Source organism: Deinococcus sp. LM3 (assembly GCF_002017875.1).
In the GTDB taxonomy this organism is placed as follows: domain Bacteria; phylum Deinococcota; class Deinococci; order Deinococcales; family Deinococcaceae; genus Deinococcus.
This window is the reverse complement of the sequence record NZ_MUFV01000001.1, coordinates 1,282,501-1,337,010: the sequence shown is the minus strand read 5'-3', so window position 1 is coordinate 1,337,010 and position 54,510 is coordinate 1,282,501. Positions and strand designations below refer to the sequence as shown.

Here is a 54,510-nt window from a genome sequence, read left to right as displayed (position 1 = left end):
GGACTGGACAGCGCGGCGCGCAGCGTGACGCTCAGGTCGCCGGTCACGGCCCGCGTGACGCTGCGCTGGTCCGGGTAGCACAGGCGCGGCTCGCCGGGCCGGTTGGCCCGCTGGAATTCCAGGGACGCCGCGCCGGGATTCAGGCCCAGGTTGAACGCCGCCGCGCTCAGGTCCGGGCGGGCCGAGAGGGCGGCGCGGTACAGGTCGCGGGCCTGCGGTTCGTCGCCGCGTGCCTGCGCGATCACACCCAGGTTGTTGCGGGCGCAGGCGTCCGGCAGCGCGCGGGTGTACAGCTCACGGGCGACGCCGTTCTCGCCGTCGAGCTGCGCGGCCAGTCCGGTCAGCAGCGCCGAGTCCGGCCCCGGCCGCAGGGTCAGGTCGGCCAGCTGCGCGTTGCCCCACCCACCCCCGTACGTGCCGCTGCTCAGGGCCGGGGACTGCTGGGCCGCGCCGGCGTGCGCCGCCCAGTGCAGGCCGCCCAGCGCGCCCAGCAGCGCCGCGCCCAGCAGCGTCAGCATCAGGCGTTCGCTGGGCGAGGTGTACCCCACGAACACCCGCCGGGCGCGGGACAGCGGGTGGCGCAGCCACGAGCGGTACCGGCCGCCCAGCGCGCGGGTGTCCTCCCACTGGGCCGGCCAGGCACGCGCCGCCAGGGTCAGCAGCGCGGCCGCCAGGGTCAGCAGCAGCGCCAGCGCCGCCAGTCGCGCCGCGCCGCGCACGCGGTCCAGGCCCTCGGGGCCCAGGTTGTACAGCGTGCCGCTGCTCAGGGACCGCGTGAACTGCCGCCACTCCTCGGCCTCACCCTCGCGGCCCTGTTCGTCCAGGATGCGGGCGTAGCGGGTGTACAGCGCCGCGCCGCCCTGAAAGCGGGGGTGCAGGTCCCGCAGGTACGTCATCCAGGTGGCGGCCCGCGCCAGGCGGTTCTGTTCGAGCAGCGTGCCCACGTACCCGCTGGGGTTCCCGTACGCGCCCAGCGCCCCGCGCGAGATCGGCACGTCCGGGTCCAGGCCGCGCGCGGCGGCGTCCCGGCGGGCCCGGTCGAGCGCCAGGTCCGCCGCCGACGGGAAGCCCGCGCCGTCCAGCCGGGCGGCCAGCTGCACCCACGCCGGGAACGGCATGGTGACGTTCAGGGCGCGGCGCACGGCGCTCAGGGCGGCGTAGTCGTCGCCGCGCGCCGCCTGCGCCTGCCGCAGCGCCAGGAAGGGATTGAGGGGGTCCTGCGCGGCCGCGCGTTCCAGGTCGGCGGGCGGCACGCTGTCGGCGGCGCGGGCCAGCCAGCCGGTCACTTCCGGGTCGGGGGGGAAGGTCACGCGTTCCTGCACGGTCAGCAGGCCGCCGGCGCTGTCCAGCGTGAAGCGTTCGTTCACGCTGCCGAGCTGCGTGGTCACGCGCACCACGCCCCCGGAGGCGTCCAGGGACGTGACGGTGCCCGGCAGGTCCGCGCGGTCCTGCATCACGCCGCCCGGCCCGAAGGCGTACACGACCGGCCCGACGCCCAGGTACACGGTCGCGCCGACCTCCAGCGGGTCGGTCAGGCTGCCCAGGCTGGCCGGGAAGGTGCGCGACCACAGCAGGCGGGGGCCGTCCTCGGCGCGCAGGGTGCGGTCCTCGATCACCGCGCCCGCCTGGGCGTTCAGGCCCAGCGTCAGCAGGGCCAGGGTCAGCAGCGCCGCGCCGCGCGCCAGGAACTGCCCAGCGGGCCGCCGGACAGCCGGCCGGGAGCGGTTCATGCCGGGCCTCCCTGGCGCAGCAGGTGCAGGCTGCGCGCCGCCATGACCGCCCCGCCGGCCAGCAGTTCCGGCAGGCCCCCGTAGCGCGCCGCGAACAGCAGGCCCAGCGGCACGGCCACCGCCGCCGCGAACGGCACGGCGTTCAGACCCACCCGCCGCTGCCCCCAGGCGCGGTACGCGGGAATCACCAGCGCCGCCACGCCCAGCGTCAGCAGCAGCGTCAGCGGGGCCGTGACCAGCAGCACGCCGATCAGCGGCACGATGCCCGCCCCACCCCGGAACCGGAAGAACACCGGGTAGCAGTGGCCCAGCACCACGCCCAGCGCCGCCAGCCAGCCCAGTTCCGGCGCGGCCCACTGCGCGGTCAGGGCGGCCAGCGCGCCGCGCAGCAGGTCCCCGGCCGTCACCAGGACGGCGGCGGCCGCGCCGTACTGCCGGTACGTGCCGCTCGCGCCGGGCAGGTCGCGCCCCCGGATGTCCGCGCCCCGCGCGCGCGAGTACAGCACGCCCGACACCAGTGAACCCAGCAGGTAGGAGGTCAGCAGGATCAGGGCGGGCATACGCGCGGCATTGTACGGCGAAGGCCGGGCACGGCGCGCTGCGCGGCGCGGCGGCACTACACTCCGGGGCATGACCGACCGACCGATTCCGGGGCCGCCTCAGCTGATCGGGCGCAGCGAACTGCGCCGGTACTCCCGGCAACTGCTGGTGCCCGAGTGGCTGGAGGCCGGCGCGCAGGAGCGCCTGCGGGCCGCGTCGGTGCTGATCGTCGGGGCGGGCGGGCTGGGCGGGCCGGTGGCGCTGGCGCTGGCCGGGGCGGGCGTGGGGCGGCTGGTGATCGCGGACAGCGACACGGTGGACCTGAGCAACCTGCATCGGCAGACGCAGTTCACGCAGGGCGACGTGGGGCGGCCCAAGGCCGCCGTGACGGCCGCGCGCGCACAGGCCATCAATCCCTTCGTGGTGGTGGCGACCGCCCCGCGTCTGCACGCCGGGAACGCCCGCGACCTGCTGGGCGGCGCAGACCTGACGGTGGACGCCACCGACAACTTCGAGACGCGGTACCTGATCGCCGATACCTGCGCGGCGCTGGGCCGCGAGTGGGTGTGGGGCGCGGCCAGCGGCACGAGCGGCATGGTCAGCGTGTTCGGCCCTGGCCTGGGCCTGCGGGACGTGTTCCCCGATCCGGGCGACGACCTGTCCTGCGACGAGGCGGGTGTGATCGGGCCGGTTCCGGCGGTGGTGGGGAACATGATGGCGCTGGAGGCCCTGAAGGTGCTGGGCGGCGTGGGCGAGCCGCTGCGCGGGCGGCTGTGGACCCTGGACGCCCTGACCGGCCGCACCCGCACGCTGGCCCTGCGCGCGCCCTGAGCACTCCGGGTGGAACGGCGTCCTCGCCACCCGGCCGCGCCGGGGGAATCCGGGGGGGGTGCCGCCGCCGGGCCACGGAGGCAGACTGTGGGGTTTTTCTCATCCAGTCGCGGTTTCCGGACCCTGGCGGCCGGGGCGGGGTGGGCTGCGCTCCGACTGGGTCGCCGTTCTTCGCTTGACGGACGGCAATGGTGTGTTAGTGTGCATTTGAGCCAAAAATTCACCGCTCAATTCAGTTCCCGGAGGTTCCCGCATGGCCAAGAGCAGCAAGCCCGCCGCGAAGAAACCCGCCACCCGTCCCGCCGCCAAGGCCTCCAAGGCGCCGGTCGAGGCTGCCCCTGCCGACGCCGGGAAGATCGCCAAGACGCAGATCATCGACATGGTCGCCGACCGCACCACCCTGAACAAGAAACAGGCGGGCGAGGCGGTCAGCACCCTGGTCGACTGCGTGATCGACGCGCTGCGCAGCGGCCACAGCGTCGGCCTGCCGGGCCTGGGAACGCTGAGCATCGCCCAGACCGCCGCCCGGACCGGCGTGAAACCCGGCACCAGCGAACGCATCACCATTCCCGCCGGGAAGAAGGTGCGCTTCAAGGTCGCCACCACCCTCAAGGGTACTCTGTAAGCAGGTCGTCACCGCTCAGAGCGGCCGGCGGGGGAGACGGGGCGAAGGCCCTGCTTCCCTCCCGGCCGCTCCGCTGCCGCCCGCTCAGAGTGGTCGGTATCACCGGCGCGGCGGCGCGGCCAGCCACTGTTCCAGCTGCCCGCCGGGCCGCAGGCGGTGCGCGTGCAGGCGCGTGGCCGGGCCGGGCGACCCGTGCAGGGCGCCGTGCAGTGTCAGGCGGTCGAGTTCGTCGGCGAGGTTCAGCTGCTCGGTCACCTGCCCGCCCTGCACGAGCAGCAGCGTGCCGTGCGTCCAGCGGTCTGTCAGGGCGCGCAGGTCGGCGGGGGCCAGCGGGCGGGGCGGGCCGGGCAGCATCAGGCGGTGCCGGGCGGCGGCCAGCGTCTCGCCGCGCAGGGTGCCGCCGTCGCTCCAGGGATCGGCGTGCAGGTCCAGCGCCGCGCCGTGCAGGGTCAGGTGCGCGCCCAGCAGGCGGGCGCTGTCGTGCAGCACGGCGCGCAGTGTCGGCAGCGGGGTGCGGGCGTGCAGGTGCAGCAGCCGGGCGTCCAGGCGGGCCAGTGGCGCGCCGCGCACTTCGGCGGCGTACTGCGGCGGGTAGAAGGCGACGGTCAGCTGAAGACTGGGAGTGCCGGGCGGTCCCGGCGCGTCCGGGTCCGGTGGGAACTGGTTCATGACGGGCCTCCGTCGCCCGGAGCCGCGGGTGGCCCGGAGCGGGGAAAAGACACTGCAGGTGGATGCCGCTCATCCTGACACGCCACGCGCCCCGCGTGGGGACGGGACGGGCGCGGCGGAAGCAGGCGCGGCGCAAGCCAAGGGGCGCGGCGGAATGGGAGACGGTCCTCAGCCTGACCGGGCGGGCCTTGCTACGCTGGGGGCATGACTGACGCTGCTGTTCGCGCGAAACTTACTGCCCTGGTCCCGGCGCTGCGGCATTTTCACTCCGCGCTGCTGGACTTCGCCAAGAGTGACTACGAGTTCCTGAACGGCCCGGTCGGGGGGCCGTTCGAGCTGTACTCGCTGGTCATGAACCACCCGCAGTTCCAGTGGCTGCGGCCGCTGTCGGGCCTGATGGCCACGCTGGACGAGGTGCTGGACGCCAAGGACACCACCCTGACCGAACGGAACGTGACCGACATCCGTCAGGCGCTGGGCCTGCTGTTCGCCGAGACCGACACGCGCTTCGCGGAGTTCCGGGGCGGGTACAACCGCGCCCGCACGGACCTGCGCGTCCGCGAGACCGAGGCGAAGTGGCGCGAGATCCTGCACAGCCTGGAAGCCTGAGCCGCCTGTGAAACTGGTGGTGGGCCTGGGCAATCCGGGCAGTGGGTACGCGCAGACGCGGCATAACGTGGGCTGGCTGGTCGTCGACGAGGTCGCCCGCCGCGCCGGGGCGACGTGGCGAAAGGAAGGCAAGGACACCGAGGTGGCCGAGGTGCGCCTGGGGCCGGGGGCGGGCGAGAAGGTGCTGCTGGTCAAACCGCTGACGTTCATGAACGCGTCGGGCCGGGCGGTCGCGCCGCTGATGTCGTTCTACAAACTGGAGGGCACGGACCTGCTGGTCGCGCAGGACGACCTGGACAGCCCCTTCGGGTTGCTGAAAGTGCGGATGGGTGGGCGGCACGGCGGGCAGAACGGCGTGCGCGACATCATCCGGCTGCTGGGGCACGAGGCGTTCGCGCGCCTGAAGATCGGCATCTCGCGCCCCCCGGCGGGCTGGGCGGTGCCGGACTGGGTGCTGAGCCGCTGGCGCGACGAGGAGAAGAACGACCTGAGCGAACTGGTGCGGCTGGGCGCGAACGCCGTGGAGGTCTGGGCGGCGTCCGGGCTGGCCGAGGCGCAGGGGCAGTTCAACGGCACGGACCTGCGCCCGCCGCCACCTCCGAAACTGGCACCCCCGAAAGCAGCGTCTGCGTCCGTCCCGTCAGCGGGGACCGCGCCGGTCAGCGCGCCGGGCGGGGCGGGGCATACTGGCGGGCATGTCGAAAACCCGGAAGAAGGATAGGAAGGCCCCCTCCGTCCCCGAACTGCGCCTGGACGTGCTGATGCACCTGTCGGACCTGCCCGGCGTGCCCGGACAGGAGGACGCCGTGCGCGACTTCGTGCTGGCCGAACTGGAAGGACTGGCCGACGAGGTCCGCGTGGACGCCATGGGCAACGTGATCGCCCGCCGCGCCGCCCGCCCCCCGAAAAAGGGCGAGGTGGCCGAGCGCGTGATGATCAGCGCGCACATGGACGAGATCGGCTTCCTGGTGCGCTTCATCGACGACCGGGGCTTCCTGCGGGTGCAGGCGCTGGGCGGTTTCGACACCCGCAACCTGTTCGCGCGGAACGTGACCGTGCACGCGCGCGGCGGGGCGCTGCCCGGCATCCTGACGCCCGGCGGCAAGCCCGTGCACATTGCCAGCGCCGAGGAACGCAAGAAGATCCCGGAGGTCCGGGAGTTCTTCATCGACCTGGGCCTGAGTGCCGACGAGGTCCGAGCGCAGGTGCGTGTCGGGGACATGGTCACGCTGGACCAGTCGGCCCGCCGGGTCGGGCGGCTGGTGTGCGGCAAGGCCATGGACGACCGCGCCAGCGTGTTCCTGCTGCTCGAAACGCTGCGCGCCCTGCGCGGCCAGGACCTGCGACACGAGCTGATCGCGGTGTTCAGCACCCAGGAGGAGGTCGGCCTGCGCGGCGCGATCACTGCCGCGTACGGCGCGCAGCCCACGGTCGGCATCGGTCTGGACGTGACGCTGGCTGTGGACACGCCCGGCGTGGCCCCGGATGAGGCCGTGACCCGCCTCGGGGACGGCATCGGCATCAAGGTCTTCGATTCGAGCATGATCTCGCACCGCGCGCTCGTCGATGCGTTCTGGGATCTGGCGCAGGACCGGGGCATTCCCGCGCAGCTGGAGGTCCTGGCCCTGGGCGGCACGGACGGCGCGGCCATCCAGCGCAGCCGGGGCGGCGTGCCCACCCTGACCCTCAGCCTCCCCACCCGCTATGTCCACACTGTCGTGGAGGCCGTGCACGAGGCCGACCTGCGCGCCGGGGTGGACCTGCTGGTCGCCTACCTGCGCTGAGCCTACGCCCCGTCACGTGTTCCCGGCTGCTGTTCCCCGGTCCTCCTCGGGATCTGTCGTAAAGGTCCGGGGCACGTCAGGGAGCAGCGCGGTCAGCGGCGTCATTCCATACGTCCGGCACAGGGCTTCCTCGTGCCGGGTGTGCTGGGCGGTCAGTGGAGCGTCGCCCTGCGCATGATGCAGGAGTGCCCGGGCGCGGTGGTAGGCTGCGCGGGCCAGGGGAGGCGTATCCGCCTGGAGCGCGCAGCCGTCCAGCAGCGCCCGCGCCTGGGCCGTGTCGCCGTGCGCGGCCAGCAGGCCCGCATGGGTCGCCATGATGTACACCTCCCGGTACGGGTCGCTGACCTCGCGCACGCAGCGCGCCGCCTTATCGGCCTGGTCCAGAGCGCCCTGCCGGTCACCGGCCTGCTCGCGCAGCAGGCTCAGGCGGTGCAGGATGTCTGCCCGGTAGGTCAGGGATCCTAGGTCGTCCGCCAGGGTCAGCGCGTGTTTCAGGTGCATGTCGGCCTCGGCCAGCTGACCGGCTGCGAGCGCCGCGTGTCCCAGGTGCGTGAGCATCAGCGCGTGCATGTGCGGCCCCAGGTCCGTGCGGGCCAGCCCACGCCGTAGGACCTCGCGCGCCCGGTCAGGCTGCCCGCTCAGCAGGAGGCAAAGGCCTATGTCGGCCTCCATGGCGTTCTGGTGCGCTAGGACTGGGTACGTGTCCAGCAGCCCGGTCATGCGTTGCGCGCACGCCTGGAAGTGCCCGGCGAAGAAGTCCCCCAGCGCGTCCAGGGTCATCAGGAGCGGCCAGGGGTGCGGCTCGGCGCGGATCAGGGCGCGCGCCGCGTCGTACTGTCCGCGCCGGAAGCCCACCTCGACCCGCAGTTCGGTCAGGGTGCGGTGCAGCGCAGGGGGCAGTGGGCCGGTTGCCAGGGTCAGAGCGCGGTTCAGGAACTCCTCGGCCTCCTGCCCGCGCCCCTCGTACACAGTCAGTTCCGCCAGGGCCAGCAGCGCCTCCAGTTTCAGCAGGTCGTCCGGGCCGTGCTGCCCCCACTCGATCAGGTCCAGCGCGGCCCGTAGGTGCGCCTCGCTGACGTGCAGGTCCTGCCAGAAAAGCGCCCGGCCCAGCTGTAGGTGCGCCGGGGCTTCCAGCGGGTGCCCGGCGGGCAGTTCACCCAGCAGCGCGCGCCACTCGTGCGCGGCGGCCTCCACCCGGCCGCCGCCCAGCAGGTTCGCGGCGTGCGCGGCCCGCGCGGGCCAGGCGCGCTGGGGCAGCCCCGCCTGCGTCCAGTGGCGTATCAGCGCCGGATCGTGCGGATCTCGGCGGCTGAGATGCTCGGCCAGTTGCCGGTGCAGCAGCTGCCGCCGGGCCACCGGCAGCGCAGCACTCACGGCGCGGCGCAGCAGGTCATGCAGGCGCCCCTCCTGCAGGAACGCGGCGGCGGCGGCGGCGTCCAGCGCGTCCAGCACTGCACCCAGCGGCTGCCCCAGCACCTCGGCCAGGGTGTCCTCAGTGGCGTCCGGTGCTAGGCTCAGCGCGGCCAGCACCTGCTGCGCCGGGCGGCTCAGGCGAGCCAGTCGCCGCTGCACCAGTGCCTGCAGCTGCGGCGCAGGAGGCCAGCTGCCCGCGTCCGGCAGCGGGCCCCTGAGCTGCCAGCCGCCGGGCGCGGCGCGCAGCACGCCCGCCTCGAACAGGGCGCGCAGGTGCTCCAAGGCGTACAGGGGTGTGCCGCCACTGTGCTCGGCCAGCCAGTCACACAACCCACCCAGGTACGGCGTGCCTTCCCCGCCCAGTGCCCCCAGCCACGCCCCCAGCGCCGCTGGGTCCAGCGGTTCCAGGTGCAGGTAGGTGGTGGCCTGCCGCTCCAGGTGCGTCAGGGCGCGGCGTAGCGCGTCGCTCGGCTCGTCACTGCGGAACGCGACCACCAGGCCATCCCCGGGACGATCCGCGGCGTAGGCCAGCCAGTCCAGCGTGGCGTCGTCCGCCCACTGCGCGTCGTCCAGGATCAGGGGCGGGCCGCCGTCCAGCAGCGCTCGCGACAGCGCTTCCAACAGCCGCACCTGTCCCACGCCCGGATCGAACGGTGCGGGCACAACGTCCGGGTACAGGTCCGGCAGCAGCCGCGCCAGATCCTCGCGGTAGGGACCAAGGCTGGGAGGCTCGCGGCGCAGCTGTGGGAGCAGCGGATGGTACGGTACGTGCTGCAGGCCCTCCTGCGCCGACAGGTAGCGTGCGCCGGGCAGGACGTGACGCAGCAGCGTCGTCTTGCCCATCCCGGCCGGACCACTCATCAGGGCCACGCCGGGCAGCGCGGCCGCCAGCTGCGCCGCCTCACAGTCCCGGCCAGCCAGCAAGTCTGCCCGGCGCAGTGTGCCGGGCAGCGCCCGCACCGGTTGCCGGCCCAGCGCGGCCGCCAGGTCCTGCGTGGCAGGCAGTGGTTCAGCCCCGGCGTCGTGCAGGGCGCGGCGCAGCGCGGCGTACAGCTTCAGACCCCGCTCGCGCTCGTGCAGGTCGTGGCACAGTTCTAGGGCGCGCCGCGTGGTGTCCTCGGCCAGGGGGTCCAGGGACAGGACGCGTTCGAGCAGGCGAAGCGCCCCGCGGGTGTCCCCAGATGCGCGGTGCCGCGCAGCGGCGCGGGTCAGGGCGTCCACGCATTCGGCGTGCAGGGCGCGGCCCTCGGCCTCGAAATGCTCGGCCAGTCCGGGCAGCTGGGCCAGGGACAGGCCCTGCAGCAGCGGCGCGTACAGCTGCGCCACCCGCTCGCAGTCCCCGGCCTGCAGCGCGCGGCGCAGTTCTGCGACGTCCGTGTCGACCTGCAGCCGCAGGCGGTGCTTCTGGACTTCCAGCCCGGCGGCCCAGGGCAGCGCGGTGGCGCGCGATAGGCACACGCGCAGGTTGGTGCGCGCCTGCGACTGCGGCAGGCCGGGGAACAGCATCTCGGCCAGCTGGTCGCGGGTGATCCACTCGCTGCGCAGCAGCAGGACGGTCAGCAGCAGCGCAGGCTTGCTGCCGGGCAGGTCCGTCCAAGTATCCCCCACACGGACGTGCGGGTGCCCCAGCAGGCGCGCGAGCATACCTCAGTTGTAACACCTGACCTGCCCCGGTGCTGCTCCACGGGCCCGGCGGATCTATACGGGGCAGCGTCACACCCGGCGATCGGGCCGGGTGTGGTGGGTTGACGCGCGGTGGGGGAGGCCCGCGCATCAGTTTCAGGCGGACGCGGATCAGTTCACGCGGATGGTCCCAACGGGCATGAGATCGAGTACCTTCGGCACCACTGTCACGAACAGTTCGGATCCGGCGGGCATCAGGAGGGGGGCCGGCAGGGTGACGGTGGTTGCGCCGCTGGTCGGGGTTACGCTGTCCAGCACGGTCACGCTACCGGTTGCGGAGCGGCGCAGCAGCTGCACCGCTTTGACGTTGTACCCCAGCGAGAATGGCGAGGTGACGCTGAAGAAGTTCACGCGCGCCGGGTCCAGCTGCACGGTCACGGTGGTGCCCGCGCGGGTGGCGGAACTGATCACGGGGGAACGCACGCCTGGCCCCTCAATGTGAATTTCCGGCAGGCCGCTCACGTTCACGCCGATCAATGTGTTCACGATGTCCCGCACGGCGGCGAAGGCGTCCACGTCGTTGAACGTCCCGATCCGGTAACCGGCGCCATTCCCGGAGTTCACCTGCGTGTCCAGCGACGCGAGGTCCAGCGCCGCGCGGTAGCCGGAGCGGAAGCGCAGTACGTCCAGTTCCGTCACGACCAGCCCGACCGCCAGCGTGGTGTCGAGGAACACCCCGGCTTCCAGGTTGTGGGCTGCGCGGAGCAGGTCGCCACTGCCTCCCAGGGTCACGGTGCCCTGCACAGTTCCGAGGTCCGCGCGTGAGAGGTTGTTGCACCCGCTGTCGGAGTTGCAGTCGAAGCCCATGTGGACGGTGGCGCGCGCCGATCCCACTGCCGAGAGGGTGCGGCGGCCCGAGCCGTAACTGCCGCCCAGGTGCAGGCCGGGCCGCATCTTAGCGACCAGGCCCAGCCCGAAGGTCTCGAAGTGGGCTTCTACAGCCTCACGCATGGTGCAGGTCAGGCTCTTGTCGTTGAAGTTGGCATTCAGGGTGTGCGTGCCGCTCGTGACGCGCAGGCTGGGGTTGGCGGAGTACAGCACGCGCAGGCGTTTGGTGCCCAGCAGCGGCAGATCCAGCCGCAGTGAGAAGGTGGGGTTCCCGGCGTTCAGCGTGAAGGTGGGGCGGCCCAGGGTCACGCTGGCTTCCGGCAGGCTGCCGCTGCAGCGGAAGGGTCCGGCGTTGAAGGCCAGCGCCTGCAGTCCGCTGGGCGCGACGCCCTGCGCGCGGGGGCGGAATTCGAACTGGCCGTCCCCGAGGGGGCGGATGTCGAACGCCGCGCGGGTCTGCGCGGTGAACTCGATGTCCTGCGAGGGCACACGGACCGTTTCATCCACCTGCAACTGCTGGAACAGGGTGGGCAGCGGCACGATCTCCAGCGTGACCTCGGTGCCTTCGGGGACGGCGCGGCTGGACAGCACGCGGCCCTGCACGGGTGAACCGTCGGGCGCGCGGCTGAACCACAGCTTCCCGGCGGTGGGGGCGACGTCTTTCAGAACCACCGTGTAGGTGCTGCCCACACTGAACGGCGTGACGCCCTCCGCGAAGGTCGGGGCTCGCAGCACCTTGCTGGCGGGGATGCTGACCACGCCGCTCTGCAGCACTCCACTGGCGGCGATACCGGGCGCTGAGTGGACCCCTTGCACGCTGGCTGTAACCTGGGCGCTGCCGACCGTGCGGGCGGTGGCCGCGCCACTGGCAGTGACTTCGATCACGGCTGGGTTGCTGGACTCGAATGTAATGGGCACGTTCAGAACCCGGCCCTGGTCATCGTACGCGGTGGCCTGGATCATTTGCCCTTCACGGCCCTGTTCGAGCAGCAGTGAGGCGCTGTTCAGTTCCACCCGCGCGACCTTCGGGGTCGGGGTCGGCGTCGGGTCCGGAGTTGGGCTGGGCGTGGTGGGCCCGGCGCAACCGGTCAGCAGTGCAGCCGTGAGGAGCGTCAGGGTCAGGGGCCGGGTCAGCAGTGCTTTCATGGTGATCTCCCCCAGAGACCGCGCGGCTGGGGTCTGCCCTGTGTGGGGCAGGGCGCGGCTCATCGGTAGGGGCAGTGTGATCTGAGGGGGTATCCGCAGCGTTTCAGTCGGGCCGGAAGGATTGATACGGTCGCCGGAGTGAACTGGCGACCCACTGGTCATGAACACTTCCGAAAGTATTAGCGCGGCAACTGGGGGCGGCGCGTACTGTGGGGCGTATGGAACTGCTCTCCGGTCTGCTGTCCTCGCTGGGCCTGTCGGGCGCGGCGGGCCTGAACGCCTTCGTGCCGCTGCTGCTGGTGGGGGTGCTGTCCCGCTTCGGGGTGCTGGGCCTGAACGAACCTTTCGATCTGCTGGGCAACACCTGGGTGCTGGTGGGCATCGGCGTGCTGGGCCTGCTGGATTTCGTGGGCGACAAGATTCCGGGTGTGGATCACGCGCTGCACCTGCTGGGCGGCGTGGTGAACACGGCAGCGGGCGCGGTGCTGTTCGCGGCGCAGACCGGCGTGGCCGACGTGCCCCCGGTCCTGAGCATGGCGCTGGGCGTGATCGTGGCGGGCGGCGTGCACGCCACGCGCGCGGCGGTCCGGCCGGTGGCGACCGCCACGACCGGCGGGCTGGGCAACCCGGTCGTCAGCGGGGTCGAGGACGGCACGAGCGTGCTGCTCAGCGTGCTGGCGGTGTTCGCGCCGGTCGTGGGTGCCGTGGTGCTGGCCGTGGTGGCGGTGCTGGGCGTGCGGTTCTGGCTGCGGCTGCGGCCCCGCCGACTGGTGTAGCGCCAGATAGAAGGGGAAGGGGTCAGTCGGAATCCGACGTGACTCCTGGCGCGGCAGTCCTTTCCGGGGCTGCCGCGCCGTTGTTTCATGCGAACTCTGGCTGAATGGTGGGCAAAAGCCGGTCCGATCGGACGCGACCCGTAGAGCTGTCCCGCAGGGTGGGAATAGGGCGGGTTCCGGGTTGTCAACGAAACAGACGGAGTCCGTATCAGGTGTGGTCGCCCGTTCTGCTCTGGTGTTCTCTCCGGAGCGGGGGAGGGGAGAGGCGGTGGGGCGTCGGCTCCGGTCGCGGCCTGTTCCGGCGGGCGTGCTGCCTGCGGTCGTTCCGGCCCTGCCACTGGGCACGCATCTGTGCTTTCTGTGCGGCTTGTGATGAATAATCTAGCCAAATAGCAAAGATTTCTTTGACATTCTGCACGGTTTTCCCTAAGCTCGGACCATGCAGGGATGCGACCACTGCAAATTGAGGCGAAAAAAGGAGACGCCATGAAGCTAGTCACGGCTGTCATCAGGCCCGAACGGGTCCAGCAGGTCAAGGAAGCGCTGTTTCAGGCGGGCATCAGCGGCATCACCCTCTCGCGCGTCAGCGGGCACGGCGGCGAGCAGGAAATCGTCGAGCACTACCGCGGCACGCGGGTCATGGTGGAATTCCGGGACAAGGTCGAGGTCCGCATGGCCGTCAGCGAACCCTTCGTGCAGGCCGCCATCGACGCGGTGTGCCGGGGCGCCCGGACCGGCGAGGTCGGCGACGGCAAGATCTTCGTGCAGCCGCTCGAACGTGTGGTGCGCATCCGCACCGGCGAGCAGGACGCCGCCGCGCTGACCCCCGTCACCGAAACCCGCCTCACGCCCGCCTGAGCGGCCCCGATCAAGGAGCGACCATGACCCACCCCACCCCCCTGAAGGCGGCCCTGCCGCTCGCACTGATGCTGGGCGGCGCGGCCCTCGCGCAGGACGCCAAACCCGAACTGAACACCGGCGACACCGCCTGGATGCTCGTGTCCGCCGCGCTGGTCCTGCTGATGACGCCGGGCCTCGCGTTCTTCTACGGCGGCCTGACCCGCAGCCAGAGCGTCCTGAACACCATGATGATGAGCGTCGTGTCCATCGGACTGGTCGGCGTGCTCTGGATGCTAGCCGGCTACACCCTGGCCTTCGGCGCCGGCGGCAACGCCCTGATCGGCGGCCTGGGCAACCTGGGCCTCGAAGGCCTGAGCGGCACCCTGACCGGCACCATCCCCACCTACGTGTTCGCGGCGTTCCAGGCGATGTTCGCCATCATCGCGCTGGCCCTGATCAGCGGCGCGGTCGTGGAACGCATGCGCTTCGGGGCCTTCGTGCTGTTCGGGAGCCTGTGGACCCTGCTGATCTACTCCCCGCTGGCCCACTGGGTCTGGAGCAGCGACGGCTGGCTGTTCAAGGACGGCGCGCTGGACTTCGCGGGCGGCACCGTCATTCACATCAGCGCCGGTATCAGCGCCCTGGTCGCGGCGTTCGTGGTCGGGCCCCGCATCGGGCACCCCCGCGTGGCGCACGTGCCGCACAACGTGCCGCTGGTCCTGCTGGGCGCCGGCCTGCTGTGGTTCGGCTGGATGGGCTTCAACGCCGGCAGCGCCCTGAGCGCCGGTCAGACCGCCGCGCTGGCCTTCATCACCACCCTGATCGCCCCGGCCGCCGCGATGCTGACCTGGCTGGTGTGGGAAAGCGTCCGCAACGGTAAACCCACCGCCGTGGGCGCCGCGACCGGCGTGGTCGTGGGTCTGGTCGCCATCACCCCCGCCTGCGCCTTCGTGAGCCCCTGGGCGGCGCTGCTGATCGGCGTGCTGGGCGCCACCGCCAGCTACTGGGCCGTGCAGCTCAAGCACCGCCTGCGCGCCGACGATTCCCTCGACGTGTTCGCCTGCCACGGCGTGGCCGGCATCGTGGGCGCCCTGCTGACCGGCGCGCTCGCCTGGACGACCGGCGCCGGCAAGCCCCTGGGCGAGCAGATGATCGTGCAGATCGTGAGCGTCGTGGCGAGCCTCGCCTTCGCCGGGGTGGGCAGCTTCGTCCTGCTGAAACTGGTGTCGCTGGTCACGCCGCTGCGCGTCCCGGCCAACCAGGAAGTCACGGGGATGGACATCGCCGCGCACAGCGAGCAGGGCTACAGCGAGAACGAGACTGGCCTGGGCGCTCCGGTGTTCGTCGGCGGCGACTGATACGGACTCCGATTGAATGGGCTGCAAAGCCCGTTCAATCCGAGCGAAGCGAGTGGGAGCAAAACGGGTTCCGGACGTGGAGCTGGCAATCCGGTGAAGTCCCGGATTGTCGGCGAAACAAACGGAATCCGTATGAGTCACGGGTGCATCTGTCCCAGTCGCACCTGTCCCGGTCGCACCTGATTCGCCCCGCTGCACCCTCCCCGCACGGCTCCACGCGCCCCACCTGACGACCCTCTGTCCCTCCACGCGGCCCTGAGCGGCCTGACTGACAATCCGCGACCCTCCACGTCTGCCTGCCTCCGACCGCATCCCCGGAAGGCAGGCCTCTGTCTGGCCTTCCGGCGGGGGGGCGTCACCCGGCCGGGGACGGCGTGCTGACCGGCTGTCCGCAGGGGCGACAGGGACGCTTGCCCTCCCGGACACCCGAAGAGGCTGTGTTAGGATTGATTACGAGTCTGACGCAACTATCACAAAGGGTCGGGCCACCGCAAAACTCACCGCACCCCCGCCACACCTCATGACGTTCATGGGGCGTCTTGACCGGGGTGCTTGAGTCACGAAGGGAAAGGAGGAGTGAGTTTTGGACGTCTCAAGTCGAGTCTTAAGTGAACTGGCCAGCCGTGAAGCGGCGCTGGACGCGCAGATCGAGGCTGCCCGCGCACAGGCGCAGGCGACCGTGGAAGCAGCCGAGGCGGAAGCTGCCGGCATCCTCCGCGAAGCTGAAGCCCGCGCGAAAGCCCTGCAGACCGAGCACGAGCAGACGCTCGCCGCCGAGGTGCAGCAGATTCGCGCGCAGGCCAGCGCCAGCGCCCAGCAGCAGGCACAGGCCACCCGCGCCCGCGCCGAAGCCAAACTGGGCCAGGCCGTGGACACCATCATGAGGGCGGTGCTTCCGTGATCAACCCCATGCAGCAGGTCGTGATCGCCACGCGCAAACGCGACAGCGACGCCGTCATTGCGGCCCTGCAGAACGCCGGGGTGCTGCACCTCAAGCCCATCACGGGCGGTCCACTGAACACCGGGACCCTGGCCGGACCAGACGCCCAGAGCCGCCGCGAGGACGAGCGCCTGCTCGCCCGCGTGGAAAGCACACTCGCGGAACTGGGCAGCTACCGCCCGGCCCCCGCCCCGCTGCCCGCCGAGACCACCTGGGCCGACACCATCGAGCAGGCCGCGCTTCCCGTGGCCACGCTCGCCCGTCAGCGTCAGGAACTCCAGGCTGATCTGGACGCCGAAGCCACCTACGGTGACGCCGTGCGCGCCCTGTCGCGACTGGCCGGCGGTTTGGACCGCAGCCGCCGCGTGGCGACCGTGCCCTTCCTGCTTCAGCCGACCGACAACGTCGCCGAACTGGAAGCCGCGCTGAACGAGACGCTGCGTGACCGCCACGCCCTGGCGACCGAAACGGTCGGGCAGAACCGCGTGGGCCTGATCGCCACCCTGACCGGTGACCGTGACGCCGCGCGCGCCGCCCTGGGCCGCGTCCGCCTCGGCGAACTGCGTCTCCCTGGCCGCTTCGACAGCCTCAGCCTCAGCGAATCGGCCGCGCAGATGGAACAGATCGCCCGCAGCGGGGAAACCCGCCAGCGCGAACTGAACGCTGAACGTGACCGCCTCGCGCAGGCACACGCTCCTGTCCTGTACGCCATCCGCGACGCCCTCAAGGACCGCGTGGCCGTGCATGACGTCCGCGCCGTGGCCGCACGCGGCAAGTACAGCCTCGCGCTGCAGGGCTACGTCCCCGAAGACCGCGCCGCCGCCCTCAACGCGGCCCTCGCGCCTTTCGGTGACGCGGTCAGCTACGAACTGCACCCGGCCGACGACCACCACGACAGCCTCGTGCCGGTCGAACTGAAGAACAACGGCTACGTGCGCCCCTTCCAGGTCGTCATGGGGCTGATGACGCCGCCCAAGTACGGCACCTTCGACCCCACCTGGGTCGTGGCGCTGTTCTTCCCGCTGTTCTTCGGGATCATCATGGCCGACATCGGCTACGGTCTCATGTTCCTGGCGTTCGGCATGTGGCTGCTCGGCAAGGCCCGGCGTAACGAGGGCTGGAACCTCAGCTTCTTCGGTGCGTTCGTGCCGCCCGCCACCCTCAAGGACCTGGGCTTCGTGACAAACGTCATGGCCGCCTGGACCATCGTCTGGGGCTTCCTGACCGGCGAGTTCTTCGGCACCCTGCTCGAGCACATGCACTTCTTCTACATCAATCCGGAGCTGCTCAACAGCCTTTGGAGCTGGACCGGCGTGACCTACCCCATCGAGGAAGGCGTCAAGCACTACGGCGTGATCCCGATCGTGTTCCCCCGCCTGGAAACCGGCTACTTCAGCAACGTCGCGCTGGTGTTCGCGCTGTGCTTCGGCATCCTGCAGGTCCTGTGGGCCTGGGCGATCCGCATCCAGCAGGGCATCAAGCACAAGGACAGCACGCACACCTGGGAAGGCATCGCGCTGTTCGGCGGCGTGCTGGCCCTGATCATGCTGGCCTTCGCCACCAAGGCCGGGAAGGACTTCAGCGCCTTCACCGACTTCAGCGATCCGCGCATCCTGATCATGTACGCCGGTTTCGTCGCGTTCATCGTCGGCTGGCTGCGCGTCATCAAGCACTACCCGCTGCTGCCGGTCGAACTGCTCTCGCAGGGCGGCGCGGTCGTCAGTTACGCCCGTATCTTCGCGGTCGGTCTGGTGTCCGCCATCCTGGCGAAACTCTGCACCGACCTCGGCTGGAGCCTCGGTGAGACCCTGGGCTTCATCGGTGTCCTGATCGGCATCGTTCTGGGCCTGGTCCTGCACTTCTTCGTGCTGGCCCTGACCCTGATCGGGCACATCCTGCAACCCCTGCGTCTTCACATGGTCGAGTTCCTCAACCCGACCGGCTTCAACGCCGATTCCAGCCCCCGTTACAACCCCCTTCGTCGCCTCAGCCCCACCCAGGGGCAGGTTAAATAACCTTCAGGAGTGTTCACCATGACCAAGTACAACAAGATCGTCGTCGCTTCCCTCGTCCTCGCCCTCGCCACCAGCGGTCTCGCCCAGGAAGGCGCTGAAGCCGCCGGCAGCAACGCCGACAACATGTACCAGGGCCTGCGCGCCATCGGCGCCGGCCTGGCCCTCGGCCTCGGCGCCATCGGCACCGGCATCGCCCAGGCCCGCATCGGCTCCAGCCTCGTCGGCGCCGTCGCCGAGGACCCCAGCAAGGCCGGCAGCCTGCTGCTGTACTTCCTGCTGCCCGAAACCCTGGTCATCTTCGGCTTCCTTGCGCTGTTCATCCTGAACTGATATGGCGCTCGACAAGCTCCTCGAAAACGAAGCCCAGGCCGAAATCGAGCGCATCCGCGCCGACGCGCAGGCCCGCGCCGAGCAGATCGTCGCCGGCGCCCGCGAGCGCGCCCGGACGCTCGTCGAGAGCCGCACCCGCCAGCTGGACAACCAGCGGCAGGCGGAACTCGTCCGCGCCCGCAGCGCCGCCGACCTGGACAGCAACGCCCAGCGCCTGACCTCCTCGGACACCCTGCAGACCCAGGCCTTCAAGGTCTCCGAGCAGTACCTGCACGCCAGCGTCACCTCGCCCGAATACCCCGTGATCCTGGCGAAGCTGATCAGCGAGGGCCTGCAGGTCCTGCCGAACGCCGAGGCGGTCGAGGCTGCCCTGAGCGAACACGACGCCGTCCGTCAGGCGCTGGCCCAGCTGGGCCGCACCCTGGACGTCCGCGTGAACGAACAGGTCAAGACTGGCGTCCGCCTGGTCGGGCCTGGCGGGAAGTCCAGCATCCAGAACACCCTCACCGGCCGACTGGACCGCGTGCGCGGTGAACTCGCGCCGCAGATCAGCCGACTGCTGGCCGAGTAAGGACCGACATGCCCGACGACTACGCTTACATCAACACGCGCGTCCGCATCATGCGGACCAAACTGCTCGACGGACGCTCGCTTGACTCGGCGCTCGCGGCGGGCAGCTACCAGGAGTTCCTGCGGGTCCTGAGCGAAACCGACCTCGCCGCGAACCTGCGCGACACCACCAACGAGACCGCCGGTCTGCCCGAACTGGACCGCGCGCTCAGCCGTAACCTGTTCGACACGACCCAGAAGGTTCTGGGCTTCGCGGACGGCGACGCCAAACGCGAAATTCAGGCCCTGCTGATGAAGTGGGACCTCGTGAACCTCAAGACCGTGGCGCGCGGCGTGGCCGGCGGCCGGGGCGCAGACGCCATCCTGGCGAGCCTGATCCCCGGCGGCACCATCAAGGCCAGTGCGCTGCAGACCGCCGCCCAGAGCAGCGACCTGCCCAGCGCCGCCGCCGCCATCGCTGTCAGTGGGCATCCGCTGTCCGCTGCCATGCGCGCCGGTGCGCAGGCCTACGCCAGTAGCAACCGCCTGCTGGACCTCGAAGTGGCGCTGGACCAGGGGTACTACCGTCACGCCCTGAGCGTGGCGCGCAACACCAGCCTGCGCCGCTACCTGAGCCGCGAGATCGACGTCACCAACGCCCTGATCGCCCGCGCCGGCGCCGGACAACCCCTCGACCCGAACCTGTTCGTGGCCGGCGGGAAACTCGACGCCGCCGGGTACGCCCGCCTCGCCGGTGGGGACGCGGGCGGCCTGAACGACGTCTCGGCCATCTTGGAGGCAGCCAGCCTCGAGGACGCCGAGGTCGCCGCCCGCACCGCCCTGGACACTGCCGCGCGCAACGTCGCCGCCGGTGACCCCGAAGGCGTGGGCATCATCCTCGACTTCCTGCGCCGCAAGGAAATCGAGATCGCCAAACTGCGCCTGATCGGCCGTGGCAAGTTCTACGACCTCCCCACCGACCAGATCCGCCGCGAGGTCCAGGCATGACCAAAGGCAGCTCCACCCAGCGCGTCGCCGTTCTCAGTGACGCCGAGACCGCCACCGGCTACCGCCTCGCGGGCGCCGAAGTGATCGAGGCGACCCCCGAGACGGCCGTGGCAGAACTGGAACGCGTGATCATCAGCGGCACCTACGGCCTGATCGCCGTGGACACCGGCCTGATCCCCGACCCGGCCACCGCCACCGCCCGCGTCATGCGCGGCCGCGACCTGCCGATCCTGCTGCCCATCCCCAGCCTGCGCGACGCGTTCAACCCGGACACCGTCGACGCCAAGGCCTACATGGGCAAACTGGTGCGCGACACCATCGGCTTCGACATCAAACTGTGAGGGGGTTGATGGCAGATGGTCGATGGATAATGGTAAAAACCAGTTCTAACCGAAGTGTTTCTATCTCTTTCCATCAACTTTCTACCATCAACCGGCCCCCTCTTCCAAGGAGTACCAAATGACGCAGAACAAGACTGGCGTCGTGCAGAGCATCGCTGGACCGGCCGTCATCGCTGACGGCATGTACGGCGCGAAAATGTACGACATCGTGCGCGTGGGCAACGAACGCCTCGTGGGCGAGATCATCCGCCTCGACGGCAACACCGCCTTCGTGCAGGTGTACGAGGACACCAGCGGCCTGACCGTCGGTGAGCCCGTCGCCACCACCGGCCTCCCCCTGAGCGTCGAGCTCGGGCCGGGCATGCTGAACGGCATCTACGACGGCATTCAGCGCCCCCTGGACAAGATCCGCGAGGCTTCGGGCGACTTCATCGCGCGCGGCATCGAGGTCTCTTCCCTGGACCGCACCAAGAAGTGGAGCTTCACGCCCACCGCGCAGGTCGGCGACACCGTCGGCGGCAGCGCCATCCTGGGTACCGTGCCGGAGTTCAGCTTCACGCACAAGGTCCTGACGCCCCCCGACAAGAGCGGCAAGCTCGCCTGGATCGCGCCCGCCGGTGAGTACACCATCGACGACACTGTCGCGAAACTCGAGGACGGCACCGAACTGCGCATGGCCCACTACTGGCCCGTGCGTGCGCCCCGTCCCGTCGCCAAGAAACTCGACCCCAGCCTGCCGTTCCTCACCGGGATGCGCATCCTGGACGTCCTGTTCCCCCTGGTGATGGGTGGCGCGGCCGCGATCCCCGGTCCCTTCGGTTCCGGCAAGACCGTGACCCAGCAGAGCGTGGCGAAGTACGGCAACGCCGACATCGTCGTGTACGTCGGTTGCGGCGAGCGCGGCAACGAAATGACGGACGTGCTGGTCGAGTTCCCGGAACTGGAAGACCCCAAGACCGGCGGGCCCCTGATGCACCGCACCATCCTGATCGCCAACACCAGCAACATGCCCGTAGCCGCCCGTGAAGCGAGCGTCTACACGGGCATCACGCTGGCCGAGTACTTCCGCGACCAGGGCTACTCCGTGTCCCTGATGGCCGACTCCACCAGCCGCTGGGCCGAGGCGCTGCGCGAGATCTCCAGCCGTCTGGAAGAAATGCCCGCCGAAGAAGGCTACCCGCCCTACCTGGGCGCCAAGCTCGCCGCGTTCTACGAGCGTGCCGGGGCCGTCAAGACCCTCGCGGGCGACGACGGCGCGGTCAGCGTGATCGGCGCGGTCAGCCCCGCCGGCGGTGACATGTCCGAGCCCGTCACGCAGGCCACCCTGCGTATCACGGGTGCGTTCTGGCGTCTGGACGCCGGCCTCGCCCGCCGCCGTCACTTCCCCGCCATCAACTGGAACGGCTCGTACAGCCTGTTCACGCCCATCCTGGACTCCTGGTACCGCGCCAACGTCGGCGAGGACTTCCCGGAACTGCGCCAGCGCATCGGCAACCTGCTGCAGCAGGAAGCGGCGCTGCAGGAAGTCGTGCAGCTCGTCGGTCCCGACGCCCTGCAGGACAACGAGCGTCTGATCATCGAGGCGGGCCGCATGCTGCGCCAGGACTTCCTGCAGCAGAACGGCTTCGACCCCGTCGACGCCAGCGCCAGCATGCCCAAGAACTACGGCCTGATGCAGATGTTCCTGAAGTTCTACGACCAGGCCGAAGTGGCCCTCAAGGACGGCGCGACCATCGACGAGATCGTCCAGAGCCCCGTCATCGAGAAACTCGCCCGCGCCCGCTACACCGCCGAAGGTGACTTCGCCGCGTACCGCGACGACGTGCTCAGCGAGCTCGACACCACCTTCAAGGGAGTGAAAGCGTGACCCTTCTCCAGAAGGAATACAACGACGTCGCGTACATCTCCGGGCCGCTGCTGTTCGTGAACGCAGCCTCGGACCTCGCGTACGGCGCCATCGTGAACATCAAGGACGCCACCGGCAAACTGCGCGGCGGTCAGGTCATCTCCGTGACCGACCAGAACGCCGTGATCCAGGTGTTCGAAGAAACCCGCGGTCTGGACCTCGCGACCGCCAGCGTGAGCCTCGTCGAAGACGTGGCCCGCCTGGGCGTCAGCAAGGAAATGATCGGCCGCCGCTTCGACGGCCTGGGCCGCCCCATCGACGGACTGCCCGAAGTGATCGCCGAGAAGCGCCTGAGCATCAACGGTCAGGCCATGAACCCCGCCGCGCGTGCCAAGCCCGAGGAGTTCATCCAGACCGGCATCAGCACCATCGACGTGAACACCAGCCTGATCCGTGGTCAGAAACTCCCGATCTTCTCGGGCTCGGGTCTGCCGCACAACGAACTGGCTGCCCAGATCGCCCGTCAGGCCAAGGTGCCCGGCCACGAGGGTGACTTCGCCGTCGTGTTCGCCGCGATGGGCCTGACCCAGCGCGAAGTGTCGTTCTTCACGCAGGAATTCGAACGGACCGGCGCCCTGGCCCGCTCCGTGCTGTTCCTGAACAAGGCCGACGATCCCGCCGTGGAGCGTCTGCTGACCCCCCGCATGGCCCTGACCACCGCCGAGTACCTGGCCTTCGAGCACGGCTACCACGTGCTGGTGATCCTGACCGACCTGACGAACTACTGCGAGGCCCTCCGTGAAATCGGCGGCGCCCGCGAGGAGATCCCCGGTCGCCGTGGCTTCCCCGGTTACATGTACACCGACCTCGCGAGCCTGTACGAACGCGCCGGCGTGGTGCAGGGCAAGCCCGGCTCGGTCACGCAGATCCCGATCCTGTCCATGCCCGACGACGACATCACGCACCCCATCCCCGACCTGACCGGCTACATCACCGAAGGTCAGATCGTGGTGGACCGCGCGCTGAACGCCAAGGGCGTGTTCCCCCCGATCAACCCCCTGCCTTCGCTGTCCCGCCTTCAGGGCAACGGCATCGGCAAGGGCAAGACCCGCGCCGACCACAAGAACGTCTCGGACCAGCTGTTCGCCGCGTACGCCAACGGCCTGGACCTGCGTAAACTGGTCGCCATCACCGGTGAAGACGCCCTGAGCGAGACCGACAAGCTGTTCCTGCGCTTCGCGGACGACTTCGAGAACTACTTCATCGGCCAGGGCAACCAGGACCGCAGCATCGACGACAGCCTGACCGTCGCCTGGGGCATCCTGAGCAAACTGCCCCAGAGCCAGCTGACCCGCCTCGGCAAGGACTCCATCGACAAGTACTACGGCACCAAGATGGACGAGATGTGGAAAGGCAACCGCATGTGACCCCCTGACGGAAGGCGGCCCGGCCCCCGTGGCCCGGAACTCCCGCCTTCCGTCATTACCGACCGACCAGGGAGGTGAATACTTATGGCAGAACAGATCAGCCCCACCCGCAGCGCCATGCTGGCCAGCAAGGCCAGCCTGAAAACCGCGCAGAGCGGCGCGGACCTCCTGAAACGCAAGCGTGACGCCCTGATCGGCGAGTTCTTCGCGCTCGTCAAGGACGCCCTCGCCGCGCGCGAGGAACTCGCCGGCGTCAGCAAGGGCGCGTACACCAGCCTGTTCGGCGCGAAAGCCTGGGACAGCCCCGAAGCCGTCGAGAGCCTCAGCCTCGCCGGAACCGGCGACTACGCCGTCGACATGCAGATCGTGAGCATCTACGGCGTGAAGGTCCCCAAGATCGAGATCCCGGAGCGCACGAACACCGCCACGTTCAGCCCCATCAACGTCGGTGCGCGCACCATCCAGGCCGCCACCGACTTCGGCGGCGTGCTGGAAGCCATCGTCAAGGTCGCCGCGACCGAGACGAAACTGCGGCGCATCGGCGAGGAAATCAAGAAGACCAGCCGCCGCGTGAACGCCCTGGAACAGATCCGCATTCCGGGCATTCAGGACGATATCCGCTTCATTCGCGGCGTGCTCGACCAGCGCGAACGCGAGGCCAGCTTCACCCTGAAGAAGATCAAGGCGAAACTGGAAGCCGAAGCCGCCAAGGACAAGGCCAACGCGCAGGCCGGAAACCACGGCAGCGCCGCAGACTGAACCTTTCACGGCACACACGAACCGCCCCCCACCCGGAGGGCGGTTTTTTGTGCGCTGCGTGGGTGGGCGCGCTATGCTGCGCGGCAACCACAACCCTGTTCCCGCCATGCTGCTGTCCCCTGGCTGCGCTCGTCTGATCCTGCTGAGGTACTCCTATGTTGACGCTCCTGCCCTGTCCCGCCGGTCTGTGCCCGTGACCCCTTCCACCCTGCCCCTGAGCGGCGTGCGCGTCGCGGATTTCACGCGGGTGCTGACGGGGCCGTTCTCGACCATGCTGCTGGGCGACCTGGGCGCGGACGTGATCAAGGTCGAGCCGCCGGGTGGGGACGATACGCGCGCCTGGGGGCCGCCCTTCCAGACAGGGGAGGGTGGCCGGGAGAGCAGTTACTTCCTGAGCGTGAACCGCAACAAGCGCAGCCTGACCCTGGACCTGAAAACCCCGGACGGTCTGGAGGCCGCGCGCCGCCTGATTGCCGGGAGTGATGTGCTGATCGAGAACTTCCGGCCCGGCACGCTGGACCGCCTGGGCCTGGGCTGGGAGGCCCTGAGCGCCGCCCATCCGCGCCTGATCTACGCGAGCATCACGGGTTTCGGGCTGGACGGCCCGTACCGTGACCGGGCTGGGTACGACGTCGTGGCGCAGGGCATGGGCGGCATGATGAGCTACAACGGCGAGGCGGGCGGGCCGCCCCTGCGGGTGGGCGTGGCCGTGGCCGACGTGTTCGCGGGGTCTCTGGTCACGCAGGCGATCCTGGCGGCGCTGTACGCCCGCGAACGCACCGGGCGCGGCGAGCGGGTGGACGTGAACCTGCTCGAAAGCGTGGTGGCGCTGGGCAGCTCACAGGTGGGCCGGTTCCTGGCGACGGGGGAGGTTCCGGGCCGCACCGGGAACGACCACCGGTCCATCGTGCCGTACGGAACGTTCCCCTGCGCGGACGGCTTCGTGAACATCGCCGTGGGGAACGACGCGCTGTGGCGGCGCTTCTGCGCGGCGCTGGACCTGACGGACCTGGGCACTGACACCCGCCTCGTCACGAACGAGGGGCGCGTGACGCACCGCGCGGACCTGGACGCCCGGATGCTGCCGGGACTGGCCCGCCACTCGCGACAGGAGGTCATGGACCGCCTGGAACGTGCGGGCGTGCCGTGCGGCCCCGTGAACGACCTGGCCGAGGTGTTCGCAGACCCGCACGTGCAGGCGCGCGGCGTGGCCGTGACCGTCCCGCACCCCACGCTGGGCGAGACGACGGTGACCAGCCCTCCCTGGCGTTTTGGTGGCGAGGCCCTGCCGGTGCGCCGCGCGCCGCCCACGCCCGGCCAGCACACTGCCGAGGTGCTGGCTGAACTGGGCCTACCGGAACCGGTGGGCTCTACGCCAGCCGCTCCAGAGCCCGCCTCAGATTGAGGCGCGCCGGGGTGTCCAGCGCCGCGAATTCCAGCGTGAGGTACAGCCGCTCGCGGGTCAGGAAGCCCCACAGCACTGCCGAGCGGCCCGCCCGGTAGGCGTCCTCCGGGACGTGCGCGTACTCGGCGCGGATGGCGCGGTCGTAGGCGTCGAAGGCGTCGGGGTCGGCGCCCAGGATGCCCAGGTCGGCGTCTACGAACAGGGCCTCGGCCCGCGTGGTCGGGGGCGCGGCGTGGCGCGTGGCGAGAATCAGGTCCCGCACCTGCGGCTGCACGGCCACGCCGGCGCCCTGTGCGGCCAGCCACGCGCCGAACACGTCCGCGCTGCGTTCCTCGTTGTCGGCGGCGCGCGGGTCGTAGATCAGGTCGTGCCCCCACGCGGCCAGTTCCAGTTCCGGCGTGAGCACGCCGCGCCCGCCCAGCGCCCGGATCAGGGACTGGACGTGCGCGGCGGTGTGGTAGGCCCGCTCCGGTGCGTCGTAGAACGGCCGCGCGAAGAGCTCGGCGGCCGCCACGAGCGTCACGGGTTCAGCCGTGGCGGGCAGCCAGGGCCGCGCCGATCACGCCGGCGTTCGTGCCCAGCTGCGCGCGGCGGATCGTGACGGACGCGAAGCCCTGCGCGTACTCGTCGGCAGCGGCCTGCACGCCATGGAAGAAGAAGTCCCCGACGCTGGCGACCCCGCCGCCCAGCACGAACACCTCCGGGTCGATGGTCTTCTGCAGGTCGGCCAGGGCAATGCCGATGTGCCGCATGGCCTGCGCGACCACGCGCCGCGCGGCCGGGTGGCCCTGCTGCGCCAGCTGGAAGGCCTCGGCGGTGCTCACGTCGCGGTTCAGGGCGAAACTGGCGTCGCGGGCGATGGCGGTGCCGCTCGCCACGGCTTCCAGCGCGCCGTCCAGGCCCGCGCCGCTGACCGGACCGCCGGGCAGGGCCGTGATGTGCCCGATCTCGCCGGCGATGCCGTGCCGCCCACGCCAGATGCGGCCGTTCAGGACGATGCCCGCGCCGATGCCGGTGCTGACCGTCACGTAGATGCTGCTCTCGGTGCCGCGCGCCGCGCCCAGGTGCGCCTCGGCCAGTGCGGCGGCCTTGGCGTCGTTCTCCAGGACCACGCGCTGCGCGAGGCGGTCACGCAGACCGTCCACGAGGGGCACGTCGGTGAAGCCGTAGATGTTCGGCGCGAACTTCACGCGGGTCCGGTCGGCGTTCAGCGGTCCCGGAATGCCCACCCCGATCAGGCGGGCGTCCGGGTGGCGGTCCTGCAGGCGGCGGACCTCGCCGGCAATGGCGTCCAGCACGGTTTCCCAGCCGGTTTCCGGAGTGGGGATCACGTGCGCGTCGAGCAGTTCGTCGCCGCGCAGGACGCCGCTGGCGATCTTGGTGCCGCCCACGTCGACGCCGATGCTGATGGGTTCAGGGTTGGAGGGGTTACTCATGCTTGCTCCTGGGGGCTGCGGTGAAATCTCGGCAGGACTGACCCCGCCGCTGGGAACGCTTCCATGGGAGGTTCCCGGTGAAGTCCGGAGTCGACCTGCCGGAACGGGGAAACGGGAACGGTCAGTGCTGCGCCCCCAACTGTACCGCGCCGTCCGGGACCGGAATTAAGGTCCTGACCCGACGGAATTCACGTGTCCGCGCGGCCCGTGTCCGGCATGCCGGCAGCCGGGGCGTCGGCGGCCTCCTGCTCCTCGGGTTCGAAGCCCAGCAGTTCCAGCGCCTCGGCCAGCTGCACCTCGGGCACGTACAGGCCCACGTCGCCCTGGTACCCGCCCGTCTCGATCTCGATCACGGGGCTGCCCATCGACCACTGGAACGGCGTGCGCACCACGCTGACCACCCCGCCCTCCATCAGGTTGCGCCGCCAGCCCTCCGCCATGATGCGCGGCAGCGTATCGATCCGCACCCACACGTCCCCCTGGTACAGCGCCCGGTCCTCGTACGTGGCGCTCACAGCGTGGCCGCCCGCACCAGCACCGGCGCGATCCGCTCGGCCATCCCGGCCGGAATGACCGCCGGGACGCCCTGATCGTCCACGCGCACCTGCACGGACCGCGCGAACGCGCACGGCACCCCGTCCGCCAGGATGCGGGCCACGCCCGTCCAGCTCGTGCGGCCCAGGCGCTCGATCAGCGTCTCGATCACGACCTCCTGCCCCAGCCGGATATCCCGCACGTAATCGAGTTCCAGCCGCGCCAGCACCGACCGGTCGTCGGCGTCACGCAGGTCCAGCGCCCGGGACAGGTCCATGCGCGCCACCTCCAGAAACTCGGCGTACCGGGCGTTGTTCACGTGCCCCATGGCGTCCAGGTCACCGTACCGCAACTGGATCACCGTGCGGTGCGCGTCGCCCCAGTTCAGCGCCGGAATGCGCCCGCTGCCCGACGCGGCCGCGCCGCTTCCCACCTCAGATGCCACTGTCATGCCCGCAGTGTAGAGCAGTTGCCCGCCGCGCGGCCCCAGCATCAGGGTGCCCCGACAGCCCGCATTCCCCGTGCTGACCGCCAAAATCCGTGCATTCCCGTGGGTCTGGACAGGGCCGTCCGGCCCGCGCCCGTGTGGCCGGACGGCCTCTGTCCGGCAGGGCCGCGCCCGGCCTCTCATCTGCCCCACCCACGGAACGCAGCGGAACGCTATGCTGACCCGCGTGACCGACGTGCCGCCCCCTCCAGTCCCGCCGACACGGGACACGTGGTGGCAGCGAACCGAACGGTATTTTCAGCGCCTGCAACGCCTGCCGCTGACCATGATGGCCGCCAGCCTGCTGGCCGGGCTGGGCATCGTGCAACTGACCTTCCAGCTGGGCAACTCGGTGTACCGCACCCTGACCTGGAGTGCCGAGACCCGCCAGACCCAGGCCCGCGTGCAGACGCTGGAACGCGACGTGCAGATCCTTCAGGACGCCGTCAGGGCCAGCCAGGACCCCGAGTACCTGCGCGCCCTGGCCCGCTGCCGGGGCTTCGTGGGCAAGAACGAACGCGTCGTAGTGGCCAGCGACGCCCCGGACACCCCCCCCGGCGAGAACTGCAAGGCCCTGCGCGTTCCGTAAGGGCGGTGATGGTTGAAAGTTGATGGTCAAAAGTTGATGGTTGATGGAAGGGAACCCCCCTCTATCAACCATCACCTTTCGACTTTCTACGTCGTTCAGAACACGCGGTCGAGGATCAGCGCGTCCGGGGCGGGAGCCTGCGCGCTGAGGCTCAGGCCCTCGGTCAGGAGGCGCGTGGCGACTTCCAGGCCACGGGCGTCCCTGTGGTAGATGCGGATCACGCTTTCGCCCGCCTGGACGGCCTCGCCGGGCTTGCGCAGCAGTTCCACGCCCACGCCGTGATCGATGGCCTCGCCCTTGCGTTCGCGGCCGCCGCCGAGGGCCAGCACAGCGCGGCCCACGCTCAGCGCGTCGATGCCCGCCACGAAGCCGGATTCGGTGGCCGTCACGTCGGCGCGGCCCGGAGCCACGTCGAACCTGCTGATGTCGTCCACGTAGGTGGCGTCGCCGCCCTGCGCCTCGATGAACGCGCGGAATTTCGCCAGGGCGCTGCCGTCCGTCAGGGTGGCGCGGGCGCGGGCCTCGGCGGCCGCCTCGTCCTCACCCTGGGCGGCCAGCGCCTCGACCGCCAGCGCCACGCACAGGTCCGTCAGGTCCTGCGGGCCCTCGCCGCGCAGGGTCGCCAGAGCCTCCAGCACCTCCAGGGAGTTGCCGGCCATGTGGCCCAGCGGGGTGTCCATGTCGGTCAGGACGGCGCGCACCTGCCGCCCGGCGCGGTTGCCGATGTCCACCATCGCGCGGGCCAGTCCGCGCCCGGCGTCCAGGGTGCGCATGAACGCCCCGGCGCCCACCTTCACGTCCAGCACGACCGTGTGCGCGCCCGACGCGAGTTTCTTGCTCATGATCGAACTGGCGATCAGGGGCAGGCAGTCCACGGTGGCAGTCACGTCGCGCAGCGCGTACAGTTTCCCGTCCGCCGGGGCCAGGTCACGGCTCTGGCCCACCAGCGCGAGGCCGATCTCGCGGGCCTGCGTGATGAAGTGCTCCTCGTCGAGTTCGCTGGTCCAGCCGGGAATGCTCTCCAATTTGTCGATGGTGCCGCCGGTGTGCGCCAGACCGCGCCCGCTCATCTTGGCGACCGTCTGGCCCAGCGCGGCCAGCATGGGCGTCAGGATCAGGCTGGTCTTGTCGCCCACGCCGCCCGTGGAGTGCTTGTCCACGGTACGGGGCAGGTCCCCGAGGTTCATCAGGTCGCCGCTCTCGGCCATGACCATGGTCAGGTCGGCCGTTTCCTGCTCCTGCATACCGCGCAGGAACACGGCCATCAGCCACGCGCTCATCTGGTAGTCCGGCACGTCGCCGCGCGTGTAGCCCAGCACCAGGGTTTCCAGTTCGGCGCGGGTGTGGGTCTCGCCGTCGCGTTTCTTGCGGATCAGGTCGGGAATGTTCACGGCATTCAGCGTTGAGGCAGTCATAGCGTAGTTTACGTCCGCCGGACGGAATTCTGTCCCGCCGCGCTACGAGGGATCGGGCGTGCTTTTCCAGCCGACTGTCGCGTGCGTGCCGTCGCAGTACGGTTTGTTGCTGCTGTGGCCGCAGCGGCACAGGGCGGCGCGGACCTCGCGCTGCTCGCCCTGCGGCGTTTCGATCACGAGGTTGCCCCGGATCATCAGCGGACCGTCGGGGCTGGGGGTGATGGTGGTGATCTCGTCGGGCATCTCGGCCTCCTGTCCTTCCAGGACGTAGTGCAGCGCCCCGGTGGGGCAGGTGCGGACGACTGCCGCGACCGCGTCGGCTTCGGCGTTCGCGGGCCTGATCCACGGGCGGGCCGCCGGGTCGAACACGCCGGGCAGGCCACGCACGCAGCTGGCGACGTGCAGGCAGCGCCGCGCGTCGTAGTAGACCGTGATGCCGGGCGCCGTGTACGCCTTCCCCTGCGCGAGGTCCTCGGTGGTGGGCGTGGTCATGCTCCAGTGTACGCAAGTTGCGCCGCGCAGCGCCCCGCCAGCCGCCGGAATTCGTCTTGCAACTGCGGGGGGCTGTCCACCCGGAACGGGCAGTCCAGGCCCAGCAGGAACGCGGCGAAGGCGCCCAGCGACTCGCGGCGGGTGCTCAGACGGGTGCCGCGTCCCTCGGCGCGCAGCTCCGCGCCCCACGCGGACACCCGGCCGCGCAGGTCCCCGGGTGGGCAGTCCAGCCACACGCTCACGTCGAAGGCGGCGGGGGCGTGCGTGGCGCGCAGGAACGCCCCCGCGTCGAAGTCGGCGGGGGGCGTGAAGGTCTGCGCGCAGATTTCCAGGCCGCTCATGCGGTCCAGCCGGAACGACCGCAACGCGCCGCGCAGGTGGCAGTGCGCGGCGGCGTACCAGCGGCCGTCCAGGTGCACCACGCGGTACACGTCCGCCTGCCGGGCGGTGGGGGGAGAGTCCGGCGCGGCGTACCTGAAGGCCACCCGGCGCGTGTCACGCACGGCGCGCAGCAGGGCGGCCAGCAGCGGCGCGTCGGTGCGGACCACCCACGGCGAGGGTTCCATCTGCAGGCTGTCCTCGAGGGCCTGCACGTCGGCACGCAGCGCTTCCGGCAGGGAACGGGTGAGTTTCGCGGTGGCGGCCTCGGCGGCGGGGGCCAGGGCGTGCAGGCCCAGGTGCCGCAGGGTGCGCAGGCCCAGCGCGGCGGCCAGGGCCTCCTCGGGCGTGAACATCAGGGGCGGCAGCCGGAAGCCGGGTTTCAGGCGGTACGCGCCGCCCACGCCCCGGCGGCCCTCGACCGGAATCCCGAGGTCCTGAAGGCGTGCGACGTAGCGCTGCACGGTTCGTGGGCTGACTTCCAGGCGGCGGGCCAGCTCGGCCCCGCTGACCTCCTCGTGGGCCTGGAGGAGTTCCAGCACGGTCAGCACCCGCATGCTTGGGTCGTACATGTTCCGAGTGTAATCGGAATAGGCGTCACGTTCTGACGGGAATCCAGATTATGCTGGATACAGATCCAACCTCAGGAGGTTTCACCCATGACCGTACCCGCCGACGTGTCCGCTGCCACTGCCCCCGTCCTGTCCCTCCCGGACTTTATCGCCCACTGGCAGGGCCACCGCGCCCTGACCCGCCGTGTCATCGAGGCCTTCCCCGACGATCAGCTGTTCAGCTTCAGCCTGGGCGGCATGCGGCCCTTCGGCGTGCAGGCCACCGAGATCCACCTCGTGGACGCCATGACCGTCACCGCCCTGCGCAGCGGCGAGTGGCCCGAACCCGACTGGACGACCGGCCCTGGCACGAAGGCTGACCTGCTGGCCGCCTGGGACGCCGTCAGCGCCGACCTCGCCGAGTACGGCCCCCACACCGACCCCGCCTTCTTCACCCAGGTGCACGCGCTGCCGTGGGGCGAGATGCCCGGCTGGGTCGCCGCCATCTACGCCGTGGACAACGAGATCCACCACCGCGCCCAGGGGTACGTCTATCTGCGTGCCCTGGGGATCGAACCCCCCGCCTTCTACGACCGCTGAGCGCCGTGAACCCCGCCACGCTGTACAGCCACCTGACCCGCGCCCGGCGCGACCTGCTGGGCACGCTGCGCGCCACGCCGGACGGGGTGCTGCGCGCGCCCCTGCTGCGCGGCGAGCGCTTCCATTCCATCCTGGACCTGCTGATCCACACCGCCGAGGTCGAGGACGGCTGGATCCACGGGGACTTCCAGGGCCTCCCGATGGTGCAGGACCGCTTCCCGGACATCCAGGCGGGCGCAGCGGGGCCTGATACGACACTCGGTCTGGACGCCATCGAGGCGTACTGGCAGGCGGTCGAGGCAGACACCCGCGCGTACCTGCACGCCCTGACGGAGGCCGACCTGGAACGCACCGTCACGCTGGACGACTGGCCCGAGGGCCACCGCCAGTTCACGTTGAGCGGCCTGATCTGGCACGTCCTGCTGCACGAGGTCCGGCATACCGCGCAGATCGCCGCGCTGCTGCGCACCCAGGGAATTAAACCCCCGCAGCTGGACCTGCTGTTCTCCCTCCCGGCACTGGACGCCGGACCCGCCGCTCCGTAATCGACCCGTCGCCCGGCCGTGAGCCCCCCGAACGCACTCCGGAGGCCGTATGACGCCCACCCCGACTGCCCCGCGCCCACCCGTGACCCTCTCGCCCGTCCCGCCTGTCCCTGCGCCACAGCAACCGGCCACACGCATCCGCTGCCAGTTGCCCTGAGCCAGTCAACCTGAGCCAGTCAACCTGACGGCGCTCTGGCTTCCGGTGTCCTGCTGGGCAGGCCCACCCTCCAACCCTCTCGCTCCAGCCCTTTCCCCGTTTTCCGGAGGCCCCATGACCCACCCGACGCCCGACCTGACCCTGCTGCTCGAAGCCTTCCGCCGCAACGCCCGCGTGAACGACGCCCTGATTGCCGCCCTGACGCCCGGGGAGTTCGCCCTGAGCGACGGGCACGGCGGGTGGACGGTCGAGCGGCACCTGCGGCATATGGCGGGCTTCCGCGTGGGCTGGTTGTGGAACATGAGCCGCGACCACGCCATGCCACTACTGAACCCCGATGAGCTGGACGCCGACGGCGACCCGCAGTGGCGCTGGGCGAACGCTCCCGCCACCGCTCTGCCCGAGGCGCTGGCCGCCGGGGACGCCGCCGCCGTCAGGGCCGTGGAGGCGCACCGGGCGTCCGGCGAGCCCTTCGCCGACCCCTGGAACGAGGGCACGTACCAGAGCGACCCGGCGCACTTCCTGATGCACACCATCGTGCACGACAGCCACCACCGGGGCCAGATCCTGAGCCTGCTGCGCCAGGGTGGGCGCACGCCCGAACAGATGGACGCCCTGGACGCCCACTGGGCCATCTGGCGCGAGTAGAGCAGGTCCCGTTCAGACATAGACGCCCCCACCGGTTCAGGGTGGGGGCGTCTGTGCGTGGGTGGATCAGATCAGGCGGGGGGCGCCTTGGTCAGGTCCGGCATGGTCGTCTGACCGTTCACGCGGGCGACCGCCTCGCGGACCACGTCACCGGTGATGAGTTCCTGCGACAGAAGCGCCTCGGCGACCTCGTGCATGGCGGCGCTGTACTCCTGGACAATCTCACGCGAGCGCTCGAAGGCGCGGGTCAGGATGCGCTTGACGTCCTCGTCGACCAGCTGGCTGGTGTGTTCGCTGAATGCCTTGGGTTTGGCCATGTCCTCGCCCAGGAAGACCGGGCCGCTGTCGGTGGTGAGGGCCATGTTCTTGAAGTTCTCGCCCATGCCCCACTCCAGCACCATCTTGCGGGCGATGTTCGTCGCCTTGCGGAAGTCGTCGGCGGCGCCGCTGGTGACGCTGCCCATGAAGACTTCCTCGGCGGCGCGGCCACCCAGCGCCACGATCAGCTGGTTTTCCAGGCGTTCCTTGCTCATCAGCACCTGCTCTTCGGGCAGGTAGAACGCCGCTCCCAGCGCGCGGCCACGCGGGATGATGCTGACCTTCTGGAGCTTGTCGCTGCCGGGGATCACGGCCGCCGTGACGGCGTGCCCGGCCTCGTGGAAGGCGATGGCGCGTTTCTCGGCGTCGCTGATGGTCAGGCTGCCGTTCTCGAGGCCCAGGGTGATCTTGTCGAGCGCGCGGTAGAAGTCGCTCATGTCGATCACGGTCTTGCCGATGCGGGCCGCTTCGAGGGCCGCCTCGTTCGTGACGTTCTTCAGGTCCGCGCCGCTGAAGTACGGGGTGCTCTTGGCGACCTCGTTCACGTCCACGCCGCTGCCGATGGGCTTGTTGCGCAGGTGGACTTTCAGGATCGCCTCGCGTTCCTTGAGGTTCGGCAGGTCGATGGTCACCTGACGGTCGAAACGGCCGGGGCGCAGCAGCGCGGGGTCCAGCACGTCCGGGCGGTTGGTGGCGCCCAGCACGATCACGCTGCTGGACTTGTCGAAGCCGTCCATCTCCGAGAGGATCTGGTTGAGGGTCTGCTCGCGCTCGTCGTGACCGCCGCCGATGCCGGCGCCACGCTTGCGCCCGATCGAGTCGATCTCGTCGATGAACATGATCGCGGGCGCGCTCTTGCGGGCGTCCTCGAACAGGGTGCGCACGCGGCTGGCGCCGACGCCCACAAACATCTCCATGAACTCGCTGGCGCTGACCGAGAAGAACGGCACATCGGCCTCGCCGGCGATGGCGCGGGCCAGCAGGGTCTTACCGGTGCCGGGAGGGCCGACGAGCAGCACGCCCTTGGGAATCTCCGCGCCGATCTGGTGGTACTTGCCCGGGTTCTTCAGGAAGTCCACGACCTCGATGAGTTCCTTCTTGGCTTCCTCGTGACCGGCCACGTCCGTGAACTTGGTCTGCACGCGGTTTTCCTTGCCGTACTTCTTGGCCTTGCTCTGGCCGAACTGCATGACGCCGTTCTGGCCGCCCTGGGCGCGCATGAAGAAGAAGTACATCATGGCGAACAGCAGGATGATCGGCAGGAAGTTCAGCAGGATGCTCAGCCACTGGCTGGGCTGCTCGAAGCGCAGGTCCACGTTCCGCTGCTGCAGTTCCGGGATCAGGCCGCCGTCGGGCGTGGCGACGCTGCTGGGCAGACGCACCGTGAAGGTGCGGGCCTCGGTGGTGCGTTCAGGTTGGCCGGCAGGGGTCGGCAGGGGAATCTGCGTGGCTTCCTTCAGGGTGACGGTGGCGTTGCTTTCACGCACGATCACCTGGGCGACCTTGTCCTGCTCCAGCAGCGTCTTGAATTCAGTGTAGTTCACGCTGGTTCTGCCGCTGATGGGCGCCTGCGAGAACATGAGGAACAGGGCCAGTACGAACAGAACGATCAGCCAGGGATTGAGCCGTTTCAAGAACAGTCCTCCGGGGGAGTGAATGGGGCGTCTGGGGCACGCGCGGCCCCACTGAAGTTGAGTGTACCAGACTCAAGGTGTATGAAATTGTCCCGATTTCACAGCCTTCCTCACCTGCGCTTTACCCTTCGGCCACATTGACCCGCTCTGCCCGGCGGCGGCGCCGCCACGCCGCGCCCAGTGCCAGCAGGCCCAGCGGCACGCCCACCCACACCGCCAGAAACAGCGCCACCGGCAGGAAGTTCAGCAGGATGCTCAGCCACTGGCCGCGCCCCTCGAAACGCAGGTCCACGTTCTGCCCGCTCAGTTGCGCCACCAGCGCCCCGTCCGGCGTCACCGTGCTGTCCGGCAGGCGCACCCGTACCCGCTGACCGCCACGCAGCCACGCCTGAACGTCCCCCCCGTCCCGCAGGACCACCCGCTCGACCCGCCCGTCCGCCACCAGTTCCCGGAACGCCGCCCCGCTGACCGCGCCGCTCTCCGCGCCGCCCAGCGCCCGCCAGCCCAGAGCGCCCAGCCCCGCGAACCACAGCAGGGCCACCACGCCGACTACCACCCACCCGTTTCCTCGTCTGCCCGTCTGTCCGCTGCGTGTCATGGCCCTCACCTCATCACGCCGCGCCCTGGCCCGCAACCACCCAAAGCATGACTGGGCGCGCTATCCTGAGGAAGAATGATTGACGTGGCCACCACCTGGCAGCAAGTCTGCGCGGCACTCGCGGGCGGCGACTACGACACGGCCTTTACCGTCATGGCAGCGGCCATGCAGGAAGCCCGCCGACCCGAACGCGCCCGCCTGGCCCTGCTGGCCGGCAGCATGCACGCCCTGTACGGCGACGCCGCCCTCGCCGAGATCGGCGGCGCGCTGCGCGAGGCCCGCACCCTCGACCCCGCCCTGCGCACCGACCCGCTGTACCTGGCGCTGATGGCCGAACTGGAAGCCCGCACGCACGGCGACGGCGCCGCCCCGCCCCCCCAGGCCGTGCGGGACGCCCCGGACCCCCTGGCCCGCTTTCACGCCATGTGCGCCCTGGCGCTGGCCGACAAGCCGCAGGAGGCGCTGGACCTGCACGTTCCCAGCGCCGACCTGCCCGAACACCTGCGCTGGCGGCTGCGTTCCTGGGAGGCCGACGCGCACGAGCAGCTCGGGCAGACCGCCGAGGCCGTGAACCTGTACGCCGAGGCCGCGCACCTGAGCAGCGGCATGAACCGCGCCGTGATGCTGCAGGAACAGGCGGCGCTGCTGCTGCAAGAAGGCCAGCCGGACGCCGCGAACGCCGCGCTGAACCAGGCCCGGCCCCTCTACCCGGCCCGCCCCACCCCGGCCGAGGAGGAAGAACACGGCCTGAACCTCGCCACCTGGCATTACCTGCGCGCCCAGGCGCAACTGAACCTGGGGCAGCCCGACGCGGCGCACGACATGATCCGCGAGGCCGCCCGCCTCGAGGCGCAGCACGGCGACCCCAGTTACGGCGTGGCGCTCGTGCGCGGGCAGGTGCTGACCCACCTGGGCCAGCAGGAGCAGGCGCTCGTGGCGTTCCAGACGGCCCTGAACCTCGCCACCGAGGCAGACCGCCCCTACGCCAACCATGAACTCGGGGTGGCGCTGCTGGACCTCGACCGGCCCGTCGAGGCGCGCGAGAAACTCGAGGCGGTCCTGAACGAACCCGAGTACCCCTACCTGCCCGAGGTGCTGGCCGACGTCGCCGAGTGCGACTACCGCCTGGGTCGCCTGCAGGAAGCGCAACTGGCGGCCGAGCAGGCCCTCGCGCAGGGCGCGGTCATCCCGGCCAGTCTGGTGCTGGGCAGCGTCGCCCTGGATTACTTCCAGCTGGACGAGGCGCTCGAACACTACGGGCGCGTGATCCGCGAGGCTGCGCCCGCCAGCCGCGACTGGATCACCGCGCACCAGATGGCGACCGACGTGATGGCCCAGCAGGGCTTCCCGGACCCCGCCGCCGCCTACGCCCACGCCCAGCAGGCCCTGACGCACACGCCCGAGAGTGACGACTGGCACGGCACCCTGCAGGACCACCTGCGCAAGGCCGAGGCGCTGATGGCCCAGAAGGGCGGCAGCGGCGGCCGCATGCTGAACTGATCCGGACTCCGATGGAATGGGTTGCCAAACCCGTTCCATCCGAGCGGGGCGAGCCGAGCGGGGCGAGTAGGAACAAAACGGACTCCGGATCACGCGACAGGACCGGGGCCGCCGGGGAGGAGAGGTCCTTCCCTGGCGGCCCCGGTCAGCTGTGGTGGTGGGTCAGCGTTTCACGTCGAACACGGTGACGCTGCCGGCCTTGCCGAGCAGGCCCGCGCCGACCATCAGCTGGTTGCCGGCCGGCGCCCAGGCCAGCAGCGAGGTGCCCATGTTGAAGGTGCCGGTGCGGATCAGGCGGTTGCCGCTGGCCGTGTCGAAGATCTGCAGGGCGTTCTGCGGGTCGCTGGTCAGGACCGCCAGCAGTTTGCCGTCCGGGCTGAACCGCACGGCCCGCACGCGGTTGTCGAAGGCCAGGGTCTTGAAGGCGGTGGTCGCGCCGGGTTTGACCAGGGCCACGCGCGCCTCGTAGTCGGCGTCGTCGTACGTGACGGCCAGCGTGCCGCCCCGGCTCAATTGCAGCGCGGTCGCCTCGGCGTCGGTCGGGAGCTTGAAGGCGGGCGTCTGCTTGCCGGTGGCGACGTCGTAGCGGAACACGTTGCCCTCGTGCGGGATGACCAGGATGGCCTTGCCGTCGTTGGTGGGCAGCGCGGCGTGAATGTCCTCGACTTTCAGCTGCTCTTCCGTGACTTTCTTCAGGACCTTGCCGGTCTGACCGTTCATCAGCGCCAGGCCGTAGTAGCCGGTGGCGACCGCGTACGTGCCGTCGGGCGTGGACTGGATCAGGTCGTACTCGGCGTCGCTGTCCAGCGTGGTCAGGCGGTTGAGTTTCCCGCCGCGCAGGGTGCTGACCGTCTCGCCGTTCAGGGTCCACAGCATGTCGCTCTGGAGGTCGAAGTCGTACAGGCGGTTGGTGCCGCCCACGTTCAGGTCCTGCAGGGTGCTGAGGTTCGTGAAGCGGTTCACGCCGGCGTACGCCGACTTCCCGATGAACCCGCCGGTCAGGGCGTTGCTGGACGCCAGGGTCACGCGCCCGGTGGCCGGTGCGTCCAGCTCGGCCGCGTTCAGGAACGCGACGCTGCTGCCCAGCGCGAGCAGCCGGCCGTCCGGGCCGCTCACGACCGGACCGTCACTGTCGACCTCGAAGGCCTCGCCGCGCGGCTGGCCGGTCTGCGCGTCGATGCGCTGACCCTCGCCGTACGACACGAGCAGCAGCTCGCGGTCGTTCAGGAACAGCAGCGAGTCGTCGGTGGGGTCGAGGTCCTCGCCGCCCTTCACGTCCACGGGCTCCTGACCGGCGCGCAGGATCAGCGCCTCGCTGCCGGTGCGGACGGCGGCGGCCTGCCCGTCCGGGCTGAAGTGCGCGCCCAGACCGCCGGGTTCCTCCGCAAGGTTCGCCTCGGCCAGCACGTCCCCGCTGTCCAGGTCAACGAGTTCCACGCGGTCCTCGAAGCTCAGGACGGCGCGCGTGCCGTCGGGCGAGACGACCGCGCCGTACAGTTCGCCGTCGCCGATCAGGTCGGTGGCGCGGCCGTTGGCGAGGTTGATGCTGCGCAGCGTGCCGTCGTCCAGCATCAGCAGGTTGCCCTGCGGGTCGAAGGCGAGCGTGGCGTCGTAGGCGGGTTCGCCGCTGCGCAGCTCGCGGCCGCTGGCGACGTCCCAGACCGTCCAGCGTTCGCCGGTCATGGCGGCCAGTCGCGCGCCGTCCGGGCTGACGCTCAGGCCAGCCACCGGGCCGCGCAGCGTGTACCAGCCGATCTGGGTTTTCAGGTTGCCGTCGAGAATCAGGACGCCGTTGTCGGCGTTCACGGCCCACCGGCCGCCGGGCAGCGGCGCGGCGTACGCGGTGTCCGCGCCGGGCAGCGTGACGACCCGCGCGGTGCTGACGGTCAGGGCAGAGGCGGCGGTGCTGAGGCTCAGGGCCGCCGTGAGCAGCAGGGCTGAAATCTTCATGAATCCCACTGTAAACAATTTCACGTCCCGGCCCTGCCTCATCTGCACCGGGCTCCGGCTGGGCATTCCCAGTACACCCCCGTCTTCACCGCAGCCGCGTCCGGTTCAGCCGGCCAGGGCGGCCTCCAGCGCGGCGTTCAGGGTCGCCGGGTCGGCCTTGCCGCCCGTGGCCCGCATGACCTGACCGGTAAAGAAGCCCAGCAGCGCCGTGCGTCCACCCCGGTAGGCCTCCACCTTGTCCGGGTTGGCCGCCATGACCTGCGCGACGGCGGCACTCAGGGCGTCGTCGCTGAGGCCCCCGGCGAGGTTCTCGCGTTCGATGATCGCGGCGGGCGCCTCGCCGGTCTGCGCGGCGCGCGCCAGCACCTCGCGGGCGACGCGGGTGGTGACTTTCTTCGCGGCCAGCAGCGCGGCCAGCGGGGCGAGGTCGGCGGCCGACACCCGGACCTCACCGGCCCGCAGGCCCGGCGCGAGGTCGTTCGCGGCCCAGGAGGCGACCTGCGCGAAGGTGTCGTCCTGGGCGGCCCCATTCAGGAACGCCAGCAGCGCGGCGTCGCGCGCCAGGGTGCGGGCCTCGGCGTCCGGGACGCCCAGCGCGGTCAGGCGCGCCACCCCGGCCTCCTGTTCGGGGGTCAGGGCGGCGGGCGCGGCCTTCTCGGTCTGCTCTTTCGGGGACTGCGCCTTGGCCGGCTTGGGGGCCTTGGCGGGCGCCTCGGCCTTCTGCGTGGCCTTCGCCCAGGCGTCCTTCAGGGTGATGATCCGCCCGAACACCAGCGCGTCGGGGCGACTGTCCACCGGGTCACGCCAGAAGTACCCCTGCCGCTCGAACTGGTAGCGGGTGCCTTCGGGGTCGCCCTTCACGCTGGGTTCCACCAGTCCGCGCGTCACGCGCAGGCTGTCGGGGTTCAGGAACGCCATGAAGCCCGCGTCAAGGGGTTTGGTCTCGTCCTCATGCCCAATGCCTTCGGGATCGAAGTCGGGGGCGATGGGCTCGGCCTGGGTGTCCTCGGGGTTGGCGGCCTCGGGGTTGGGCACGCGGAACAGGCGGTCATACAGGCGGAACTCGGCCGGGACGCCGTGCTCGGCGCTGACCCAGTGGATCACCCCGCCCGCTTTGGCGTCCTCGCCCAGCAGCGTGGCGTACACCCGCGTGACCTGCCCGTCCGCGCCGACGTCGAAGCGGTCAGCGCGGATGATGCCCGCCCCGCGCAGGCGCACCGTGCCGCCCGGCGTGAGGCGCTTGAACCCCTTGGGCGGCTCGGGGTTGAAGTCCTCGCGTTCGATGACCAGTTCGCGGGTCAGCGGCACGTCCCGCACCGCGACCTCGGGCGCCACGCGCTCCCCAGTAGGCAGGGCGACCAGTCCGTCGGGGGAGTCGCGCACCACGTCGAACGGCCAGTAGGGGAGGCTCAGGGTCTGCGTTCCGCTCATGTTCTCGATCGTCACGGGCAGCGGGTCGAGCACCGCCATCACGCGCGGCGCGCGGTGGTTCAGGTCGTTGCGCACCGCGTTCTCGTACACGCTGAGGTCCACGGTGCGGTTCGTGCGGCTCACGCCGATCTGCGCGGCGAAGGCCCGCACGGCCTCCGGCGTGACGCCCAGACGACGCTGGGCGCGCAGGGTGGGCATGCGCGGATCGTCCCAGCCGTGCACGGCCCCGGCCTCCACGAGCTTGCGCAGCTTGCGTTTACTGGTGATGGTGTACTCCAGGCCGCGCCGACCGAACTCGTACTGGTGCGGGCGCGGCTCGAAGCCCAGCCGCTCCATCAGCCAGTCGTAGATGGCGCGGTTGTCCACGAACTCCAGACTGCACATCGAGTGCGTCACGCCCTCCAGCGCGTCCTGCAACGGGTGCTGGAAGTCGTACATGGGGTAGATGCACCACGCGTCCCCCGCGCGGTAGTGGTGCCCGCGCAGGATGCGGTACAGCACCGGATCACGCAGCTTCATGTTCGGGCTGGCCAGGTCGATCTTCGCGCGCAGCACGTGCGCGCCGTCCGCGAACTCCCCGGCGCGCATGCGGCGCAGCAGGTCCAGGTTCTCTTCCGGCGTGCGGCCCCGGTACGGGCTGGGCGTGCCGGGCGTGCGGGCGTCGCCGCGCAGGCGGGCCATCTCGTCGCCCGTCACGGAATCCACGTACGCGTCGCCCTGGGTCACCAGCTGCTCGGCGTAGGCGTAGTACTGCTCGAAGTGGTCGCTGGCGTAGTACAGGTGCTCGCCCCAGTCCCAGCCCAGCCAGCGCAGATCGTCCGCGATGGCGTCCGCGTACTCCTGCGTCGCGAGTTCCGGGTTGGTGTCGTCCAGGCGCAGGTGGTAGCGCCCGCCGTACTGCGCGGCCGTCTGGAAATCCAGGAACGACGCGAAGATATGCCCCAGGTGCGCGTACCCGCTCGGTTCGGGCGGGAAGCGCGTCACGACCTGCCTGACCTTGCCGCTGTTCAGGTCGCGTTCGATGATCTCGGTGATGAAGTTCGGGGCCACGCGCGGCGCGCTGTCGCCGGCAGGAGAGGAGTCGGGGGCCGTCATGCCGCCCAGCATAGCGGGGTGCGGCGACCATCCGCCCGACCCCCACGACAGTTCACGCCCCCGGAACCGCGTGTCCGGGGGCGTGGGCGGGCGCGCGGCCTACAGCGTGACGTGGTACGTGACGACGGCCGGCACCAGGAACAGCGCGCCCATGATGAACGACAGCGCCAGGTTGTGCTCCTCGCGCATCTCGCGGCGGATGTAGCGCAGCACCCCCTCGCCCCGGCGGCGGGCCAGCGTGCCGAACACCGCCACGACGCCCAGCGCGAACAGCAGCAGCGTCACGAAGACCGCCACGCCCAGCCACGTGAACGCCTCCGCCCAGGTGCCGCCCTCGGGCACCGGGCTGGAGATGGTGCGGCTCAGCAGCAGGCTCAGGCCCAGCGACACCCAGAAGAACACCGCGCCGATCGCGGCCGTCTGGTGCTCCTCGATCTCGGTGATCAGGTCCCGCAGCCGCACGCCCAGCACCGCGCGGATGAACAGCAGGCTGATCAGCAGGGTGGGCAGCCACACGGCGAGGTTCCAGCCCAGCTCGGTCACCAGGGTCGTCAGCAGGTCAGTGAAGGTCATGACTTCCAGTTATACCGGGCGCGCCCCCCGGACCGTGGCGGAATGCCGCGCTGGCTCGCAGTGCCCCGCCCGCCGCCCCGGTAGCCTGCGCGGCATGACCCCACCCACCTTCACGCTGCGGCACGTCACCGACCCCCGCGACCCGGCCATTCCCGCGTTCGGCCGCGTGCAGGAGGCCAGCTACTACGCGCCGGAGATGCTGATTCCCCCGGAAGTCTTCGGGCAGCTCATCGGCCGCCACAGCCCGGGGCGCGAGGACCGCCTGCTGGTCGCGCAGACCCAGGGCGGCGACGTGCTGGGCGGCACCCTGTACGCCCTGCTGCCCCTGCCCGGCGAACTGCGCGGGGCGGGCTTCAACTCCTTCATGGCCGTCACCCGCGCCGCGCGGGGGCTGGGCGTGGGCCGCGCCCTGCACGCGGAGACCCTGCGCGCGGTTCGCGAGGCCGGACTGGCGGGCCTGTTCGCCGACAGCGTCCACCCCACCCGCCAGAGCGCGGAGGACCGCGCCGCCGAGGCCGCGACCGGCGTGGACCCCGCCGGTCGGCGCGCCGCGCTGCACGCCCTGGGCCTGCGCACCGTGGACCTTCCCTACTGGCAGCCGGTGGGCGGCCCGGACGGCGGCCCGCTGACCGACCTGGACCTGCTCTACCAGCCCGCCCGTCCCGCCCAGACCGTCCCGCTGGCCCTCGTGACCGGCACCCTGCGCGCCTACTGGACCGGCTGGCTGGGCCAGGAGCGGGCGCAGGCGGAAGCGCGGGCGCTGGCGGAACGCGCCGGGAACGTGGAGAACGTGCCCCTGCTGCCCGGCACGGGCACGGCAACATGGTGGAATGAAGGTCAAAACGTCTGAAGGTCAAAGAGTCTGAGTGTGACTGGGGTTCCCGTGGCCCCTTCGACCTTCAGACCTTCAGCCCTCCCTTACGGCTTCAGCCCCTCCAGTACGCGCTTTGCCTGGGCCTGAAGGTCGCGTTCCAGGGGGGTATCCGCATTCAGGGTGGCGGCGCGGGTCAGGGTGGCGCGGGCCTGCGGGTCGTGGATGAGGCTCAGGGCGATGCCCGCGTGCGCCTGGACGAACAGGGTGTCGGGGGCGCGGCGGGCGGCGGCGGTGGCCAGCGTCCGGGCGCGGTCCTGGTTGCCGCCGCTGAAGATCCCGGCTTTGGCCCAGGCGCCGGCGTGCCATTCGGCCAGCACCGCCTGGATGTCCGGGCGGTCCGGCGCGAGGTTCAGGGCGCGGTCCAGCGCGGCGCGGGCCTGCTGCGCGGTGTTCAGCGCGCCCAGCGTGTACCCCCCGGCGCGGGCCTGGAGGCCCAGGGCGCTGCCGAGGGCCAGTTGCGCGTCCGGGTCGCCGGGGCGGGCGGTGGTGGCCTGCCGGGCGGCCTGCACGGCGCGGGCGGTCCAGTCGCGGCCTCCGGCGCGGTATTCGGTCATGGCGGCGGCGGCGCGACTGGCGGTCACGGCGTCCCCGCCAGCCTGGGCGCGGGCGTACACCTGGGCGTAGTCGCCGCCGTCCAGCGGGTCCGGAGTGGGCTGGGCATGGGTGGTGCCCAGCAGGAGCAGGAGGGTGGTGGGGAACAGGAGGCCGCGCTTCACGGTTCCCAGGCTAGCGGCTGGGCGTGAAGCGCGGCTGATGAGGGGCGGTTGTTCAGGCGGCGGGCTGCTCGCCCTGCGGGTCGGGCCGGGTGGGCTCGGCGTCCGGGGTGCGGCGGGTGCGGGCCGGGCGTTCGGGGCTGTCGGTGGGGGTGGCGGTGGGGGTGGCGGCGGCGGGTGCGCTGGCGGTGGTCTGGCCGGGCGTGGCGCCGACGCGGCCCAGGGTGGCCTCGAAGGCTCGCAGGGCGTCGCTGGCCTCGAGGTCCGCGACGGCGCGGGCGTTCAGGGCGCCGAGTTCCTCGCGGGTCACGGCGTACTCGGGGGCGTCGTGGCCCTTGAGGGTCTGCAGGACGCGGTAGGCGGTGGGCGCCTCGATGCTGGCGCCCTTGCTGGTGCTGACTGTGGCGTCGCTGTGCATGTCCGCGCCGATCAGGGTGATGGTCTGCGGGCTGATCAGTGTGACGCGGTCGCCGCGTTCCTCCATGTGTGCGGCGAGTTGCAGCAGGCCGCGCAGGTCGAGCATGTGGTGGAACAGGTCGAGGTGGGCCAGCATGGCTCCGGCTTTTTTCAGGGTGTCCATACCCGCATTATTCTGTTTTAGGCAGAATTGTCAAGAGGTGTTTTGCATAATATGGAGTTTGGGTTTAATTCCTCACCTGACTGCGCCCGGTCAGGGTCACCGGCACCTGAAGGGTCTTCCCGGCGCGCAGCACGGTCAGCGTCACGGTATCGCCCGGCCGGAACGCCCTCACCGCGTACTGGAACTCACTGAAATTCACGATCCGTTTCCCGTTCACGGCCGTCACGATGTCCCCCGACACCCGCTCGCCGTTCCTGTCCAGCCGCAGCGGCTGCAACCCCGCCTTCTCGGCCGGACTGCCGCGCGACACCCCGGTGAAGAACGCGCCCGGCGTGTCACCCAGCTTCCGCAGGCGGCTCAGCTCCTTGAATCCCCGCTCCGGCAGGAAGAACAGATCACCAAACGGTCCGCCCAGCGTGATCCCGATGACCGGCGCGTCGCGCTTCTCACCGGCTCTCAGGGCGCTCAGGCGCGGGTCCGTCACCGTGACCGGCACCGCGTACGCCCGGACGCGGCGGCCATCCGTGCGGATGTAACTCACGATGCCCGTCACCTGCCCGGTCGCGTTCAGTACCGGCCCGCCACTGTCTCCCGGCACCACCGGCGCGTTCAGCTCCAGCGTGCCCGGCGGGAAATCCGCGCGGCCCGCATCGGCGTCCAGCGCGGTCAGGCGACCGGTCTTGGGCCGCAGGAACGCGCCCCCGCCATTCCCGATCGCCAGGGCCACGTTGCCCACGCCGGGCGCGCCGGTCGCCAGCGGCAGGAACGGCGTCCCGGCCGGCACCTTCACCCGCAGCAGCGCCAGGTCGTCCTGATCGTTGTACCCGATCACCTCGGCCGCGTAGCGGTTGCGGTCCACGGTCTGCGCGCTCAGGGCCTGCGCGCCCTCCACCACGTGGTACGCGGTCAGAGCCAGCCCGTCCGCGGAGATCAGGACCGCCGACCCGACCCCGTCCGGGTCGCTGCAGTCGTCCGGCGCGCACTGCTCGATCCGTAGCGTGGCGGGCCGCGCCTTCTGGAACAACGCCTGCAGGCGCGCCGTCTCGCTGGCGGTCAGCGGCGCGGGCGTGACGGTCCGGCGCTCGGCCGCCCCCGGAACCGCCGGCGGCACGGCGGTCTGCGCGGCGGCCCACAGCGGCAACGTGCCCAGCAGCACCCCCAGCAGGGCGCGGCGCAGCGGAACACCGGACAGGCGGGCGGGGAAGGCGCGCTGCGGGCCGCGACCGGCGGACCCGCGCGAAGCTGGTCTGAGGTTCATGCCTCATTCTGCGCGCCGGGTCAGTCGCCAGCTGTGTCTGAATTCGCCATCCGCCCCACTGGTCCATCCAGCCCGGCCCGTCCAGTCAGGTCGTGGCAGGCCCGGCGCGCCGCCCGCTACAGTCCGGCCATGACCCTCCCTGCCCGCGTGTTCGTGTACGGCACCCTGCTGCCGGGCGAGCGCAACGCCCACGTCGCGGCCCGTGGGTTCACCGTGCGGCCCGCCACGCTGCGTGGCTTCACCCTGCACCACCTGCACCCGGAAGGCTACCCGGCCCTGACGCCCGGCCCGGCCGACACCCTGGTGCGCGGCGCGGTCCTGGAGTACACCCCGCAGGCCTGGGAGGCCGCCCTGCCCGGCCTGGACGAACTGGAAGGCCTGCACGACACGCCGCCGCTGTACATCCGGCAACTCGCGGTCCTGACCCTGGACCCACCCGGCACCCCGGACCGGGAAGAGGAGGTCACGGTCTGGGTGTACGTGTACGCCCGTCCCGAACGGCTGCGCGCGCCGGGGGCGGCAGTGGTGCCCAGCGGCGACTGGCGCGACGTGCCGGACCGTGACCAGCGCGGCGCGGACGGCCGCTGATACGGATTCCGTTTGTTTCGCCAACAATCCGGAACTTCACCGGATTGCCGGCTCCACGTCCGGAACCCGTTTCTCTCCTTCTCGCATCCGCTCGGATTGAACGGGCTTTGCAGCCCATTCAATCGGAGTCCGTATGAGGCGGGGAAAGCGGTGCCCAAAGAAGACCGCCGCCCTTCCTTGCGGGGGGCGGCGGTGCTGCGGGGCGCGTCTTAGCGGACGATGCGCTGGCCACGGCGGATCTTCAGCTGATCCGTCAGGGCGATGTACTCGTCGTAGTTGGTGCGCTCCAGGTACTTCAGCAGGCGGCGGCGCTGACCGTTCATCAGCTGCAGGCCGCGCTGGCCGTGCTTGTCTTTCTTGTTGGCCGTCAGGTGGACGGACAGGTTGTTGATGCGCGCGGACAGCAGGGCGATCTGCACGGCGGTGCTGCCGGTGTCTTTCTCGTGCTTGGCGTGGGTCTGGACGGTCGCTTTCTTGTCGATCATGTTGAGCCTCTCGTGTTATTGAAGTCCCGCGCGCAGCAGCCGGGGAAAATCCGTGATCCGTATGAGGGAGTCCGGGCCCCACCGCTCGCGGCGGCAAACGCGATCATACCACGAAGCGCGCCCCTGACAAGGCGGGCCGCGCCACTCTAGACTTGACAACGCCGGGGGCCGCCCCTAGTATTGCTATCGCCTCTCAGAGTTGCTCGGGTGGCGGAATTGGTAGACGCGCACGTTTGAGGGGCGTGTAGCTTAGCTGTGTGGGTTCAAGTCCCATCCCGAGCACCAACGAAATGACGCCGGACTCCGCAAGGGTCCGGCGCTTTCCATGCCGCGTGCGGTCGGTTCCGGCCGCCCCCGGAGACGGGACTCCACAGCCGCGAGCACCTGTGCTATGGTCTGGAACGCATTGCTGGCGCAGCGCAGCGTGAACGCCTGAACCTGGTCAGGGCCGGAAGGCAGCAGCCATAAGGGATGATTCGCGGGTGCCGCTGCTCACCGGCAATGCTTTTTTCATGCCATACGGACTCCGATTGAATGGGCTGCAAAGACCGTTCAATCCGAGGGAAGCGAGAAGGAGAGAAGCGGTTCCGGACGTGGAGCTGGCAATCTGGTGAAGTTCCGGATTGTCAGCGAAACAGACGGCAGTCCGTATCAGCAGGGCGGTCCCGTTTCAGGCGGGGCCGCCCTTGTCGTGCGCCCGGCAAGGGGAACCAGCTAACGGGTCAGGCGGTCCAGGTCCGTCTGCGCGCCCAGCTGCCGCGAGAGCCGGATCTCGCGCTCGGTCCAGACGTGCTGGGCGCCGCTGAAGGCCTCCTCCCGGCCCAGCCACAGGTCCGCGCCCGTCCAGATAAACGAGTCGCTGGGCAGTTGCTCGTGCGGCGACAGGGCCAGGTTCAGCAGCCGGTGCAGTGGGGAGAGGGTCATGCGCCCAGCGTGCCCGGCGGGTGTCAGGCCCGCGTTCCCGCCCGGTCAGCGCCGCGTCACGCGCGCAAGTCCGCGCCGGTCAGCGGGTCTTGGGTTGCAGGACCAGCGCCGGCGTTTCCTTCACGACGGCCAGTTCGCGCAGGCGCTCGCCGTCCAGATCACCGGATTTCGCCAGGGCCTCGGCGCGGCGGCGGTCGATGGTCGCCACTTCCAGCGCCGCCGCGTCCCCGAACACCTCGCGGAAGCGGTCCAGCGGGTACTCGACCCGCCGCGAGACCTTCAGGGTGGCGCGGTACAGGTCCGTCTCGGCCTGCCCGCCGTCCAGCAGCGCCGCCTTGACCCGCGCGCCCAGTTCGTCCCGTTCGGCCTCCAGGCCCAGGATCGTGTCGCGCAGCGTCGCGTAGCGTTCCAGCAGTTCACTCAGGGTCAGGGTCTCGGGGCTGTCCATGCCGTCCATCCCGTCAGCATACGGGCCGCTATACCCCGTCCAGCCGGGCCGGGCGGGCGGGCGCTAGCATGCCGCGTATGGACGATCCCGCTGCCCAGCCTGCCGCCGACCTCGAACGCCGCATCCTGGACGCCATCCGCCGCGGCGCCAGCATGGAAGACATCGCCGACATCAAGGAATCCGACGCCGCCAACCCGGACGCCGCCATCCAGGCCCTGAAGGACGGCAACGCCCGCTTCTTCAGTGGCCGGGCCACCCGACCGGACGTCAGCGCCAACGAACGCCGCGCGCAGATCATGGGCCAGACGCCCTACGCCGCGATCCTGGCGTGCAGTGACAGCCGCGTGCCGGTCGAACTGGTATTCGATCAGGGGCTGGGGCAACTGTTCGTGGTGCGCGTCGCCGGGAACGTGGTCGGCGAGTCGGGCCTGGGCACCCTGGAGTACGCCATCCGCCACCTCGACGTGCACCTGGTGGTCGTCATGGGTCACGAGGCCTGCGGGGCCGTGGCCGCCGCGCTGCTGCCCGAGGAGAAGGTGTCGCAGGAACCCGAACACCTGCAGGCGCTGATCCGCCGCATCCAGCCCAGCGTGCAGAACATGCCGCCCATCCGCGACAAGAAAGCCCGCATGCGCGAGGCCGTGCTGAACAACGTCCGGCATCAGGTCAGCATCCTGCGCTCCCAGAGCGTCATCCAGCAGGCCGAGGCGACCGGGCAGATCCGCGTGATCGGCGCGTACTACGAGATCGGCAGCGGCGCCGTGGACTTCCTGATCGACGAGGAAGACCTGCGGCCCTGAAGGAAGGCAGATAGCTGAAAGCAGATGGCAGATGGCTCAGCGGCCCCTGCCATCTGCCATGAGCCATTCGCGCTCAGATCACGAATTCACCGGCGCGCATCACGGGCTCGCGCGTGCCGTCCTTCGCGACGCCGTCCACGTCCATCTCGCCGCTACCGATCATCCAGTCCACGTGGGTCAGGCTGTCGTTGCCGCCGGCCGCCAGGAAGTCCTCCAGGGGCATGTCCACGCCGCCCCGCACGTTGAAGCGGTAGGCGCTGCCGATGGCGATGTGAGACGCGGCGTTCTCGTCGTACAGGGTGTTGAAGAAGAACAGCCCCGAACGGCTGATCGGGCTGGAGTGCGGCACCAGGGCCACCTCGCCCAGGCGGTGGCTGCCCTCGTCGGTGTCGATCATCTTCAGCAGCGCGCTCTCGCCCTGCTCGGCGCTGGCCTTCGTGATGCGCCCGCCGCTGAACTCGATGCGGATGCCGTCGATCAGGGTGCCGTTGTACGACAGCGGCTTGGTGCTGACGACCGTGCCGTCCACCCGCTCACGGTGCGGGGCGGTCCAGACTTCCTCGGTGGGGATGTTCGCCGTGAACGTGATCCCGCCGGGCGTGTCGGCCGCGCCGCCGCCCCACACGTGATCGTCCGCCAGTCCCACCGTCAGGTCCGTCCCGCCGCCCCGGAAGTGCAGCGCGGCGTACTGCTTGCCGGTCAGCAGGTCACGGCGGCGTTTCAGGTCGCCCAGGTGCGCTTCCCACAGCGCCACCGCGTCCGGCTGGTCCGCGCGGGTCGCCGCGAAGATCGCGTCCCACTGCTGCGCGACAGCCTGCTCGGCACTCGCGTCGGGGAACATCAGTTCGGCCCAGCCGCTGACCGGCGCGCTGATCAGGTTCCAGTTCAGTCGGTTAGTCATGACCTGCGCCGTGTACGGGCGGCGGTACGCGGCCAGCGTGCGCTGGTGCGTCGCCACGCGTTCGGCGTCCACGCCGCCCAGCAGGTTCGGGTTCGTCGCGCGGATCGCCAGGACCGCGCCGCCCGCCTCGGCCGTCTCGATCTCGGCGTCCACCCGCCAGCGGCTGATCTGGTCGAAGGTGCCGTCCGGGGCCAGCTCGAAACGCGCCAGCTGAACGTCGTCGTCATCCCAGCGGACATCCACGAAACTGGCGCCCGCCGCGTACGCCTCGCGCACCACCAGCCGCGCCAGCTGTGCCGTCTCGACCGGCGCCTGCACCAGCAGCCGCTGCCCGGGCTTCACGCCCACGCCTACCCGAACAGCCAGCCGCGCGTAGTTCCGTAACTTCTCTTCAAACGTCAGGGTCATGCCCGGCAGGATAGCCACGGCGGGGCCACAGGTACAGAAGACCGTCCCGTCTCGCCGCACACCCTTGACGGATCCTGAAAGTGCCCTTATAGTTCTGTGGCTGGGTATCGAGGCGTAGCGCAGCCTGGTAGCGCACTACCTTGGGGTGGTAGGGGTCGTGAGTTCAAATCTCGCCGCCTCGACCAGCGAAAGAACCGGAGTGAGAGATCACTCCGGTTCTTCTTTTTGTGCCGATGTCCGGGTGGTATTTACGCCCGTTCGATCAGCGTACCGGCTGCGTCGATGGGAAAGTCCAGCACGCGGCCCTGTAGACCGTTGCGGGTCATCACGCCGTGCAGGTAGGCGTGCAGGGGCGCGGTGGGCTCGCGGGTGTCGTGAAAGCACAGCACGGTGGGGCCGGCGCCGCTGAGGGCCGCGCCGAGCGCACCGTGCTTCCAGGCCTCCTCCAGAATGTCGCTCAGGCCCGGCACGAGCGGCGCGCGCCAGATCTGATGAATGTAGTCCTGCATGGCGTGCCGCAGCAGGTCCAGGCGACCCTGCGAAAGCGCGGCGGCCAGCAGCGCGGCGTGCGACAGGGCGTGCACGGCATCGGCGCGGCTGTACTCCTTGGGCAGCACGGCGCGGGCCTTGCTGGTGCTCAGTTCGAAGTCCGGGATCAGGACCGTCACGCCCAGGTGCGCGGGTGGGTCCAGCCGCACGTAGTGCGTGCCGAGCTTGTCCAGGGTCGCCACGACGATCCCGCCGAACAGGGCGGGCGCCACGTTGTCCGGGTGGCCTTCCTCACGCGCGGCGACGTCCAGCACGGCCTCGTCGTCCAGGGGGCAGCCCAGCAGCTCGTTTCCGGCGACGATCCCGGCGACCAGCGCGGCGGCGCTGCTGCCCAGCCCGCGCGCCAGGGGCACGTCCGTCTCGATCTCGATGCGGGCGGGCGGCAGGGGGCGTCCGGCGCGGCGGGCGGCCAGCAGCATGGCGCGGTACACGTAGTTGCTCTCGTCGGTGGGCGTGTCCTTCAGTTCCGCGCCCAGGGGCACGATCTCGGTGATGGCCTGCGGGGTCACGCGCAGGGTGGTGTACAGCGGCACACTCAGGCCCAGGCTGTCGAAGCCGGGCCCCAGGTTGGCGCTGCTGGCGGGCGCGCGCACGGTGAAGGTGCCGGTGGGCGGCTCCCGCGTGGGTGCGGGGGCGGCGGGGAGGTCGCGTTCAGATGGTCCGGGCATAGGTGTGGGGCCTCCGGGCCACGCCACTGACGGGCGGGGCCTGATGCCGCCATGCTACCCACCCCTCCGGTGACTGTGGAGCCAGGGGTAAGACAAATGGCGCCGGTTCGCCCGGCGGGGGCCGCTGCAGGGAGCCTGCGTGCCGACTGATCCTGTGTGCTGGCCGGTCCTGTGTCGTGACCTGTACGCGCACCCCGTCGGATTTCACACCATATGAGAATCCGGGGTGATTCACGTGACCGGAGCCGGGCGGTGATCCAGCCGGTCAGGGCAGGTAACTGCCTTTGGGGTCAGGTCAGAAATGAGCGTTCTGGCCGCGATTCTGAAGCCCAGCCTTAACCGCAGTTGGCGGGACATCCATCCCACCTTCGCCCGCCCTTGAGAAAGTACGACCTTCTACATTTGCGGGGTTTGATGAGTTTCATGCTGCACCCACAACGAGAGCAACACACGTTGATGTCACTCGAAGCAAGTTCCAAATAAACGGAGGTAGAAATCATGGGTTGGATCATTACTATTCTGGTTGGTGCGCTGTGCGGCTGGCTCGCGAGCCTCATCATGAAGACGGACGCTCAGCAGGGCGCCATCGCCAACATCCTGATCGGCATCGTCGGCAGCATCCTGGCGCAGGCCGTGTTCGGCAACATGCTGAACCTCGGCGGCGACGTGGCCGGTAGCGGCTTCAGCTTCTGGAGCATCATCTGGGGCGTGGTCGGTAGCGTCGTCCTGATCGCGATCCTCAAGGCCCTGCGCGTTCTGCGCTGATCCCACTTTTTCTGGCACGGACGGTTCCCTGGTGGACCGTCCGTTCTTCGTTGGCTGCCGCCCTGGCCACCACCGCCGGACGGCCACGGTCGGGGCGGCGGCCATTTTGCGCCCCGCCGATTCCCTGTGCTACAGTTGGACGGCTTGTCTGATTCAGGCCGGCGCGGCAGCGAACCCAGAACAGGTCGCAGCCCCCGGTCAGTTAGGAAGGATCAGGCTCAAGAAGGAGAGTCATCATGGCGAAAGTGTGCGAAGTGTGCGGTAAGGGACCGATCGTGGTCAACTCGGTCATCCGCCGCGGTAAGGCCCGCGCTGCGGGCGGCGTGGGCCGTAAGGTCACCGGCGTGAGCAAGCGGGTTCAGAAGCCCAACCTCCAGCCCCTCACGGTCACCCGTGCGGGCGTCAGCCTGCGCCTGCGCGTGTGCAACAAGTGCCGCAAGGCCGTGGCCTGAGCGCCTCAGTTCAACCCGGCCGCCCCTGTCCACACCGGACGGGGGCGACTTCTTTTGGTCCTCTGCCGTCCGGCTGGTCGTGCGCCCGGACCGGCCGCCACTCCTGACGGACCGCTGCCGCGTAGCAGGCGCCTGAAGCACAGGCCCCTGAAGCAGTAGAGAGGCGGTGGCCGGGTCGTCGCCGGACTCACCGCCTCTGCGGTTCAGGACAGAGGAACTGTCAGCGGGCGTCCTGTTTGGCCTGCCGGTCGCCCACGAAACTCAGGATCAGCAGGGCCAGCGTCCCCAGCACCACGCACATGTCGGCGACGTTGAAGATCGGGAAGTCGCCGGCGTTCAGGGCGCGGGTCACGCTGCTCAGGAGCGGCGAGTGAATCATGTCCGTCACCTTTCCCTGGCGCAGCCCATCGATGGCGTTCCCGATCGCCCCGGCCGAGATCATCGCCAGGATCACGCTCAGGGCGCGCGGCTGCGGTTTCCAGGTCAGGTAGCCCAGGATGCCCAGGCCGATCAGCAGGCGTCCCACAGCCAGCGGCACGGCGCTGCCGCTGAACAGACTCCAGGCGGCGCCCGTGTTGAAGGTCAGGTACCACTCGACCAGTCCCGGAATGAATTCCTGGGCGGGCTGGCCTTCTTGCAGGTTGCTCAGGGCCCAGGCTTTCAGCGCCTGATCGGCCGCGACCAGCAGCGCAGCCAGCACGAGGGGCAGCCACACGGGCGCGCGGCGGAAACGGTCGGTCAGGGTCGGCACGCTGCGCAGTATATGGAGTGCCCCGCCGGGCGTGGAGGGAGCTTCGCAACCGCCTGGTCTGGCTCTGGGGTGGGCCGGGCCGGGTGATCTGGGCGGGTTCACGTTTGCGCCTCGCCGCGCGCGGCACAATCAGGGCATGGCGAACGTTGAATCCTTCGATCTGGACCACACCAAGGTCAAAGCCCCCTACGTGCGACTGGCGGGCGTGAAGACCACGCCGCGCGGCGACTCGATCAGCAAGTACGACCTGCGTCTGCTGCAACCCAACCAGGGGGCCATTGACCCGGCGGCCATCCACACGCTCGAGCACCTGCTCGCCGGGTACCTGCGTGACCACCTGAGCGACGTGGTGGACGTGTCCCCGATGGGCTGCCGCACCGGCATGTACATGGCGGTCATCGGGGAGCCCGACGAGCAGGGCGTCCTGAAGGCGTTCGAGGCGGCCCTGAAGGACACGGCGGCGCACGAGCAGCCCATTCCCGGTGTCAGCGAGCTGGAATGCGGCAATTACCGTGATCATGACCTGCAGGCGGCCCGCGCCCATGCCCGCGACGCGCTCGCGCAGGGCCTGAAAGTGCAGGAGACGGTGCTGCTGCAACGCTGAGCGCCTCAGCCCAGGGCCGGGTGCCCGCCCACCAACAGCTGCCTTCGGGCGGCTGTTGTGCGTTCAGGACGTGGTTTTCCAGGCTGTGGCCATGAACATGAAGTGTGTGCGGGATGGGGGGTGTTGACAGATCGGCGCTGCGCCTGTATCTTTTCTGAGCCTCAAGCGAGGCGGGATGCATGACAAGCGAGCGTGAAAGAGCGAGAGAAACGCGAAATAACCGCGCTCCTCCAGCCGAACCCCCACACCCAACGGTGCGGCGGGCCAGGGGACGGGGAGACGCATAGGAAAGATGGGTCAAGATACTAAGGGTCCACGGTGGATGCCCTGGCACTGGAGCCGATGAAGGACGCGATTAC

Annotated in this window: 55 protein-coding genes, 2 tRNA genes, 1 rRNA gene and 1 other RNA gene (2 of these 59 cut by a window edge); 33 read left to right on the top strand and 26 right to left on the bottom strand. The window is 70.3% G+C overall.

Annotated features, from left to right (window positions below; all coding sequences use genetic code 11):
* Window positions 1-1,730, bottom strand: partial view of a hypothetical protein gene (locus BXU09_RS06285; RefSeq protein ID WP_240501045.1) — the 5' portion only. 424 nt of this gene lie to the left of the window's left edge; the window shows 1,730 of its 2,154 coding nt (coding positions 1-1,730); the start codon lies at window positions 1,728-1,730; the stop codon falls past the left edge of the window.
* Window positions 1,727-2,290 (bottom strand): glycerol-3-phosphate acyltransferase, encoded by a 564-nt coding sequence (locus tag BXU09_RS06280; RefSeq protein ID WP_078301238.1) that lies wholly within the window; start codon window positions 2,288-2,290, stop codon window positions 1,727-1,729. The genes BXU09_RS06285 and BXU09_RS06280 overlap by 4 nt, the downstream gene beginning before the upstream one ends.
* Before the next feature lie 70 nt (window positions 2,291-2,360).
* Between BXU09_RS06280 and BXU09_RS06275 the strand changes: the two genes are divergently transcribed.
* Complete coding sequence (locus BXU09_RS06275; RefSeq protein ID WP_078301236.1) at window positions 2,361-3,101, top strand: HesA/MoeB/ThiF family protein; 741 nt, start codon at window positions 2,361-2,363, stop codon at window positions 3,099-3,101.
* A gap of 253 nt (window positions 3,102-3,354) precedes the next feature.
* The gene (locus BXU09_RS06270) at window positions 3,355-3,726 is read left to right on the top strand and encodes an HU family DNA-binding protein (protein ID WP_078301235.1); all 372 of its coding nucleotides are present in this window, start codon (window positions 3,355-3,357) and stop codon (window positions 3,724-3,726) included.
* A 99-nt stretch (window positions 3,727-3,825) separates the two neighbouring features.
* Here the strand turns inward: BXU09_RS06270 and BXU09_RS06265 are convergent, their stop codons facing one another.
* Window positions 3,826-4,395, bottom strand: coding sequence for a hypothetical protein (locus BXU09_RS06265; RefSeq protein ID WP_078301233.1), 570 nt, complete (start codon window positions 4,393-4,395; stop codon window positions 3,826-3,828).
* A 204-nt stretch (window positions 4,396-4,599) separates the two neighbouring features.
* Here BXU09_RS06265 and BXU09_RS06260 point away from each other — a divergent pair, with 204 nt between their 5' ends.
* Genes BXU09_RS06260 through BXU09_RS06250 form a run of 3 tightly spaced genes read left to right on the top strand, consistent with a single transcriptional unit; the run spans window position 4,600 to window position 6,788 of the window.
* Window positions 4,600-5,004: a hypothetical protein gene (locus tag BXU09_RS06260; RefSeq protein ID WP_055362156.1), complete on the top strand. Its 405-nt coding sequence runs from the start codon at window positions 4,600-4,602 to the stop codon at window positions 5,002-5,004.
* A gap of 7 nt (window positions 5,005-5,011) precedes the next feature.
* Window positions 5,012-5,725, top strand: a complete 714-nt coding sequence (gene pth / locus BXU09_RS06255; protein ID WP_078301232.1) for an aminoacyl-tRNA hydrolase — start codon at window positions 5,012-5,014, stop codon at window positions 5,723-5,725.
* Window positions 5,700-6,788 (top strand): M42 family metallopeptidase, encoded by a 1,089-nt coding sequence (locus tag BXU09_RS06250; protein ID WP_240501044.1) that lies wholly within the window; start codon window positions 5,700-5,702, stop codon window positions 6,786-6,788. The genes pth and BXU09_RS06250 overlap by 26 nt, the downstream gene beginning before the upstream one ends.
* Before the next feature lie 12 nt (window positions 6,789-6,800).
* Here BXU09_RS06250 and BXU09_RS06245 read toward each other — a convergent pair whose 3' ends face one another.
* Both BXU09_RS06245 and BXU09_RS06240 read right to left on the bottom strand, forming a co-directional pair.
* The gene (locus BXU09_RS06245) at window positions 6,801-9,845 is read right to left on the bottom strand and encodes an AAA family ATPase (RefSeq protein WP_078301230.1); all 3,045 of its coding nucleotides are present in this window, start codon (window positions 9,843-9,845) and stop codon (window positions 6,801-6,803) included.
* A 150-nt stretch (window positions 9,846-9,995) separates the two neighbouring features.
* Window positions 9,996-11,858, bottom strand: a complete 1,863-nt coding sequence (locus BXU09_RS06240) for a hypothetical protein (protein ID WP_144012004.1) — start codon at window positions 11,856-11,858, stop codon at window positions 9,996-9,998.
* A 218-nt stretch (window positions 11,859-12,076) separates the two neighbouring features.
* Here BXU09_RS06240 and BXU09_RS06235 point away from each other — a divergent pair, with 218 nt between their 5' ends.
* The 13 genes from BXU09_RS06235 to BXU09_RS06175 all read left to right on the top strand — a co-directional run bounded on the left by BXU09_RS06235 (window position 12,077) and on the right by BXU09_RS06175 (window position 25,452).
* A complete protein-coding gene (locus BXU09_RS06235; RefSeq protein WP_078301227.1) occupies window positions 12,077-12,634 on the top strand; it encodes a DUF4126 domain-containing protein in 558 nt (185 codons plus the stop codon).
* 486 nt (window positions 12,635-13,120) lie between these two features.
* Complete coding sequence (locus BXU09_RS06230; protein ID WP_078301225.1) at window positions 13,121-13,492, top strand: P-II family nitrogen regulator; 372 nt, start codon at window positions 13,121-13,123, stop codon at window positions 13,490-13,492.
* 68 nt (window positions 13,493-13,560) lie between these two features.
* Window positions 13,561-14,832 carry an ammonium transporter gene (locus BXU09_RS06225; protein ID WP_230286589.1) on the top strand — a complete coding sequence of 424 codons (1,272 nt, stop codon included), beginning with the start codon at window positions 13,561-13,563 and terminating at the stop codon, window positions 14,830-14,832.
* Window positions 14,833-15,415: 583 nt separating this feature from the next.
* Window positions 15,416-15,733, top strand: a complete 318-nt coding sequence (locus BXU09_RS06220) for a V-type ATPase subunit subunit G family protein (protein WP_078301223.1) — start codon at window positions 15,416-15,418, stop codon at window positions 15,731-15,733.
* Complete coding sequence (locus BXU09_RS06215) at window positions 15,730-17,787, top strand: V-type ATP synthase subunit I (RefSeq protein ID WP_078301222.1); 2,058 nt, start codon at window positions 15,730-15,732, stop codon at window positions 17,785-17,787. Before BXU09_RS06220 ends, BXU09_RS06215 begins: the two co-directional genes overlap by 4 nt.
* Window positions 17,788-17,805: 18 nt before the next feature.
* Window positions 17,806-18,117, top strand: coding sequence for a V-type ATP synthase subunit K (locus tag BXU09_RS06210; protein ID WP_078301221.1), 312 nt, complete (start codon window positions 17,806-17,808; stop codon window positions 18,115-18,117).
* A 1-nt stretch (window position 18,118) separates the two neighbouring features.
* Window positions 18,119-18,688, top strand: coding sequence for a V-type ATP synthase subunit E (locus BXU09_RS06205; protein WP_078301219.1), 570 nt, complete (start codon window positions 18,119-18,121; stop codon window positions 18,686-18,688).
* A gap of 8 nt (window positions 18,689-18,696) precedes the next feature.
* A complete protein-coding gene (locus tag BXU09_RS06200) occupies window positions 18,697-19,674 on the top strand; it encodes a V-type ATPase subunit (protein WP_078301218.1) in 978 nt (325 codons plus the stop codon).
* Window positions 19,671-20,015: a V-type ATP synthase subunit F gene (locus BXU09_RS06195; protein WP_078301217.1), complete on the top strand. Its 345-nt coding sequence runs from the start codon at window positions 19,671-19,673 to the stop codon at window positions 20,013-20,015. The genes BXU09_RS06200 and BXU09_RS06195 overlap by 4 nt, the downstream gene beginning before the upstream one ends.
* 118 nt (window positions 20,016-20,133) lie before the next feature.
* Window positions 20,134-21,882, top strand: coding sequence for a V-type ATP synthase subunit A (locus tag BXU09_RS06190; protein ID WP_078301216.1), 1,749 nt, complete (start codon window positions 20,134-20,136; stop codon window positions 21,880-21,882).
* A complete protein-coding gene (locus tag BXU09_RS06185; RefSeq protein WP_078301214.1) occupies window positions 21,879-23,288 on the top strand; it encodes a V-type ATP synthase subunit B in 1,410 nt (469 codons plus the stop codon). Before BXU09_RS06190 ends, BXU09_RS06185 begins: the two co-directional genes overlap by 4 nt.
* 84 nt (window positions 23,289-23,372) lie before the next feature.
* Window positions 23,373-24,047, top strand: coding sequence for a V-type ATP synthase subunit D (locus tag BXU09_RS06180; RefSeq protein WP_055362149.1), 675 nt, complete (start codon window positions 23,373-23,375; stop codon window positions 24,045-24,047).
* Between the two features lie 193 nt (window positions 24,048-24,240).
* A complete protein-coding gene (locus BXU09_RS06175; RefSeq protein ID WP_240501041.1) occupies window positions 24,241-25,452 on the top strand; it encodes a CoA transferase in 1,212 nt (403 codons plus the stop codon).
* Here the strand turns inward: BXU09_RS06175 and BXU09_RS06170 are convergent.
* The 4 genes from BXU09_RS06170 to BXU09_RS06155 form a co-directional block, all read right to left on the bottom strand.
* Window positions 25,418-25,975 carry a phosphohydrolase gene (locus BXU09_RS06170; protein ID WP_144012003.1) on the bottom strand — a complete coding sequence of 186 codons (558 nt, stop codon included), beginning with the start codon at window positions 25,973-25,975 and terminating at the stop codon, window positions 25,418-25,420. The two genes, BXU09_RS06175 and BXU09_RS06170, sit on opposite strands and share 35 nt — an antisense overlap.
* Window positions 25,976-25,979: 4 nt before the next feature.
* Complete coding sequence (locus BXU09_RS06165; protein ID WP_078301212.1) at window positions 25,980-26,888, bottom strand: ROK family protein; 909 nt, start codon at window positions 26,886-26,888, stop codon at window positions 25,980-25,982.
* 188 nt (window positions 26,889-27,076) lie between these two features.
* The gene (locus tag BXU09_RS06160) at window positions 27,077-27,403 is read right to left on the bottom strand and encodes a hypothetical protein (protein WP_055362148.1); all 327 of its coding nucleotides are present in this window, start codon (window positions 27,401-27,403) and stop codon (window positions 27,077-27,079) included.
* On the bottom strand, window positions 27,400-27,873 hold the full coding sequence (locus tag BXU09_RS06155) for a thioesterase family protein (protein ID WP_078304798.1): 474 nt from the start codon (window positions 27,871-27,873) through the stop codon (window positions 27,400-27,402). Before BXU09_RS06155 ends, BXU09_RS06160 begins: the two co-directional genes overlap by 4 nt.
* A 223-nt stretch (window positions 27,874-28,096) precedes the next feature.
* Between BXU09_RS06155 and BXU09_RS06150 the strand changes: the two genes are divergently transcribed.
* Complete coding sequence (locus BXU09_RS06150) at window positions 28,097-28,498, top strand: cell division protein FtsB (RefSeq protein WP_230283709.1); 402 nt, start codon at window positions 28,097-28,099, stop codon at window positions 28,496-28,498.
* Window positions 28,499-28,593: 95 nt separating this feature from the next.
* On the opposite strand, the gene BXU09_RS06145 is transcribed toward BXU09_RS06150, so the two are convergent.
* Genes BXU09_RS06145 through BXU09_RS06135 form a run of 3 tightly spaced genes read right to left on the bottom strand, consistent with a single transcriptional unit; the run spans window position 28,594 to window position 31,355 of the window.
* Window positions 28,594-29,913: a thymidine phosphorylase gene (locus BXU09_RS06145; RefSeq protein ID WP_078301210.1), complete on the bottom strand. Its 1,320-nt coding sequence runs from the start codon at window positions 29,911-29,913 to the stop codon at window positions 28,594-28,596.
* A gap of 42 nt (window positions 29,914-29,955) precedes the next feature.
* Entirely contained in the window at window positions 29,956-30,405 is a 450-nt protein-coding gene (locus BXU09_RS06140; protein WP_078301209.1) for a (4Fe-4S)-binding protein, read from the bottom strand.
* On the bottom strand, window positions 30,402-31,355 hold the full coding sequence (locus BXU09_RS06135; RefSeq protein ID WP_078301208.1) for a YafY family protein: 954 nt from the start codon (window positions 31,353-31,355) through the stop codon (window positions 30,402-30,404). Before BXU09_RS06135 ends, BXU09_RS06140 begins: the two co-directional genes overlap by 4 nt.
* 87 nt (window positions 31,356-31,442) lie before the next feature.
* On the opposite strand from BXU09_RS06135, the gene BXU09_RS06130 reads away from it, so the two are divergent.
* The 3 genes from BXU09_RS06130 (at window position 31,443) to BXU09_RS06120 (ending at window position 33,284) form a co-directional block, all read left to right on the top strand.
* Complete coding sequence (locus BXU09_RS06130) at window positions 31,443-31,934, top strand: DinB family protein (protein ID WP_078301206.1); 492 nt, start codon at window positions 31,443-31,445, stop codon at window positions 31,932-31,934.
* A gap of 5 nt (window positions 31,935-31,939) precedes the next feature.
* Window positions 31,940-32,479: a DinB family protein gene (locus tag BXU09_RS06125; RefSeq protein ID WP_078301205.1), complete on the top strand. Its 540-nt coding sequence runs from the start codon at window positions 31,940-31,942 to the stop codon at window positions 32,477-32,479.
* 271 nt (window positions 32,480-32,750) lie between these two features.
* A complete protein-coding gene (locus BXU09_RS06120) occupies window positions 32,751-33,284 on the top strand; it encodes a DinB family protein (RefSeq protein WP_078301204.1) in 534 nt (177 codons plus the stop codon).
* Window positions 33,285-33,355: 71 nt separating this feature from the next.
* Here the strand turns inward: BXU09_RS06120 and ftsH are convergent, their stop codons facing one another.
* Both ftsH and BXU09_RS06110 read right to left on the bottom strand, forming a co-directional pair.
* The gene (gene ftsH / locus BXU09_RS06115) at window positions 33,356-35,236 is read right to left on the bottom strand and encodes an ATP-dependent zinc metalloprotease FtsH (protein ID WP_078301203.1); all 1,881 of its coding nucleotides are present in this window, start codon (window positions 35,234-35,236) and stop codon (window positions 33,356-33,358) included.
* Window positions 35,237-35,357: 121 nt separating this feature from the next.
* The gene (locus tag BXU09_RS06110; RefSeq protein ID WP_144012002.1) at window positions 35,358-35,834 is read right to left on the bottom strand and encodes a hypothetical protein; all 477 of its coding nucleotides are present in this window, start codon (window positions 35,832-35,834) and stop codon (window positions 35,358-35,360) included.
* Window positions 35,835-35,909: 75 nt separating this feature from the next.
* On the opposite strand from BXU09_RS06110, the gene BXU09_RS06105 reads away from it, so the two are divergent.
* Window positions 35,910-37,334 carry a hypothetical protein gene (locus BXU09_RS06105; RefSeq protein ID WP_078301201.1) on the top strand — a complete coding sequence of 475 codons (1,425 nt, stop codon included), beginning with the start codon at window positions 35,910-35,912 and terminating at the stop codon, window positions 37,332-37,334.
* A gap of 162 nt (window positions 37,335-37,496) precedes the next feature.
* On the opposite strand, the gene BXU09_RS06100 is transcribed toward BXU09_RS06105, so the two are convergent.
* From BXU09_RS06100 to BXU09_RS06090, 3 genes are all read right to left on the bottom strand, one after another.
* Window positions 37,497-39,284: a WD40 repeat domain-containing protein gene (locus BXU09_RS06100; RefSeq protein WP_144012001.1), complete on the bottom strand. Its 1,788-nt coding sequence runs from the start codon at window positions 39,282-39,284 to the stop codon at window positions 37,497-37,499.
* Between the two features lie 105 nt (window positions 39,285-39,389).
* Complete coding sequence (locus BXU09_RS06095) at window positions 39,390-41,810, bottom strand: glutamine--tRNA ligase/YqeY domain fusion protein (protein ID WP_078304797.1); 2,421 nt, start codon at window positions 41,808-41,810, stop codon at window positions 39,390-39,392.
* Window positions 41,811-41,909: 99 nt separating this feature from the next.
* Window positions 41,910-42,383 (bottom strand): hypothetical protein, encoded by a 474-nt coding sequence (locus tag BXU09_RS06090; RefSeq protein ID WP_078301198.1) that lies wholly within the window; start codon window positions 42,381-42,383, stop codon window positions 41,910-41,912.
* 94 nt (window positions 42,384-42,477) lie between these two features.
* Between BXU09_RS06090 and BXU09_RS06085 the strand changes: the two genes are divergently transcribed.
* A complete protein-coding gene (locus BXU09_RS06085; protein ID WP_078301197.1) occupies window positions 42,478-43,233 on the top strand; it encodes a GNAT family N-acetyltransferase in 756 nt (251 codons plus the stop codon).
* A gap of 68 nt (window positions 43,234-43,301) precedes the next feature.
* Here the strand turns inward: BXU09_RS06085 and BXU09_RS06080 are convergent, their stop codons facing one another.
* From BXU09_RS06080 to BXU09_RS06070, 3 genes are all read right to left on the bottom strand, one after another.
* A complete protein-coding gene (locus tag BXU09_RS06080) occupies window positions 43,302-43,973 on the bottom strand; it encodes a hypothetical protein (RefSeq protein WP_078301196.1) in 672 nt (223 codons plus the stop codon).
* Between the two features lie 52 nt (window positions 43,974-44,025).
* On the bottom strand, window positions 44,026-44,550 hold the full coding sequence (locus tag BXU09_RS06075) for a multidrug DMT transporter (protein ID WP_078301195.1): 525 nt from the start codon (window positions 44,548-44,550) through the stop codon (window positions 44,026-44,028).
* A 64-nt stretch (window positions 44,551-44,614) separates the two neighbouring features.
* Window positions 44,615-45,808, bottom strand: coding sequence for a S1C family serine protease (locus tag BXU09_RS06070; RefSeq protein ID WP_078301194.1), 1,194 nt, complete (start codon window positions 45,806-45,808; stop codon window positions 44,615-44,617).
* Between the two features lie 129 nt (window positions 45,809-45,937).
* On the opposite strand from BXU09_RS06070, the gene BXU09_RS06065 reads away from it, so the two are divergent.
* The gene (locus tag BXU09_RS06065) at window positions 45,938-46,396 is read left to right on the top strand and encodes a gamma-glutamylcyclotransferase family protein (protein WP_078301193.1); all 459 of its coding nucleotides are present in this window, start codon (window positions 45,938-45,940) and stop codon (window positions 46,394-46,396) included.
* 209 nt (window positions 46,397-46,605) lie between these two features.
* Here the strand turns inward: BXU09_RS06065 and rpsO are convergent, their stop codons facing one another.
* Window positions 46,606-46,881 (bottom strand): 30S ribosomal protein S15, encoded by a 276-nt coding sequence (gene rpsO, locus BXU09_RS06060; protein WP_055363614.1) that lies wholly within the window; start codon window positions 46,879-46,881, stop codon window positions 46,606-46,608.
* Between the two features lie 201 nt (window positions 46,882-47,082).
* Between rpsO and BXU09_RS06055 the strand changes: the two genes are divergently transcribed.
* Both BXU09_RS06055 and ffs read left to right on the top strand, forming a co-directional pair.
* Window positions 47,083-47,166: transfer RNA gene (locus BXU09_RS06055), tRNA-Leu, on the top strand.
* A gap of 121 nt (window positions 47,167-47,287) precedes the next feature.
* Window positions 47,288-47,386, top strand: an RNA gene (gene ffs / locus BXU09_RS06050) — signal recognition particle sRNA small type.
* A 209-nt stretch (window positions 47,387-47,595) separates the two neighbouring features.
* Here ffs and BXU09_RS06045 read toward each other — a convergent pair.
* Together BXU09_RS06045 and BXU09_RS06040 are read right to left on the bottom strand one after the other, a co-directional pair.
* Entirely contained in the window at window positions 47,596-47,805 is a 210-nt protein-coding gene (locus BXU09_RS06045; RefSeq protein ID WP_078301192.1) for a hypothetical protein, read from the bottom strand.
* A gap of 79 nt (window positions 47,806-47,884) precedes the next feature.
* Complete coding sequence (locus BXU09_RS06040; protein WP_078304795.1) at window positions 47,885-48,253, bottom strand: hypothetical protein; 369 nt, start codon at window positions 48,251-48,253, stop codon at window positions 47,885-47,887.
* Between the two features lie 77 nt (window positions 48,254-48,330).
* Here BXU09_RS06040 and BXU09_RS06035 point away from each other — a divergent pair, with 77 nt between their 5' ends.
* Complete coding sequence (locus tag BXU09_RS06035) at window positions 48,331-49,053, top strand: carbonic anhydrase (RefSeq protein WP_078301190.1); 723 nt, start codon at window positions 48,331-48,333, stop codon at window positions 49,051-49,053.
* A 73-nt stretch (window positions 49,054-49,126) separates the two neighbouring features.
* On the opposite strand, the gene BXU09_RS06030 is transcribed toward BXU09_RS06035, so the two are convergent.
* Entirely contained in the window at window positions 49,127-50,362 is a 1,236-nt protein-coding gene (locus BXU09_RS06030; protein ID WP_078301189.1) for an aminopeptidase, read from the bottom strand.
* Between the two features lie 108 nt (window positions 50,363-50,470).
* On the opposite strand from BXU09_RS06030, the gene BXU09_RS06025 reads away from it, so the two are divergent.
* A tRNA-Pro gene (locus tag BXU09_RS06025) sits at window positions 50,471-50,547 on the top strand.
* A gap of 63 nt (window positions 50,548-50,610) precedes the next feature.
* On the opposite strand, the gene thrB is transcribed toward BXU09_RS06025, so the two are convergent.
* On the bottom strand, window positions 50,611-51,579 hold the full coding sequence (gene thrB / locus BXU09_RS06020) for a homoserine kinase (RefSeq protein WP_078301187.1): 969 nt from the start codon (window positions 51,577-51,579) through the stop codon (window positions 50,611-50,613).
* A 498-nt stretch (window positions 51,580-52,077) separates the two neighbouring features.
* Here thrB and BXU09_RS06015 point away from each other — a divergent pair, with 498 nt between their 5' ends.
* Both BXU09_RS06015 and rpmB read left to right on the top strand, forming a co-directional pair.
* Window positions 52,078-52,344 (top strand): GlsB/YeaQ/YmgE family stress response membrane protein, encoded by a 267-nt coding sequence (locus BXU09_RS06015; RefSeq protein ID WP_078301186.1) that lies wholly within the window; start codon window positions 52,078-52,080, stop codon window positions 52,342-52,344.
* 236 nt (window positions 52,345-52,580) lie between these two features.
* Window positions 52,581-52,796, top strand: coding sequence for a 50S ribosomal protein L28 (gene rpmB, locus BXU09_RS06010; protein WP_055362117.1), 216 nt, complete (start codon window positions 52,581-52,583; stop codon window positions 52,794-52,796).
* Window positions 52,797-53,016: 220 nt separating this feature from the next.
* Here the strand turns inward: rpmB and lspA are convergent, their stop codons facing one another.
* Complete coding sequence (gene lspA, locus BXU09_RS06005; RefSeq protein WP_078304793.1) at window positions 53,017-53,559, bottom strand: signal peptidase II; 543 nt, start codon at window positions 53,557-53,559, stop codon at window positions 53,017-53,019.
* Window positions 53,560-53,683: 124 nt separating this feature from the next.
* Here lspA and BXU09_RS06000 point away from each other — a divergent pair, with 124 nt between their 5' ends.
* Both BXU09_RS06000 and BXU09_RS05995 read left to right on the top strand, forming a co-directional pair.
* Window positions 53,684-54,151, top strand: coding sequence for an S-ribosylhomocysteine lyase (locus BXU09_RS06000; protein ID WP_055362119.1), 468 nt, complete (start codon window positions 53,684-53,686; stop codon window positions 54,149-54,151).
* Between the two features lie 295 nt (window positions 54,152-54,446).
* Window positions 54,447-54,510 (top strand): 23S ribosomal RNA (locus BXU09_RS05995) (it continues 2,827 nt past the right edge of the window).

Coding starts and splice junctions, on each gene's coding strand:
- BXU09_RS06280 (WP_078301238.1), bottom strand. CDS start 2,290: ATGCCCGCCCTGATCCTGCTGACCTCCTACCTGCTGGGTTCACTGGTG.
- BXU09_RS06275 (WP_078301236.1), top strand. CDS start 2,361: ATGACCGACCGACCGATTCCGGGGCCGCCTCAGCTGATCGGGCGCAGC.
- BXU09_RS06270 (WP_078301235.1), top strand. CDS start 3,355: ATGGCCAAGAGCAGCAAGCCCGCCGCGAAGAAACCCGCCACCCGTCCC.
- BXU09_RS06265 (WP_078301233.1), bottom strand. CDS start 4,395: ATGAACCAGTTCCCACCGGACCCGGACGCGCCGGGACCGCCCGGCACT.
- BXU09_RS06260 (WP_055362156.1), top strand. CDS start 4,600: ATGACTGACGCTGCTGTTCGCGCGAAACTTACTGCCCTGGTCCCGGCG.
- BXU09_RS06250 (WP_240501044.1), top strand. CDS start 5,700: ATGTCGAAAACCCGGAAGAAGGATAGGAAGGCCCCCTCCGTCCCCGAA.
- BXU09_RS06245 (WP_078301230.1), bottom strand. CDS start 9,845: ATGCTCGCGCGCCTGCTGGGGCACCCGCACGTCCGTGTGGGGGATACT.
- BXU09_RS06240 (WP_144012004.1), bottom strand. CDS start 11,858: ATGAAAGCACTGCTGACCCGGCCCCTGACCCTGACGCTCCTCACGGCT.
- BXU09_RS06235 (WP_078301227.1), top strand. CDS start 12,077: ATGGAACTGCTCTCCGGTCTGCTGTCCTCGCTGGGCCTGTCGGGCGCG.
- BXU09_RS06230 (WP_078301225.1), top strand. CDS start 13,121: ATGAAGCTAGTCACGGCTGTCATCAGGCCCGAACGGGTCCAGCAGGTC.
- BXU09_RS06225 (WP_230286589.1), top strand. CDS start 13,561: ATGCTGGGCGGCGCGGCCCTCGCGCAGGACGCCAAACCCGAACTGAAC.
- BXU09_RS06210 (WP_078301221.1), top strand. CDS start 17,806: ATGACCAAGTACAACAAGATCGTCGTCGCTTCCCTCGTCCTCGCCCTC.
- BXU09_RS06205 (WP_078301219.1), top strand. CDS start 18,119: ATGGCGCTCGACAAGCTCCTCGAAAACGAAGCCCAGGCCGAAATCGAG.
- BXU09_RS06200 (WP_078301218.1), top strand. CDS start 18,697: ATGCCCGACGACTACGCTTACATCAACACGCGCGTCCGCATCATGCGG.
- BXU09_RS06195 (WP_078301217.1), top strand. CDS start 19,671: ATGACCAAAGGCAGCTCCACCCAGCGCGTCGCCGTTCTCAGTGACGCC.
- BXU09_RS06190 (WP_078301216.1), top strand. CDS start 20,134: ATGACGCAGAACAAGACTGGCGTCGTGCAGAGCATCGCTGGACCGGCC.
- BXU09_RS06180 (WP_055362149.1), top strand. CDS start 23,373: ATGGCAGAACAGATCAGCCCCACCCGCAGCGCCATGCTGGCCAGCAAG.
- BXU09_RS06165 (WP_078301212.1), bottom strand. CDS start 26,888: ATGAGTAACCCCTCCAACCCTGAACCCATCAGCATCGGCGTCGACGTG.
- BXU09_RS06155 (WP_078304798.1), bottom strand. CDS start 27,873: ATGACAGTGGCATCTGAGGTGGGAAGCGGCGCGGCCGCGTCGGGCAGC.
- BXU09_RS06145 (WP_078301210.1), bottom strand. CDS start 29,913: ATGACTGCCTCAACGCTGAATGCCGTGAACATTCCCGACCTGATCCGC.
- BXU09_RS06140 (WP_078301209.1), bottom strand. CDS start 30,405: ATGACCACGCCCACCACCGAGGACCTCGCGCAGGGGAAGGCGTACACG.
- BXU09_RS06135 (WP_078301208.1), bottom strand. CDS start 31,355: ATGTACGACCCAAGCATGCGGGTGCTGACCGTGCTGGAACTCCTCCAG.
- BXU09_RS06130 (WP_078301206.1), top strand. CDS start 31,443: ATGACCGTACCCGCCGACGTGTCCGCTGCCACTGCCCCCGTCCTGTCC.
- BXU09_RS06120 (WP_078301204.1), top strand. CDS start 32,751: ATGACCCACCCGACGCCCGACCTGACCCTGCTGCTCGAAGCCTTCCGC.
- BXU09_RS06110 (WP_144012002.1), bottom strand. CDS start 35,834: ATGACACGCAGCGGACAGACGGGCAGACGAGGAAACGGGTGGGTGGTA.
- BXU09_RS06105 (WP_078301201.1), top strand. CDS start 35,910: ATGATTGACGTGGCCACCACCTGGCAGCAAGTCTGCGCGGCACTCGCG.
- BXU09_RS06100 (WP_144012001.1), bottom strand. CDS start 39,284: ATGAAGATTTCAGCCCTGCTGCTCACGGCGGCCCTGAGCCTCAGCACC.
- BXU09_RS06095 (WP_078304797.1), bottom strand. CDS start 41,810: ATGACGGCCCCCGACTCCTCTCCTGCCGGCGACAGCGCGCCGCGCGTG.
- BXU09_RS06090 (WP_078301198.1), bottom strand. CDS start 42,383: ATGACCTTCACTGACCTGCTGACGACCCTGGTGACCGAGCTGGGCTGG.
- BXU09_RS06085 (WP_078301197.1), top strand. CDS start 42,478: ATGACCCCACCCACCTTCACGCTGCGGCACGTCACCGACCCCCGCGAC.
- BXU09_RS06075 (WP_078301195.1), bottom strand. CDS start 44,550: ATGGACACCCTGAAAAAAGCCGGAGCCATGCTGGCCCACCTCGACCTG.
- BXU09_RS06070 (WP_078301194.1), bottom strand. CDS start 45,808: ATGAACCTCAGACCAGCTTCGCGCGGGTCCGCCGGTCGCGGCCCGCAG.
- BXU09_RS06065 (WP_078301193.1), top strand. CDS start 45,938: ATGACCCTCCCTGCCCGCGTGTTCGTGTACGGCACCCTGCTGCCGGGC.
- rpsO (WP_055363614.1), bottom strand. CDS start 46,881: ATGATCGACAAGAAAGCGACCGTCCAGACCCACGCCAAGCACGAGAAA.
- BXU09_RS06045 (WP_078301192.1), bottom strand. CDS start 47,805: ATGACCCTCTCCCCACTGCACCGGCTGCTGAACCTGGCCCTGTCGCCG.
- BXU09_RS06040 (WP_078304795.1), bottom strand. CDS start 48,253: ATGGACAGCCCCGAGACCCTGACCCTGAGTGAACTGCTGGAACGCTAC.
- BXU09_RS06035 (WP_078301190.1), top strand. CDS start 48,331: ATGGACGATCCCGCTGCCCAGCCTGCCGCCGACCTCGAACGCCGCATC.
- BXU09_RS06030 (WP_078301189.1), bottom strand. CDS start 50,362: ATGACCCTGACGTTTGAAGAGAAGTTACGGAACTACGCGCGGCTGGCT.
- thrB (WP_078301187.1), bottom strand. CDS start 51,579: ATGCCCGGACCATCTGAACGCGACCTCCCCGCCGCCCCCGCACCCACG.
- BXU09_RS06015 (WP_078301186.1), top strand. CDS start 52,078: ATGGGTTGGATCATTACTATTCTGGTTGGTGCGCTGTGCGGCTGGCTC.
- rpmB (WP_055362117.1), top strand. CDS start 52,581: ATGGCGAAAGTGTGCGAAGTGTGCGGTAAGGGACCGATCGTGGTCAAC.
- BXU09_RS06000 (WP_055362119.1), top strand. CDS start 53,684: ATGGCGAACGTTGAATCCTTCGATCTGGACCACACCAAGGTCAAAGCC.